Genomic DNA, 57,671 nt, shown 5'->3' on the forward strand with positions numbered 1-57,671 from the left:
AAGGCCGTCGCCACCGTCCTCGCGCAGGTCACGGTGAAGGACTCGAACGGCGAGCCGGTCGACCTGTCCGCGTTCACCGCGGGCGTCGCCGAGCCGGCCTCGGTCGACGCCGAGTAGTCATCCGCTCGACGCGACCAGCGTCAGCGACAGGAGGCGCGGTGCCAGCTGGCACCGTGCCTCCTGTCTGTTTCGGCTCGACCGCATTGCCGACAGCGAACAGGCGAGAAGTGCTGCGTTGCAACCGATAAGTTCGACATCAAGCGACAACTGAACGGGAGCTTTTCCATGGCCGAAGCAACACTGAACCCCAGTGTTTTTGACCGCCTTCTGAGAGACCGGATCGTGTGGCTCGGCTCCGAGGTCCGCGACGACAACTCGAACGAGATCGCAGCCAAGCTGCTGCTGCTCGCCGCCGAGGACCCTGAGAAGGACATCTACCTCTACATCAACTCGCCCGGTGGTTCGATCACCGCCGGCATGGCGATCTACGACACGATGCAGTTCGTGCCGAACGACATCGTCACGGTGGGCATCGGCCTCGCCGCGTCGATGGGGCAGTTCCTGCTCTCGTCCGGCACGCCCGGCAAGCGCTACATCACCCCGAACGCCCGTGTGCTCCTGCACCAGCCGTCCGGTGGCTTCGGCGGGACCGCCGCGGACATCCAGACGCAGGCGAAGGTCATCCTCGACATGAAGCAGCGCATGGCCGAGCTGACCGCCGAGCAGACCGGCAAGTCGATCGAGCAGGTCCTCAAGGACAACGACCGCGACAACTGGTTCTCGGCGCAGGAAGCCCTCGAGTACGGCTTCGTCGACCACCTCCGCGCATCGTCCGCCGAGGTCATCGGTGGGGGTGGCACGGTCGCCGACGGCGAGACGCCGACCCCGGCCGCCGACCCCGACGCCCAGTCCTGATCACCACCGAAGAAAAGGAAACGAGAATGCATCTCCCCATGCTCGGTGGCGCGCAGAACGTCCCGGCTCCCACTGATCGGTACATCCTGCCGACGTTCGAAGAGCGCACGGCCTACGGCTACAAGCGCCAGGACCCGTACGCCAAGCTCTTCGAGGACCGCATCATCTTCCTCGGCGTGCAGGTCGACGACGCGTCCGCCGACGACGTCATGGCCCAGCTGCTCGTGCTCGAGTCGCAGGACCCGGACCGCGACATCGTGATGTACATCAACTCGCCCGGTGGCTCGTTCACCGCGATGACGGCGATCTACGACACGATGCAGTACATCCGGCCGCAGATCCAGACGGTCTGCCTCGGACAGGCTGCCTCGGCCGCGTCGGTGCTCCTCGCCGGCGGTACCGCTGGCAAGCGCCTCGCACTGCCGAACGCCCGTGTGCTCATCCACCAGCCTGCCGTCCAGCAGGGTGGCGGCCAGGCCTCCGACATCGAGATCCAGGCCGCGGAGATCCTCCGCATGCGCACCTGGCTCGAGGAGACGCTGTCGAAGCACTCGAACAAGACGCCGGAAGAGATCAACCACGACATCGAGCGCGACAAGATCATGTCCGCGCAGGAAGCCGTGGAGTACGGCCTGATCGACCAGGTCCTGACCAGCCGGAAGAACCTCCCCGCGCTCGTCAAGTAGTCCTGATGACGACGGCCCCGCACCCATCGGTGCGGGGCCGTCGTCATGTCCGGCGCCGGCCTGGAGGCTCGGGTTGCCTCCGCCCGGCTGGTTCCGCCCGCCGAGTGGTCAGGAAGCGTCGGTCGGCGGGCTCCGCAGCGACGGTCTCCGACCGCTCGGCGGACGTGAGCGGGGTGTTGCGACCGGTCGAGGTGGGAACGCGCGGGCGCGGGCGCTGAGATCGCACTTCGTGTCGGGTCGCGGCAGGGGGAGCCGACATGTACTGCGATCTCAGGGACGTCCGTTGCTGCCCGGCGGCGGCCTGGAGGCTCGGGTTGCCTCCGCCGCGCTGCTTCCGCCCGCCGAGTGGTCGCGACACCCCGTCGGGTTGACGCCGAGCGGTCAGGAAGTGTCGGTCGGCGGGCTCCGCAGCGACGGTCTCCGACCGGTCGGCGGAGGTGACCGGGGTGTTGCGACCGGTCGGAGGCGCGTGCGCGTGCGCGGGCGCGGGCGCGGGCGCTGAGATCGCAGTTCGTGTCGGGTCGCGGCAGGGGGAGCCGACACGAAGTGCGATCTCAGCGGCGTCAGTCGGCGGGCGTCAGGCGCCCGGGGTGTCGGACGGGTCGTCGTCGGGGGACGGGGACGGGCGGCGACGGAGGAGCAGCAGCACGGCGACGATCGCCGCGACGACGACGAGGCCCCCGGCGCCGATCCAGAGGGCGTCGGTCGCGGGGGAGTCGGAGGCGCCGGACGCCGTACCCGTGGTGGTCTCCGACGACGACGATCCCGCCCGTGCGCAGGTCGGCGGCGTGCTCGACCCGGACGCGGGGGTGAAGCCGGCGGGCGCGTCCCACGTGAAGGGGTACTCGTCCGACACCGTGTGACCGTCGGCGGAAACGATCTGCCACTCCACCTGGTACTTGCCCGAGGCGCCGAGTGCTGCGGTCGTGGTCATCGAAGGGCCGTCGATGTCGACGCAGCCGTCCTCGTAGTACTTCTCGTCAGGACCGACGATGCGGTACGCGAACCCCGACCCGGAGCCGCCGATGTCGAGCAGCTTGTCGTTCGTCGTGATCTCGAACGCCTTCGGCAGCGCGGTCAGGGTGCCGTCCACCTTCGGCGTCGAGGCGATGAGGTAGTTGTGCGCGTCGGCCGGTCCCGCGAGGCCGAGGACGGCACCGCCTGCGATCGCGAGGACCGCGGCGGACGTGGCCAGGAGCCTCCTGGCCGTGGGAGGCCGGCGCACTGCCGGACGCGAGCCGGACGTCACTTCGCGCCGCGGCGGCGGGTGGCGGCGACGGCGACGACCAGGCCGGCCGCACCGAGCACCAGGCCGCCGAGGCCGAGGAAGCGACCGACCAGGTCGGGCTCGGACGAGGACGAGGAGGACGAGGACGACGCAGCCGGTGCCGTGGTGGCGTCGTCGTCCGTGGCGTTCGCAGCGGTGGCGTCGTCGTCGTCACCGGAGGCGGTCGCCGCGGTCAGCGTGATCGAGGGGGCGGGGTGCTCCGGCTCGGCCTGACCGGCCTTCTGGGCCTGGTCCCACTCGGTCGAGCCCGTTGCACAGGTCTGCGTGACGGGGAGCGCGACCACGTCGCCCGGCTTGCCGTCTGGGAGCGAGAACGACAGCGAGAAGGTGTCCCGCTCGTCGGCGGGCAGCGGGGTCTTCGCGGCGTAGGTGATGCTCGTTACCCGCTCGCCGGCGTCCTCGGCGGACTCGTCGTCGGCCGCGGCGGACGGGCTCGTGTACTTCTCGGTCGTCTTCGTGATGTCCCAGTTCGGGTTCACGGTGGGGGTGACCTCGATCACCGAGGACGGGATGTGGAACTGCAGCTTCGTGGTGGGCGAGCCGTCGCAGCCGTGCGGGACCGAGAACGTGGCGGTCGTGTACGAGTTCGCTGCGGTCGAGGTGCTCGTCGCCTCGACGTGCGCGCTGGCGGAGGCCGCCGTGCCGAGGACGATGACCGCGGCGACGCCGAGGGTCGCTGCTCCGCCGAGGGCGAGACGCTGCTGCATGGGGTTCCTTCCGGAGGACTACTTCTACAAGTTGTAGAGACGACGCCTTCACCGTAGCAGGACCGCACGCCCTGGGCGAACGCCCCCGCGGAAACGCGCTCGGCGTCGCCGTGAGTGTCGCTGGATGCGGTTAGGCTCGACCCCACGACGACCTCGTGCTCACGAGCAGTGCTGCACGTCAACCAGGGGAAGGCTCGAGCATGGCACGCATCGGAGAGAGCGCCGACCTCCTCAAGTGCTCCTTCTGTGGCAAGAGCCAGAAGCAGGTACAGCAGCTCATCGCTGGTCCCGGCGTGTACATCTGCGACGAGTGCGTCGAGCTGTGCAACGAGATCATCGAGGAACGCCTGGCAGAAGCCAGCGACGAGTCCGGCACGGGGGAGTTCGAACTCCCCAAGCCGCGGGAGATCTTCGACTTCCTGCAGGAGTACGTCATCGGGCAGGACCCCGCCAAGCGGTCGCTGTCGGTGGCCGTCTACAACCACTACAAGCGCATCCGGGCCCAGGGGCAGATCACCGCCGCCGAGGACCGTGACGACGTCGAGATCGCCAAGTCGAACATCCTGCTGATCGGCCCGACCGGCTGCGGCAAGACCTACCTGGCGCAGACCCTGGCCAAGCGCCTCAACGTGCCGTTCGCCGTCGCCGACGCCACCGCGCTGACCGAGGCCGGCTACGTGGGGGAAGACGTCGAGAACATCCTCCTCAAGCTCATCCAGGCCGCCGACTACGACGTCAAGCGTGCCGAGACGGGCATCATCTACATCGACGAGGTCGACAAGATCGCGCGCAAGGCCGAGAACCCCTCGATCACGCGAGACGTCTCCGGTGAAGGTGTCCAGCAGGCACTCCTCAAGATCCTCGAGGGCACGGTCGCCTCGGTCCCGCCGCAGGGTGGCCGGAAGCACCCGCACCAGGAGTTCATCCAGATCGACACGACGAACGTCCTGTTCATCGTGGCCGGGGCCTTCGCGGGGCTCGAGGAGATCGTGTCCTCCCGCGTCGGCAAGAAGGGCATCGGCTTCGGCGCGCAGCTGCACAGCTCGCTCGACCACCAGGACCTGTACTCCGAGGTCCTGCCCGAGGACCTCCACAAGTTCGGGCTCATCCCCGAGTTCATCGGTCGTCTGCCGGTCGTCACGACGGTCTCGCAGCTCGACCAGGTCGCGCTCATGGAGATCCTGACGAAGCCGAAGAACGCCCTGGTCCGCCAGTACCAGCGCATGTTCCAGATCGACGGCGTCGAGCTCGAGTTCGACCAGGGCGCGCTCGAGGCCATCGCCGACCTCGCCGTCCTCCGGCAGACCGGTGCCCGCGGCCTCCGCGCGATCATGGAAGAGGTGCTCGGCCCGATCATGTTCGAGGTCCCCTCGGACGACGACGTCGCCCGCGTGGTCGTCACCCGGGCCTCCGTGCTCGAGAACGCCGCGCCGACGATCGTGCCGCGCGCACGGGCCAAGCGCATCGAGAAGTCCGCGTAGTCGCTCCCCACGAAGGGCCCCGCACCGAGTCGGTGCGGGGCCCTTCGTGTGTGTCCCGAGCGTTCAGACCGAGGCCGTCTGACCGACCGGCTGCCTGGCCTACTCGAGGCCGCGGCGTCGGAGCAGCGGCCCGACCTCGGCGTCACGGCCGCGGAACTCGCGGAAGGCCTCGATCGGGTCCTTCGACCCGCCCACGCCGAGCAGCATCGTGGCGAAGCGGCGACCGGCCGCACGGTCGAGCCCACCGTGGTCGCGGAACCACTCGACCGTGTCGGCGTCGAGCACCTCGCTCCAGATGTACCCGTAGTACCCGGCGTCGTACCCGCCGGAGAACGTGTGCGCGAAGTACGTGGACGAGTAGCGCGGGGGAACGGCGACGACGTCGATGCCGGCGTCCGCGAGGGCCTGGCGCTCGAAGGCCTCGACGTCGGTGACGGCTGCGGCCTCGGCAGCCGAGAGTCGGTGCCACGCCTGGTCGAGCAGCGCGGCGGCGAGGTACTCCGTGGTGGAGAAGCCCTCGTTGAACCCGGCGGAGTCGCTCAGCCCGAGGACGAGCTCCGGCGGCATCGACTCCCCGGTCTCGTGGTGCTTGGCGTAGTTCGCCAGGACCTCGGGCCAGGACACCCACATCTCGTTCACCTGGCTCGGGAACTCGACGAAGTCGCGCTCGACGTTCGTGCCCGAGAACCGAGGGTACGTCGTCCGCGCGATCAACCCGTGCAGGGCGTGCCCGAACTCGTGGAACAGCGTCTCGACCTCGTCCTGGATGAGGAGCGTCGGGGAGCCGGCAGCGGGCTTCGCGACGTTGAGGTTGTTCACGACGACCGGCAGCGTGCCGAACAGCGCGGACTGCTCGACGACGGGGTTCATCCACGCCCCACCCCGCTTGCCGTCCCGCGTGTACAGGTCGAGCAGGTACAGGCCGACGGGGGCGTCGTCCTCGTCGGTGACCTCGAAGACACGGACGTCGGCGTTGTACCCGTGCAGGTCGGGCCGCTCGGCGAACTTCAACCCGTACAGGGCGGTTGCGGCGAAGAAGACGCCGTCGTGCAGCACGCGGTCGGCCTCGAGGTACGGGCGCATCGCGGTGCTGTCGGCGGCGAACTGCTCCCCGCGCAGGATCTCGGTCGCGTAGGCCCAGTCCCAGGCCTCGACGTCGAAGCCGACGGTCCGGGAGCGCACGGCACGCTCGTCATCGGCGTTCGCGGCGGCGGCCCCGACGAGGGACGACAGGAGCCCGTCGACGGCCTCGGGCGTGCCGGCGGTCTCGTCGGCGGTCACGACGGCGGCGTGGTTCGGGAACCCGAGGAGCTCGGCCCGTTCGGCACGGAGCCGGACGATGCGCAGCAGGACCTCGCGGTTGTCGTGCTCGTTGCCCCGGCGCCCGCGCGAGAGCGACGCCCGCATGACCCGCTCGCGCAGGTCGCGATCGGCGAGGGACGCCAGCCACGGGTGCCCGGTGTACAGCGGCAGCGTGATGAGCCAGCCGTCGAGTCCGCGGTCGGCGGCGGCACCGGCGGCGGCGGACTTCGCACCGTCGTCGAGGCCGAGGAGCGACGCCTCGTCCGTGACGTGCACGGCGAGGTCGTTCGTGTCCTCGAGCAGGTTCCGCTCGAACGTGGTGGTGAGCGTCGAGAGCTCCTGGTTGATCGCGGTGAGGCGTTCCTTGCCGGCGTCGTCGAGCCCGGCACCCGCCAGGGTCATCTCCGTCGCGGTGCGCTGGACCAGGCGGAGGTCCTCGCCCGCGAGCCCAGCGGCCTCGGCGCCGTCGAGGACGGCCCGCACGCGGTCGTACAGGCGGGAGTCGAGGGTGATGGCGTCACGGTGCGCGGCGAGGAGCGGTGAGACCTCGGCCTCGAGGTCGTGCAGTTCGGGGGAGGAGTCCGCCGAGCTCAGCGTGAAGAAGACGTACGAGACCCGGGCGAGCAGCTGCCCGCTGCGCTCCAGGGCCACGAGCGTGTTCTCGAGCGTCGGGGCGTCCGGGTTCGTCGCGATCGCGTCCACCTCGGCCCGCTGCTCGGCCATGCCGGCGTCGAACGCCGGTCGGTAGTGCTCCAGCCGGACCTCCTCGAACGGCGGGAGGGCGTAGGGGAGGGTGCTCGGTACGTCGAACGGCGTCGTCATCGCTCCACCCTACGGGTGCGCACCACGCGAACTCGGAGGACCGTGCACGGGCAACGGGCAACGGGCAACGGGCGACGGGCGACGGGCGACGGGCGACGGGCGACGGGCGACGGGCGACGGGCGACGGGCGACGGGCGACGGGCGACGGCGACGCCCACCGCCTCAGCGCGTCGCGACGTCGATCAGCGTCGCAGCTGCGAGCCGCGCGTGCCGAGCGGGCGCGGTGTCCCCGGCGATCGCCGCGGTGGTCTGCGCCCCTTCGGCCAGGAGCGCCAGCTGCGCGGCCAGCTCCTCAGCACGTCCAGGGTCGGGGACGGCCTGCAGCGCCAGCCCCTCGACGTACCGCTGGAAGGAGTCCTTGTGGGCCCGGGCGATCTCGGCCACGGCGGGCGATGTCGCGCCGAGTTCCCCGAAGGCGTTGATGAAGCCGCAGCCGCGGAACGTCTCGTCGCCGAACCAGGTCTCGAGGAAGTCGTACATCGCCAGGAGCTTGTCCCGGGGGGAGGTGGCGGCGTCGACCGCCTGGCCGATCCCGCGCTCCCAGTAGTCGTGCCGTCCGGCGAGGACCGCGGCGATCAGCTGCTCCTTGCCGGGGAACGCGGCGTAGAGCTTCTTCAGGGAGACACCGGCGGCGGTGCGGATCTGGTCCATGCCCACGGACTGGATGCCCCGTGTGTAGAACAGCTCGTCCGCCACGGCGGTGATGTGCGCGCGGACGTCCGGGTCGACGGTGTTCGTCGTCGCTGCCATGGTCCCTACCCCTCCGCAGGCTGTTCACCCGTTGCCCCTTGCGCTGGGAACGGCCGTTCTCTAGTGTAGGGCACATCGACGGAGAACGACCGTTCTCCAGCGGAGTACGAGGAGAGGATCCACCATGGGCACCATCACCGTCGGGACCGAGAACAGCGTCGACATCGCGCTCCACTACGAGGACAAGGGCCAGGGGCAGCCGATCGTGCTCATCCACGGCTTCCCGCTGGACGGCAACTCGTGGGAGGGCCAGACCCCCGCGCTCCTCGACACCGGCTACCGCGTCATCACGTACGACCGTCGCGGGTTCGGCCAGTCCTCCCAGCCGAGCACCGGGTACGACTACGACACCTTCGCCGACGACCTGCACACGGTCCTCGAGACCCTCGACCTGCACGACGTGATCCTGGTCGGCTTCTCGATGGGCACCGGCGAGATCGCCCGCTACATCAGCCGCCACGGCGAGGACCGGATCGCCCGCGTGGCGTTCCTGGCCTCTCTCGAGCCGTTCCTCACGATCACCGAGGACAACCCCGACGGCGGCGTGCCGGCGTCGTTCTTCGAGGGCGTCTCCGCGGACGTCAAGAAGGACCGGTACGCGTACTTCACGGCCTTCTACGAGGGCTTCTTCAACCTCTCCGAGAACCTCGGCACCCGCATCTCCGAGGAGCAGGTCCGGAACGCCTGGAACGTCGCTGCCGGTTCGGGCGCCATCGCGTCCGCCGCCGCACCCCTGACGTGGGGCACCGACTTCCGCCAGGACATCCCGAAGGTCACCGTCCCGGCCCTGATCGTGCACGGCACGGCCGACAACGTCCTGCCGATCGACGCGACCGGTCGCCGGTTCACGAAGGCCCTGCCCGCAGCGGAGTACGTCGAGATCGAGGGTGCCCCGCACGGGCTCCTGACCACGCACACCGCCGAGGTCAACGAGGTCCTGCTCGGCTGGCTCGCGAAGGCCTGACTCCGAGCACGACAGACGGGACCCCGGGGCACGAACGCCCCGGGGTCCCGTCGTCAGTCCTCTTCCGCCGCGTCGTCCGGGTTCGTCACCTGGGCCCGGCCGGCGTCGTCGAGGTGGATCGACGTGCCGTCGTCGAGCGTGACGATCGGCTTGCCCTCGAGGAACGTCAGCGTCCACCCCCACGTCGACACGTCCACGGACTCCGCCGCGAGCTCGTCCTCGACCCCTCGCACGGCGACGACGAGCGCCTCCGCCAGTCGCGCGGGTGGCTGCCCACCCACGCTCCATCGCGTTCCCAACTGCATCCGAGCCTCCTGGCTGTCCTGTCGGTCCTGGTCCGTCGGGCGCGCGCCTACGCGGGCTGCTCGGCCAGCTCGATCTCGATGACCGCCAGCTCCGGGCCGTCCACGAAGGACAGGTCCTGGATGCGGCCGACGGCCGCCAGGTCCACGGCCGCACGCTCGACGAGCGCACGCGTGGACGCGGGAGCCGCGACGACGGCACGCGTCACGGGCGTCTTCTGGGACGCCTTGGCGGCGGTCTTCGCACCACGGATGCCGATGAGCGCCTGTCCGACGGCGGCGAGCAGCCCGGTCTCCGCAGCGTCGACCGGCAGGTCGTCGGCGGTCGGCCAGGAGGCCCGGTGCACGCTGGTGTCGTGGGTCCAGGCCCACACTTCCTCCGTCGCGAACGGGAGGAACGGTGCCAGCAGCCGGAGCAGCACGTCGATCGCGGAGCGCAGCGCCAGGACCGCGCTCGCCTGCGTCTCGTGGGTCGCGTCCGGCGCGGTGCCGTAGGCGCGCTCCTTCACGAGCTCGAGGTAGTCGTCGCAGAAGGTCCAGAAGAACCGCTCCGTGACCTCGAGCGCGCGGGCGTGGTCGAAGCCCTCGAAGGCCGTGGTGGCCTGCTCGAGGGTGCTGCGGAGCGCCGCGAGCATGTCGACGTCGAGCGCCTCGGTGACGCGGGTCGCGCCGGAGGGCAGCTCGAAGCCGTAGACGAACTTGGCAGCGTTGAGCACCTTGATCGCCAGACGACGACCGACCTTGATCTGCTTCGGGTTCTGCGGGTCGAAGGCCGCGTCGGTGCCGAGCTTGGACGAGGCCGCCCAGTAGCGGACCGCGTCGGCGCCGTGCTGTTCGAGCACGGCCATCGGCGTGACGACGTTGCCCTTCGACTTCGACATCTTCTTGCGGTCAGGGTCCACGATGAAGCCCGAGATCGAGGCGTTCCTCCACGGCACGACGTCGGCTTCGAGCTGGCTGCGGAGCACGGTCGTGAAGAGCCACGTCCGGATGATGTCCTGCGCCTGCGGGCGGACGTCGTACGGGTACACCAGGTCGTAGAGCGCCGGGTCGGTCTCCCACTTGCCCGCGAGCTGCGGGGTCAGGGACGACGTCGCCCAGGTGTCCATCACGTCGACCTCGCCGACGAAGCCGTTCGGCACGCCGCGCTGCTCCGACTGGTAGCCGGGGGCCGGCTCGGAGGACGGGTCGACGGGCAGCTGGGCCTCGGTCGGGACGATCGGCTGGTCGTACACCGGGTTGCCGTCGGCGTCGAGCGGGTACCAGACCGGGATCGGCACGCCGAAGAAGCGCTGGCGGGAGATGAGCCAGTCGCCGGACAGGCCACCGACCCAGTTGTCGTACCGGACGCGCATGAAGTCCGGGTGGAACGCGATCTCCTCGCCGCGGGCGCGGAGGGTCGCCTTGAGGTCCTCGTCCCGCGCGCCGTTGACGATGTACCACTGGCGCGTGGAGACGATCTCGAGCGGCTTGTCGCCCTTCTCGAAGAACTTCACCGGGTGGTTGATGGTCGTGATGTCCCCGACGAGGTCGCCGGACGCGGTGAGGGCGTCCACGATGACCTTCTTGGCGGAGAAGACGGTCTTGCCGGCGAGCTCGGCGTAGAGCTCCTGGCCCTGCTCGGACTCGATCCAGGCGGGCTGCTCGGAGCGGACACGGCCGTCGAAGCCGATCACCGCGCGGTTCGGCAGCTGCAGCTCGCGCCACCAGACCACGTCGGTGGTGTCACCGAACGTGCAGACCATGGCGATGCCGGCGCCCTTGTCCTTCTGCGCGAGGTGGTGTGCGAGCACCGGCACCTCGACGTCGAACAGGGGGGAGCGGACCGTCGTGCCGAAGAGGTCCTGGAAGCGCTCGTCGTCCGGGTGCGCGACGAGGGCGACGCACGCGGGGAGCAGCTCGGGGCGGGTGGTCTGGATGACGATGTCCCCGGAGCCGTCCGACTTGTGGAACGCGATGCCGTGGTAGGCGCCCGGCATCTCCTTGTCCTCGAGCTCAGCCTGGGCGACGGCGGTGCGGAAGGTCACGTCCCAGAGCGTCGGGGCGTCGGCCTGGTAGGCCTCGCCGCGCTCGAGGTTGCGGAGGAAGGCACGCTGCGCGCTCGCGCGTGAGGTCTCGTCGATCGTGCGGTACGACTGCGTCCAGTCGACCGACAGCCCGAGGGTGCGGAAGAGCTCCTCGAACTGCTGCTCGTCCTGCACGGTGAGCTGGTCGCACAGCTCGATGAAGTTGCGGCGGGAGATCGGCAGCTGGTCGGCGGCCTTGCTCGACTTACCGTCGCCGCCCTCGAACGGCGGCGTGAAGTCGGGGTCGTAGGGGAGCGACGGGTCGCAGCGGACGCCGTAGTAGTTCTGCACGCGACGCTCGGTGGGGAGACCGTTGTCGTCCCAGCCCATCGGGTAGAAGACGTGCTTGCCGCGCATGCGCTCGAACCGGGCCTTGAGGTCGGTGTGCGTGTACGAGAACACGTGGCCGATGTGCAGCGAGCCGGAGGCGGTCGGCGGCGGGGTGTCGATCGAGTACACGGCGTCGCGGTGACCGGCGGCGTCGCGGTCGAAGCGGTAGGTGCCGTCCTGGTCCCAGACCGGTCCCCAGACCTGCTCGAGTCCGTCCACCGTGGGCTTGTCGGGCATGGGCTTGGTCATGGCTGCGCCTTTCGATCGGTATGTGCGGCACCGAGTCCGTGATGAGGTGCCTGAGTGTCCCGCACGTGGCGTGCGGGTCGGTCAATGCTACCGGCCATCGACGCCCCGGTCACGGGCGCCCAGCACACCGCCGTTTCGGGTAGACGCAGGAGCCTGGTAGTCTTCCGGGGTTTGTCCGGCGAGCGCGGAGCTCGCAAGTGCTGCACCGTTGCCGTCCCGCCGGACGCCCGAAGGACGCACAGCACACCGGAGGAACGAACGTGGCACCGAACACCGCATCCCACCAGCACGGCGATCGGCCCGTGCGGTCGAAGGGCGCTGCGAAGCGCACTCGCCGTGACCTGACGAAGGACGACGTCACCGTCGTCGAGGAGTCCCTGCTCAAGCGTGCCGTGGCCGCCGCCGCGCTCGGCAACGCGATGGAGTGGTTCGACTTCGGCATCTTCGCCTACCTCACCGTCACGATCTCGCAGGTCTTCCTGCCGCAGGGCGACCCGGCCTCGAACATCGTCGCGACCTTCGGGTTCTTCGCGGCCGCGTTCATCGTCCGACCGATCGGTGGCGCCGTCTTCGGCCCCATCGGCGACAAGATCGGGCGTCAGAAGGTCCTCGCGCTGACGATGATCCTGATGGCCGCCGGCACGCTGATGATCGGCCTGATCCCGTCGTACGACACGATCGGCTTCTGGGCGCCGATCCTGCTGCTCGTGGCCCGCTTCGTGCAGGGCTTCTCGACCGGTGGTGAGTACGGCGGCGCCGCGACGTTCATCGCCGAGTACTCGCCCGACAAGCGCCGCGGGTTCATGGGCTCGTGGCTCGAGTTCGGCACGCTCGCCGGCTACGTGCTCGGTGCGTCGATCGTCACCGGCCTGCAGTTCGGTCTGTCCGAGGACGCCCTGCTCAGCTGGGGCTGGCGCATCCCGTTCATCATCGCCGGGCCGCTCGGCCTGATCGGGCTCTACCTGCGCCTGAAGCTCGAGGAGACCCCGGCCTTCCAGAAGCAGCAGGAGCAGGCGGCCGAGCGCGAGTCGCAGAAGACGCCGTTCCTCAAGCTCTTCGCCGAGAACTGGCGCTCGCTGGTCATCTGCATCGGCCTGGTCCTGGTCTTCAACGTGACCGACTACATGCTCCTGTCGTACATGCCGACCTACCTCGAGCAGAACCTCGGCCAGAACGCCACGTTCGGGCTCATCCTGATCGTCGTCGTGATGCTGCTCATGATGGTCGTCATCACGTTCGGTGGCCGGCTGTCGGACCGCTTCGGTCGTCGTCCGGTGCTGGCCGCCGGCTGCATCGGCTTCATCCTGCTGTCCTGGCCGGCGCTGAAGCTCGTCCAGACCGGCACGGGCGTCGGGGTCTTCTCCGGCCTGCTCATCCTCGGCGTGGTCCTGGTGACCTTCACCTCGACGATGCCGTCCACGCTGCCGGCGCTCTTCCCGACGATCATCCGGTACGGCGCCCTGGCGATCGCGTTCAACGTGTCGGTGTCGCTCTTCGGTGGCACCACCCCGCTCGCGACCGCCGCGCTCATCAACGGCGCGAAGGACGCCGGCTACGGCTGGGCCGAGGACATCCCCGCCTTCTACCTGATGCTCGCCGCCGTCATCGGGCTCGTCGCGGTGTACTTCACGAAGGAGACCGCCTCCTCGCCGCTCATGGGCTCCGGCCCGACCGTCGGTTCCGAGGACGAGGTCGCCGGCGTGATCGACGACTACAACGACCCGACCTCCGACCTCGCGCAGTCCGACTGGGCGAAGGAGTTCTCGACGAGCGAGATCCCGGTGATCTCCGCCGACGGCTCCGGCCCCGCCGCGGACAGGGACACCGCGACCGCCGGGTCCTGACCGTCCGTCCACCGGCCTGGAGGCCCGACCTGCGTGAGCGGGTCGGGCCTCCGTCCGTCGGTGGGTGCGTCCGGCGCCGAGTCTCGCTCCGATGGACAGGCTGCGGCCGCCGGACTGCGCAGAGCGTCCGCCTGGCCGAGTCTCGGCGGGGCGTGCCGCGGGCCGCGCGCCGGCTACGTGGCGGGGCCCGCCGCCAGCCGCTCCGCGGAGGCGAGCAGCGCGACGGTCACGGGGTGGGCCGGGTGGGCGAAGACCTCGTGCGCGGGGCCGTGCTCCACCGCGGCCCCGTCGTGCATGACCAGCAGGTCGTCCGCGATGCGTCGAACCGCCCGCAGGTCGTGCGAGACGAACACCATCGCGACGCCGGTGCGCTCCCGCAGCCGTTCCAGGAGCGTCAGCACCGCGTCCTGCACGGTCGCGTCGAGTGCGGTCACGGGCTCGTCGAGCACGAGGACCGCCGGGTCGGTCGCCAGCGCGCGGGCGATCGCCAGCCGCTGCCGCTGCCCGCCGGAGAGCGTCAGGGGCGAACGGCTGCGGAGCGCGGGGTCGAGCTCGACCTGCCGCAGCGCCCGGTCCACCCGGTCGCCGAGGTCGCCCGTCGCACGTCGGGCAGCGCCGTCCGTCAGCGCGTCGACGAGCACCCGCTCCACGCTCCAGCGTTCGTCGAACGTCGCGCCCGGGTCCTGCACCACGGCGGCGACCCGTCGGCGTCGGGGGCGTCGCTCGCGTTCGGGGAGCGGTGCCCACGGCTCGCCGTCGAGGGTCACGGTGCCGGTGTCGGGGTCCTCGAGGCCGAGGAGCATCCGGACGACGGTCGTCTTGCCCGAGCCCGACGCCCCGACGACGCCGAGCGACCGTCCACGGTCCAGGGCGAACGACACCCCGGCCACGGCGTCCACGCGGTCGTAGGCCTTCCGCAGGTCCTGCGCCACGAGCACGGCCGCGCCGGCAGCCGGACCGTGCGAGGGTGCACACTCCGTACATGGGTCGGACCCCCGCACGGAGTGTGCACCCTCGCACCGGCCGACAGACCGCGCACCGTGCGTACCAGCGCCGGCAGCAGGACCAGCGCCGGCGCCCGCCGCAGCGCCGGCAGCAGCACCGGCGCCCGCAGCAGCGACCAGCGCCCTGGTCACCGGGTGCTCCGGCGCGCGGAGGACCCGGTCGACCGACCCCGACTCGACGACCCGCCCGCCGTCCATCACGACGACCCGGTCGGCCCACCCGGCGACGAGTCCCAGGTCGTGCGTCACGACGAGCAGCCCGGCACCCCGCTCCTGTGCCGCACGGAGCTGTTCCATCACCCGGACGGCGACCCCGGCGTCCAGCGCCGTGGTCGGTTCGTCGGCGACGACGAGCGCCGGCGCACCGATCGTCGCCGCGGCGATGAGCGCCCGCTGCCGCATGCCGCCGGAGAGCGTGCCGGCGAGCCGCCCGTCGGAGGCGATCGCGGGGTCGAGCCCGACGCCCTCGAGCGCGGCGCGGACGGCGTCCACGCGCTCCCTGGCGCTCATCTCGGTGTGCAGGCGCAGGGTGTCGGCGACCTCGCGCCCGACCGGACGCAGCGGGTCCAACGCACCGAGGGCCTCCTGGCCGACGTAGCCGACACGTGATCCGCGGACCGTCCGCCAGCGTCGCTCGGTGAACGCGCGGGTGTCGAGCCCGGCGACCTCGAGCCGGTCGGCACGGACGGCGGAGCCGGACGCGGAGAGCCCGAGCAGGGCCCGGACGGTGACGGTCTTGCCGGAGCCGGAGGCCCCCACGAGCGCGACGCACTCGCCGGTCGCGACGTGCAGGTCGACGTCGCGGACCAGCGTGTCGCCGCCGATCGTGACGGACAGTCCGTGGGCATCGAGGACGTTCACCGCAAGGCTCCTGTTCGTCGGAGTGCCCGGCCGAGCACGGTCACGGCGGTCGCGAGCACGACGATCGCCAGCCCGGGGAAGGTGCTCATCCACGGCGCGGTCAGCAGGTACGTGCGGCCGTCGGCCAGCATCGCGCCCCACTCCGGCGCCGGCGGAGGCGTCCCGACGCCGAGGTAGCTCAGCGCCGAGGCCCAGACGACCGCCTGCCCGATGCCGAGCGTGCCCACGGCGACGACCGGCCACAGCGCGGCGGGGAGCACGTGCCGGACGACGATCCGCCCGGGAGAGCGCCCGAGCAGCACCGCGGTCTCGACCACCTGCGAGGACCGTGCCGACCGGACGAGCCCCCGCACGATGCGTGCGTACCCGGGCGCGGTGGCGAACCCGACCGCGAGCATCGCCGGCACCGGACCGGGCCCGGTCACGGCGATCACGACGAGCGCGACGAGGAGCAGTGGGAGCGCGAACGCCACTTCGGTGACCCGCCCGACGACGCCGTCGACGACGCGTCCGCCGAGGCCCGCCACCACGCCGAGCACCACCCCGACGACCCCGCCGACCAGGGTCGCGACCACCCCGACGAGCAGGCTCGCGCGGGTGCCGGCCACGACCCGCGCCAGGACGTCACGCCCGGACTCGTCGGTGCCGAACGGACTCGACCAGCTCGGTGCCTGGAGTGCCTGCGTCGGGTGCACCGCGAGCGGGTGCGCCCCGCCGAGCAGCGCCGGCCAGACGGCGGCGAGCACCGCCAGCGCCACCACTCCGGCCGCCACCGTGCCGGCCGGTCCGAGCGTCCCCCCACGGAACCGCTCGGACCGGCCGCGGACGGTGGCGGCGTCTGCGTCGGTGTCGGCCGGGAGGCTCGGCTCGGCGATCCCGCTCACCGCGCGCCCGCCCCGTGGCCACGCGGGTCGACGGCCCGCTCGACGAGGTCGGCCACCGCGAGCACCACGACGTAGGCCGCCGCGGAGACGAGCGCGATGCCCGCCACGAGGGGCATGTCCCGCTGCGTCACGGCGGTCACGAGGGCACGCCCGATGCCCGGGAGCGCGAACACCGACTCCACGACCACGGCGCCGGACACCAGGGACCCGAAGGCCCAGGCGGACAGGGCGATCCCCGGCAGCGCCGCGTGCCGGAGCAGGTGGCGTCCGAACAGGCCCGCGCGGGTCTCGCCCCGGCCGCGGGCGGCGAGCGCGAAGGCCGAGCGCTGGGCGTCGACCACGCCGTCGCGGACCGTCTCGGCGAGGTACCCGGCGACGGGCACGGCCACGGTCAGCACCGGGAGCACCCACCCGCGGACGCTGCCGTCGCTGACCGCCGGCACCCAGCCGAGGGCGCTCGCGAAGACGACGATCAGGACGCTGCCGAGCCAGAAGTGCGGCGTGACGCTCGCCGTGACCGAGATCGCGCTCGTCAGGGCCGCGGCGACCCGGCCGCGCTGCGTGGAGCACCACGCGGCGACGATCGCGAGTGCCCACGCGACGACGAGCCCGGCGACCGCCAGGGTCAGCGTCACCGGGAGCTGCTGCCCGAGGAGCGTCGCGACCGGCGTGCGGAACGCGTACGAGTCCCCGAGCTGCCCGGTCGCGAGACGACCGAGGAACACCGCGTACTGCACGAGCAGCGGGCGGTCGAAGCCGTAGTCCTGGCGCACCTGGGCGACGGCATCGGCCGAGGCCTGCGAGCCCGGCCCGCCGAGCACCGCGAGCGCCGGGTCACCGGGGATGAGCCGGATGGCGACGAAGACGATCGTCGCCACCGCCCACAGCACCCCGATGCCGCCGGCCGCACGGCGGAGCGCCCACCGCGACCAGTGCCCTGCGACCGCAGCGGAGCCGGAGCGTCGCCCGTCCGTGGGACGCGCGGGGAGCCTCCTGTCCGTCACCGCGTCAGCGGTCGATCCAGGCGGTGCCGAACCACGGGGTGGAGACCGCAGTGGTCTCGATGCCGTGGACGGCCGAGCGGTACAGGAAGTGGTTCTGCTGGTCGTAGAGCGGCAGGACCGTGCCGCTGGCCAGGATCTTCTCCTGCGCGTCCTCGTAGAGCGTGCCGCGCTCGCCGGAGTCGGACGTCCGTGCCGCACGCTGCAACAGGTCGTCCACGGCCGGGTCGTCGAGCTGGGCGAGGTTCGCGAAGTAGCCAGACGGTGCCGGGGTGATGCTCGCGCTGTCGTAGAGGATGCGGAGCACGTCGGCGCCGACCTTCGTGTACGGGGCGCTGACGACGTCGTACTGGTTCTTCGCCAGGGCTGCGTACCAGCTGGACAGGTCGAGCTCCTCGAGCTGCACCTTGATGCCGACCTCGGCCTCGGACGCCTGGATCTGCTGGAACAGGCTGCGCTCAGCGGGGACCGACTGGTTCGTCGAGACCGGGAACGTCACCGTGAGCTGCTTGCCGTCCTTCTCGCGGATGCCGTCGCTGCCGACCTTCCACCCGGCGTCGTCGAGGAGCTGCTTCGCCGTCGACGGGTCGTACCGGAACAGCTTCCGGTCGGAGTACCCGTACGGCTCGACGCTCGAGAGCACCGAGTACGAGCGCTCGGCGGTGCCGAGGAACAGCGAGGTGATGCCGGGGTCGACCTCGGCGCCGGCGATGAAGGCCTTGCGCACGGCCTCGTCCTGGAACACGCCGTGCCCGGAGTTCAGCTCGAGGCGGTTCGACGCACCGGGGCGCGGGGCGTCGAGGTCGCGGATGGCGGCCTTCGCGGACGCGGCCTTGAGCTGGTCGGGCTGCGCGTTGTCGATGACGTCGACCTGGCCGGCCTGCAGGGCGGCGTAGCGCGAGGTGGCGTCGGGCAGGAAGCGCCACGTGATGCCGGACAGCCGCGGCTTCGTCGACCCCCAGTAGTCCGCGTTCTTCGCGAGCGTGACCCGGTCGCCGTGCTTCCAGTTCGTGACCGTGAACGGGCCGGTGCCGACGGGCGACTCGCAGTTGGCCGCTTGTGACCGCTCGAGTGCCTTCGGGCTCTCCATGCCGACCCACGGCTGCGAGAGGGACTCGAGCAGGGCGCTGTCCGGGCGGCTCAGCGCGAGCGTGACGGTGTGGTCGTCGGTCGCGGTCGCCTGCTTGACGGACTGCAACGCGAGGTAGCCCGTGCTGGACGCCGTCTTCGGGTCCTGCACGTGCTCGATGTTGCGCACCACGGCGGCGGCGTCGAACGGGGTGCCGTCGGTGAACGTGACGTCGTCGCGGAGGGTGAACGTCAGCGTCGTGCCGTCGTCGCTCGTGGTCCACTTCGTGGCGAGGGCCGGCACGGGCTTGCCGTCCCGCAGCCCGACGAGCTCCTCGATGTACTGGGTCGAGAGCAGCGCCTGCGGGTAGTTGCCGCCGACGTGCGGGTCGAGGCAGGTCGGCTCGGCGTCCCCGGAGGCGTACGTGAGCGTGCCGCCGGCGACCGGGGTGCTGCTCGTGGTTCTCGCACCCGAACCGGTGCAGGCCGTCAGGGCGATCAGGATCGTCGCGGCGCCCGCGACGGCGCTGACAGCGCGCATCCGAGCTTTCTGTACTGAGTCCAACATCATGGCGATCCGAGTCTAGCGGTTGAATGGCGGCATGGATGAACGCAGTCGCCGCGGTGGACGGCCACGCCGCTCGAGCGCCGAGGTGCTCGCCGACGCGGCGGCGGAGCTGTTCCTCGAACAGGGCTACGGCCGCACGACCGTGGACCAGATCGCCGCCAGGGCCGGGGTGAGCCGCGCGACGTTCTTCAACTACTTCCCGGCCAAGTCCGACGTGATGTGGCTCGAGCTCGACGCCGCCGTCGCCGCGCTGCCGGAGCTCCTCGCCGCGTCCACCGAGCCCACGGCCGTCCGGGCGGTCGAGGACGCGCTGCTCGCCGCCGCCCGGGCCCACAACCCGGAGCGCGTGCCGTGGGCGGTGGCCCAGGCCGAGGTGATGGGCATCGGCGCCGAGCTCGTCGCCAGCGTGGCCGCCCGGGTGATGGCCCAGCACACCGCGGTCGCCGCGTTCGTGGGGCGTCGGACGGGGGAGCAGGCCGGTGCGCTGTGGCCGCAGACGGTGTCGGGCGCGATGCTCGGGGCGGCCGCTGCGGCGTTCGGGGTGTGGGTCGCGGACGGGGTCGGCCGGCGCGCGCTCGTCGAGTACGTGGCGGCGGCGCTGACCCCGGTGGTCGCGGGGCTCGACGCGCGCTGAAGGGGCCTGCGCGCGCTGGCCCCCGGACACCCGTCCGGCCCCGGCGCACAAGCGCGGGGCGCGGGGCGCGTCAGGCCCGCAGCGTCCCCGCGCCACCCGAGGCCACGTCCTCCACGGTGCCGTCCCGGACCGTCTGGGGGATCGCGTCGCCGGTGGGCACGAGCGCCACGTCGTCCGGGTAGCTCAGGGTGAGGACCGCCTCCTCGATGTACTGGCTTTCCTCGAGTGACTTCTCGACGTCCCGCAGCCGGACGGCCACGTGGGACTCGTCCTCGTTCCCGGTGAGGTCGACCGCCGCCACCAGGTACACGCGGGACGGCCCGACGAACTCCAGGTGCAGGTAGGTCACGCGCTCCACCTGCTTCCGTGCGAGCAGCTCGACGAGCACCGCGTTCTCGAGCTCGGGGGAGGTGCTCTCGCCGAGCAGGAACCGGCGGTTGCGGTCGATGAGCACGATCGCCACGACGCCGAGCAGCAGGCCGACCGCGATCGAGCCGATGGCGTCGAACACCGCCAGGCCGGTGACCTGGTGCAGGAACACCCCGAGGAACGCGATGACCAGGCCCACGAGGGCCGCGGCGTCCTCGGCGAAGACGGCACGCAGCGTCGGGTTCGAGGACTGCAGCACGTGGCGCAGCACCGGCACCTTCCGCTTCGTCGCCGCTCCGTGCGCCTGGCGGTACGCCTGCAGGAAGCTCGTGCCCTCGAGGCAGAACGACAGCCCGAGCACGACGTAGTTGAGCACGACGTCCTCGGCCGGCCCGGTCTCCCCGAGCTCCGAGATGCCGTGGTAGATCGACACGATCGCGCCGGCGGTGAACAGGCCGAACGCGGCGAACATCGACCAGATGTAGGTCTCGCGCCCGTACCCGAGCGGGTGGGCCGCGTCCCGCTTCTTCGCTCCCCGCCGCTCGGCGATGAGCAGGAAGACCTCGTTGCCGGTGTCCGCCCACGAGTGTGCCGCCTCGGCCACCATCGACGCCGACCCGGAGACGAGCGCGGCGATCGACTTCGCGATGGCCACGAGCAGGTTCGCCCCGAAGGCGATGATGACGGTCAGCATGGACTCGGGACGGTCCTGCTGCTGTTCAGACGACGGCATCACTCAAGCATGCTCCCGTCCGGTAAAGTCGTGTTCCACAGGCATCGATCCGGCCATCACCGGGGAGCCTTCCGGAAGAACGCGGACCGTCTCGACGGGTCGTCAGTAGAACCGGGCGGGTTCGGGACCGTCACCATCCCCGACGACGAGCGGCCGTCCCGGTTCCACCGGAGCGGCAAGCGAGGTGGTACCGCGGAGCCCTCGGGCCCCGTCCTCGTGGAGACGAACCGAACCCACAGGAGCCCCCGTGCGTTACCCGCTCACCTCGAACACCGACGGCGTCACCCCGTCGCCCTCCTTCCCCGCCGTCGAGCAGGGGATCCTCGCCTTCTGGAAGGGCGACGACACCTTCCGCGCGTCGATCGAGGCCCGCACCGGCTGCGACGAGTGGGTCTTCTACGACGGCCCGCCCTTCGCGAACGGCCTGCCGCACTACGGGCACCTGCTGACCGGCTACGCCAAGGACGTCTTCCCGCGCTACCAGACCATGCGTGGCAAGCAGGTACACCGTCGCTTCGGCTGGGACACGCACGGGCTCCCCGCCGAGCTCGAGGCCATGCGCCAGCTCGGCATCACCGAGAAGCACGAGATCGACACCATGGGCGTCGACGTCTTCAACGCCGCGGCGCGGAAGTCGGTGCTGCAGTACACCGACGAGTGGCAGCAGTACGTCACCCGCCAGGCGCGCTGGGTCGACTTCGAGGACGACTACAAGACCCTCGACGTCACCTACATGGAGAGCGTCCTGTGGGCGTGGAAGCAGCTCTGGGACAAGGGCCTGGCGTACGAGGGCTTCCGGGTCCTGCCGTACTGCTGGAACGACCAGACCCCGCTGTCGAACCACGAACTGCGCATGGACGACGACGTCTACCAGATGCGCCAGGACCAGTCCGTGACGGTGTCCTTCCCACTGCAGGGGACGCGCGCTTCCGAGCTCGGTCTGGACGGCGTGCGGGCACTCGCCTGGACGACGACCCCGTGGACGCTCCCGACGAACGCCGCGCTGGCCGTCGGGCCGGCGGTCGCGTACGTGGTGCTGCCGGCCGGGCCGGGAGGCTCCGCTGACGGTGGTGACGCCGGTGCGGTCTCGTACCTGCTGGCGTCCGACACCGTGGCCGCCTACGCGAAGGACCTCGGCTACGAGACGGCCGAGGCCGCGGTCGCGGCCGTCACCCGCGAGCTGCAGGGCAGTGAGCTCGACGGCGTCGAGTACGAGCGCCTGTTCGACTTCCTCGCCGACACCGAGGGCATGGAGAACGGCTGGAAGATCCTGGTCGCGGACTACGTCGAGACGGGTGAGGGCACGGGCATCGTGCACCAGGCCCCGGCGTACGGCGCCGACGACCAGGAGGTCTGTGCCGCCGCCGGCATCCCCGTGGTGCTCTCCCTCGACGAGGGCGGCGTCTTCACGTCGCAGTTCGGCGAGGTCGCAGGCATGCTGTGGTCGGACGCGAACAAGCCGCTGACCAAGGCCGTGCGCGACGCCGGACGGCTCCTCCGCCAGGCGTCCTACGAGCACAGCTACCCGCACTGCTGGCGCTGCCGCAAGCCCCTCATCTACAAGGCCGTCTCGTCGTGGTTCGTCCGCGTCACCGAGATCCGTGACCGGATGGGCGAGCTGAACCAGGACATCACCTGGGTGCCGGACAACGTCAAGGACGGCCAGTTCGGCAAGTGGGTCGGCAACGCCATCGACTGGTCGGTCTCCCGCAACCGCTACTTCGGCACGCCGATCCCGGTGTGGGTGTCCGACGACCCGGCGTATCCGCGGCAGGACGTCTACGGCTCGCTGGCGGACATCGAGCGTGACTTCGGCCGCCTGCCGGTGGACGCCGAGGGCAACGTCGACCTGCACCGCCCGTTCATCGACGACCTGACCCGCCCGAACCCGGACGACCCCACGGGGAACTCGACCATGCGCCGGATCACCGACGTGTTCGACGTCTGGTTCGACTCCGGGTCGATGCCGTACGCCCAGGTGCACTACCCGTTCGAGAACCGCGAGTGGTTCGACAGCCACAGCCCCGCCGACTTCATCGTCGAGTACATCGGGCAGACCCGCGGCTGGTTCTACGTCATGCACGCGCTCTCCACCGCGCTGTTCGACCGGCCCGCGTTCACGAACGTCATCAGCCACGGCATCGTCCTCGGGTCCGACGGCCAGAAGATGTCGAAGTCGCTCCGCAACTACCCCGACGTCTCCGAGGTCTTCGACCGCGACGGCGCCGACGCGATGCGCTGGTTCCTGATGTCCTCGTCGGTGATCCGCGGCGGCAACCTCGTCGTCACCGAAGAGGGCATCCGCCAGGGCGTCCGCGAGTTCCTGCTGCCGTTCTGGTCGACGTACTACTTCTTCACGCTGTACTCGAACGCCTCCGGCGAGTCCGGGTACCAGGCCTCGCGCCGCACGGACTCGACCGACGTCCTCGACCGGTACCTGCTCGCGAAGACCCGCGTGCTCGTCACCGACGTCACGACGCACCTCGACGCGCTCGACACCCCGCTCGCGGCGCAGGCCATCCGTGACTTCGCCGACGTGCTGACGAACTGGTACGTCCGTCGTTCGCGCGACAAGTTCTGGCTCGGGGCTGAGTCGTCGTCCTCGGCGAAGGACGCCTTCGACACGCTCTTCACCGTGCTCGAGACCCTCGCCCGGGTCGCGGCCCCGCTGGCGCCCCTGGTGTCGGAGGAGATCTGGAAGGGCCTGACCGGCGGTCGCAGCGTGCACCTCACCGACTGGCCGGATGCCGCCGAGTTCCCCGCCGACGACGCCCTCGTCACGGCGATGGACCGCGTGCGCGACGTCGCGTCGAAGGGCCTCGCGCTCCGCAAGGCGACGGGCAAGCGCGTGCGCCTGCCGCTCGCCACGCTGACGCTCGTGCTGCCGGACAGCGACGCCGTCGAGCCGTTCACGGACATCCTCCGTGACGAGCTCAACGTCAAGCGGGTCGTGCTCGAGGCCCAGGCCGAGGAGTCCCTGGCGCAGTACGGCATCGAGCGCAAGCTCACCGTCAACGCCCGCGCCGCCGGCCCCCGCATCGGCAAGGCCGTGCAGCAGGTCATCCCCGCCGCCAAGAAGGGGGACTGGGTGGCGACGGACGCCGGCGTCACCGTCGGTGGCATCGACCTCGTCGAGGGCGAGTACACGCTCGACCTCACCGTCGCCGACGCCGCCACCGCGGTCGCGTTCCTCGACGGCGGCGGGTTCGTGGTGCTCGACACCGTGACCACGTCCGAGCTCGAGTCCGAGGGGCTCGCCCGCGACGTCGTCCGCGCCGTGCAGCAGGCCCGTCGTGACGCCGACCTCGACGTCAGCGACCGCATCGTCCTGACGCTCGGCGCCGACACGGTGGCCGCGGACGCCGTCCGGACCCACCAGGACCTCATCGCGGGGGAGACCCTCGCAACGACCATCGACGTGGTGGAGACCACGTTCGCCGACGGCGAGGGCACCGTCGTCGGTGACGGTGCCAAGGTGTCCGTGGAGGTGGCACGCGCATGAGCGACAGCAACCACGACCAGCACGACGACGGTCACGACGACGAGATCCGCTACGACGCCGACGGGATCGAGATCCCCGTCGGTCCGTCCGGCGACACCAGCCCGGCCGAGTCCGTGCCGTTCGGCGGGGACGACGAGGACGTCAAGCGCGTCGAGGCCGCCCTCTACGCCAGGATCGGCGAGCAGTCGCCCGAGCACCGGCTGACCGCGACCCGGCGTGCCGTCGAGCTCCTCGGCGACCCGCACCTGGCCTACCCGGTCGTCCACGTCACCGGCACGAACGGCAAGACCTCGACCGCCCGGATGGCCGAGAGCATCATCCGCGCGCACGGGCTGCGCACCGGACTCATGACGAGCCCGCACCTGGTCTCCATCCGGGAGCGCATCGTCATCGACGGCGAACCCATCGCGGCCGACCGTCTCGTCGAGAACTGGGACGACATCACCCCGATCCTCGAGATGACCGACGCCGAGCTCACCGCCAAGGGCGAGCTCCCGCTGACGTTCTTCGAGGCCCTGACGGTGCTCGCCCTGGCGTGCTTCGCCGAGGCGCCCGTCGACGTCGCCGTGATCGAGGTCGGCATGGGCGGCGAGTGGGACTCCACCAACGTCGTCCAGAGCCAGGTGCAGGTCTTCACCCCGATCGCCATCGACCACGCCAAGCAGCTCGGCACCACGGTCGCCGAGATCGCCCGCACGAAGTCCGGGATCATCAAGCCGTCCTCGGCGGTCGTGTCGAGTGCGCAGGTGCCCGAGGCGCTCGCCGAACTCGAGCGGGCCGCCGAGCTCACCGAGTCGTCCCTGGCGGTCGAGGGCACGGTGGGCCCCTTCGAGCCGGTACCTGACCGTCGCGAAGCGGCGGACAGGCCGAGCTCGCAGGGATTCAGCGTGCTGGACGTCACGCCGGCCGTCGGTGGCCAGCTCATCACCGTGCAGGGCATCGCCGGCCGCTACGACGACCTGTTCCTGCCGCTGTTCGGCGCACACCAGGCCCACAACGCCGCGGTCGCCATCGCCGCGGTCGAGTCGTTCATCGGGCGGGGGTCGCAGCCGCTCGACCAGGACGTCCTCAGCGAGGGCCTCGCCGGCGCCACCAGCCCCGGCCGTCTGCAGCCGATCGCCCAGGGACCGACCGTCGTGGTCGACGCCGCACACAACCCGCACGGCGCGAAGGCCCTGGCCGAAGCGCTGCCGATCGCGTTCCCCTCCGGGCACGTCGTCGGCGTGGTCGGCATCCTCGCCGACAAGGACGCCCGCGGGTTCGTCCGGGCGCTCCGCGACACCGTGCAGACGTTCGTCGTGACGCAGCCGCCGGGGGAGCGTGCGCTCGACGCCGACGCCTTCGCGCGGATCGTGGTGGACGAGGTCGGCGGTGACCGCGTCGTCGTCGAGCCCGTGCTCGCGCAGGCCCTGCAGGAGGCCCGCGACTTGGCGGACGAGGACGACGCCGACGACGCCATGGTGCTCGTCGCCGGATCCATCGTCATGGTTGGTGCCGTGATGGACCTGGTCCACCGGGAAGGGGGGTCGAAGTGACGGACGCAGGGGGAGCCTCCCGACCGGGTCGGCAGCCGCGCACACGGCGACCGCGACGCGACCGCGGAGCCCAGGAGAGCCTGCTCTCCATCACGCTCGTGCTCGAGGCGATCATGTTCTTCTTCCCGATGCTCGTCGTGTTCGGCAAGCACACGCTGCCGCCCGGACTGGCCTTCGGTGGCGGTCTCGCCGCCATCGTCGTGCTCGCGCTGGCGTCGCGTCTGACCGGCAGTCGTGCCGGTGTATGGTTCGGGTGGCTGCTCCAGGCAGCCATCCTCGCGACCGGTTTCATCGAGCCGTTCATGTTCGCGGTGGGCGTGGTGTTCCTGGCACTGTGGGTGTTCTGCTTCGCCAAGGGCGCGCAGCTCGACCGCCAGAACGCCGCTGCACGACGTGCCGCCGCCGAGGACTGATCCCATCCACCCCCGAACTCCAGGGAGCACCGCTGTGTCCGACTTCGAAGAGACCCTCGTCCTCGTCAAGCCCGACGGCGTCGCCCGCCAGCTCACCGGTGAGGTCCTGCGCCGCATCGAGGCCAAGGGCTACGAGATCGTCGACCTCAAGATGCTGACCGCCCCGCGTGACCTCCTCGACGCGCACTACGAGGAGCACCAGGGCAAGCCGTTCTTCGAGCCGCTCGTCGAGTTCATGCAGTCCGGCCCGGTCGTCGCCGTGCGCGTCGCCGGCAACGGCGTCATCGCGGGCTTCCGCTCGCTGGCCGGCACCACCGACCCGACCTCGGCGGCGCCCGGCACCATCCGTGGCGACCTCGGTCGTGACTGGGGCCTGAAGGTGCAGCAGAACCTGGTGCACGGTTCCGACAGCGCCGAGTCCGCCGCGCGCGAGCTGGGTCTCTGGTTCTCCTGACACGTCGCACACCCACGAACGACGACGGCCCCCGTACTCAGTGAGTGCGGGGGCCGTCGTCGTGTGGGTTACTTGGTCGAGCCACCGTTCTGCTCGACGAACGCGGCGAAGGAGTCGGTGTCGCTCCAGGCGCTGGTGTTGTCGGCGTTGTACTGCTTGCCGTTGACGATGACCGTCGGCGTGCCGGTGAGCTTCGGGATGTCCGAGTTCGCCAGCGGCTGGGTGAGCACGCGGTCCGTGGCGTCGGCGACCCAGTTCGCGAAGCGCTGGTCCGTGATGCAGGACTCGACGTCCTTGTTCGTGGCGCCGGCGTCCTTCGCGATGTCCGCGAGCTTCTGGTTCGTCAGGCCGCGGGTGCTCTCCGAGGGCTGGTTGGCGTAGAAGGCCGAGTTGACGTCGAGGAACGCGTCGGGGTCGTAGTTCGCGACGCAGGCGGCAGCGGCGGCGGCACGGGTCGAGTACTTCGAGCCGAGCGAGATGCGGTCGAGCAGGTTGAACGGGTGGATCTCGAGCGTGGCCGAGCCGTCCTGCACCCACTTCTTGATCTGCGGCATGTTGCCGGTCTCGAACTGGTTGCAGACGGGGCACATGTAGTCCTCGTACACCGTGATGTTGGCGACCGACTCGTCCTGCTTGGTGGCGGTCGGCTTGCCCTTCTCGGGGATCGCCTTCGTCTCCACGGGGACGATCTTGCCGTTCTGCCCCTGCAGCACGATGCCGTCGCTCGCCATGTTCTTCGGACCGGGGCCCGCCGGCTGCACCGAGTTCGCGATGACCAGCACCACGACCGCGACGACGGCGAGGCCGGCGAGGATGATGCCGCTGATCGTCAGCGTGCGGTTGCGGCGCTTGCGGGCCTTGTCCTTCGCGCGCTGGGCGGCGGCGCGCTCGCGGGCCGCGTTCCTGCGAGCCTTCTTGCTCTCGTTGTCGCTCATCGGGAACGAGCGTAACGGCTGCCGACGCGCCGACGGGGCGTCCTGGCTGAGAAGAGTCCAGGAATCAGGTGACACGTCACCGAGTTTGCCCCGGGCTGTCGACATCTGACGGCGCCGTCCACGTGGGCGTCCGCGACCGCGACCGCGTCCGCGACCGCGACCGCGTCCGCGTCCGCGCCGGCGTCCGCGTCGGCGTCCGCGTCACAGGAACGACAGGACCGTGGGGAACTTGATCAGGATCGTGACCACGATGAAGAGGTAGTTCGCCAGGGGGAACGCCCAGCAGAACGGCAGCAGGGCCTTCCCGACGCGACGGCCGCCAGCGCCGAACGTGCCCCGGGACAGGTTCCAGATGGTGAACACCCAGAACATCGGGATCGTCATCGCCCACACGAGCATGCACCAGGGGCAGAGCGCGCCGATGAACCAGACGGTCTGCGTGAAGAGCCACGTGACGAACACCCACGCCAGGAACACCCCGGCGTTGAACGCGGTCCAGAACCACCTGGTGCCGCGGAACCCGGCGAGCAGCACCACGCCGACGGCGATCGGTGCCACGAAGCCCATCACGCCGATCAGCGGGTTGGGGAAGCCGAGCAGGTGCCCCTGCGCACTCGTCATGACGTCCGAGCAGTTCACGAACGGGCTCACGTCGCACGAGAGCACTGCCTTGGGGTTCTCGTACTTCGCGAACTCGTCGAGGACCAGGCGGAACGCCGCGTAGAGCGCGACGACACCGGTGACGAGCAGGAGGATCGCGATCGCGACGGGACGACGGGTGGTGGGTGCTGTCGTGGTCACGGCGTCATCATGACACGGCCCTCCGACCGTTCTCCGTCGTCGCGTGCGACAATGACAGTCGTCGCACGGCCGATCCGTGTGACGACGAGAGCTTTCCGGGCGACAGCCCGGACGAACAAGGCACGGTGACAGCGTGCCGTGACCGGACGACGCGTCACTTCCGACGCCGGACCGGGTGGGGCCGGGTGCTCCGCTCGGGCGGACACGAGATGTCGACGCCGGACGGTCACTGACCAGCGAGTGCGGGTGGCGTGGCCGCCGCCCGCCACAACCACAGAGTTCCCGCCACCCGACAGGGTCAGCGCGGGGTCGAGGAGTGCACCAGTCCATGGTGGAGCAGAGCGAACACAACGCGAACGACAACAACGACGACGCACCGAAGCGACGGGGCCGCCTGTTCGGCGGACGCCGCGCCCGGTCGGGGCAGCAGACCGCCGGGGGTGTCCCGACGTCCACCGACGCCGTCGAGACCACCGGGTCCCCCGAGCCGAGCGCGCCGGAGCCGACCGCTGCGGAGACGACCGAGCCGGTCGTGACCGACTCCGTCTCGGTGCAGGTCGACGTCCAGACCGGCGCGACCGCGGTCGCCCACGACGTCAGCACCCTCACCGGTGACCTGCCCGTCGTGGACGCCGAGGCGGTCGCCGCCCAGGCGGCCGACGCCGAGGTCGCCGCGGTGGCCGAGGCCGCCGGTGCGGACGACGCGCCCGAGACCGCCGTGGCCGACGCCGCGGCGCTGGCGGACGAGCTGGCGACGCCACCCCAGCAGACCGACCCGACGCAGACCGACACCGCGCAGACCGACACGGCGCAGACCGACACCGCGCAGGTCGCCCCCGTGACGACCACCGACGCTGCGTTGACGGCGTCCACCACGGCCGCCGCCCGCAACGCGCTCCGCTGGTCCGACGAGGACGGCGACACCGATACGGACGACGACACCCCGACGGACTCCCACGCGGACGCTCCGGCGACCGACGAGACCGCCGAGCCCGCGACCGCCGCGGTCGAGGCCCCGAAGGCCACGTCCACCCTCAGCCTGATCTTCCACGCCCCGGTCCTGCCGGAGATCCCCGTCCGTGGCGCCCGGTCCGACCGTGACGACCGCTGGGACGAGGACGACGACCAGGAGTCCGGCAGCCGTCGTCGCACCCGTCGTCGTGGCAGCAGCGCCGACCGCGAGCCCCGCGAGCCGCGCGACCACCAGGAGCCCCGCCGCCGCGAGGTCGAGTACATCACCGAGCCCCAGAAGGTGAAGGGCTCCACCCGTCTCGAGGCCAAGAAGCAGCGTCGTCGCGACGGCCGTGACGCCGGCCGTCGTCGCCAGGTCGTGACCGAGGACGAGTTCCTCGCCCGGCGCGAGAGCGTCGACCGCCAGATGATCGTCCGCTCCAGCGCGGAGAAGATCGAGATCGGCGTGATCGAGGACAACGTCCTCGCCGAGCACTACGTCACCAAGTCGCACAACGTGTCGCTCATCGGCAACGTCTACCTCGGCAAGGTGCAGAACGTCCTCCCCTCGATGGAGGCCGCCTTCGTCGACATCGGGCGCGGCCGCAACGCCGTGCTCTACGCCGGTGAGGTCGACTGGAACTCCGTCGAGACCGGCAACCACGGCCGTCGCATCGAGGCAGCGCTCAAGCCGGGCGACAAGGTCCTCGTGCAGGTCACGAAGGACCCGGTCGGCCACAAGGGCGCCCGCCTGACCAGCCAAGTCTCGCTGCCCGGTCGCTACCTCGTCTACGTGCCGAACGGCTCGATGAACGGCATCTCGCGGAAGCTCCCGGACACCGAGCGCGCCCGCCTGAAGAAGATCCTCAAGGCGGTCCTGCCCGAGCACGCCGGCGTCATCGTCCGCACCGCGGCCGAGGGTGCCACCGAGGAGCAGCTGACGCGCGACGTCCAGCGCCTCACCGCGCAGTGGGAGGCCATCCAGAAGAAGGTCGCGGTCGGCCAGGCGCCGGTCATGCTCCACTCGGAGCCCGACCTGCTCGTGAAGATCGTCCGCGACGTCTTCAACGAGGACTTCACGAAGCTCATCATCGACGGCGACGCGGCCCGCGAGACCATCGAGGAGTACCTCGACGCCGTCGCGCCCGACCTCAAGGACCGCGTCGAGCTGTACGACGGCCCCGACTCGTTCGAGGAGCACCGCCTCAACGAGCAGGTCGAGAAGGCCCTCGACCGCAAGGTCTGGCTGCCCTCGGGTGGTTCGCTCGTCATCGACCGCACCGAGGCCATGACCGTGGTCGACGTCAACACGGGCAAGTTCGTCGGCTCCGGGGGCAACCTCGAGGAGACCGTCACGAAGAACAACCTCGAGGCCGCCGAGGAGATCGTCCGCCAGCTCCGGCTGCGCGACATCGGCGGGATCATCGTCGTCGACTTCATCGACATGGTGCTCGAGTCGAACCGCGACCTCGTGCTGCGTCGTCTCGTCGAGTGCCTCAGCCGCGACCGCACGAAGCACCAGGTGGCCGAGGTCACCTCGCTCGGCCTCGTGCAGATGACCCGCAAGAAGATCGGTGTGGGCCTGCGCGAGTCCCTCGACGAGGTCAACGCGAAGGTCAACGACAACAACGCCGACCCCGGCCCCTCCAAGGGACGTCGCAAGGGTCGTGGCAACGGCTCCGAGGGCACGTCCTCGGCCGGCGGCAACACGCGCGGCAACGGCAACTTCAACGGGCACGGCAACGGGTCCGGGTCCGGGTCGAACGGTCCCGGCGGCGAGCAGAAGCCGTCGCAGGCGCACCAGATCACGGAGGACGTGAAGCACGCGCTCTCCCGGATCGCCGCGTCGACGATCGGTCACGAGGAGCCGGCCGCGTCGCCGACCACGCCCGAGTCGTCGTCGTCTCCGGCCTCGGCACCCGCCGCGCCCGCAGCATCGGCCGCGTCGGCAGCCCCCGCGGCCACCGACGCCCCCGAGGCGTCGACCGAGGGCGGCCCCAAGCGCCGCCGTCGTCGCGGTGGTCGTGCCAGCTCCGAGCAGAGCGCCCCGGCCTCGACCGACGGTGTCCTGACGCTGCCGGCACCCGCCGCTGCCACTGCCGCCCCGGCGATCGCTCCGACCGAGCGCACCGCCGAGACGACCGCGGCCCCGGCCACGCCGGTCGCGTCCGCTCCGGACACGACCGCACCAGCTGCGTCCGCACCGGAGCAGCCGGCCCAGCCGACCACGCCGCCGGCTCGTCGTCGGGCGTCCTCGTCCGCCACGGTCACCCCGGCGGACACGACGGTCGCCATCCTCGACATCCCCGTCGCGGTGACGAAGCGCGAGCCCCGCAAGGCGCCCGACGCGGACTCGCTCCTCGACTCCGTCCTGCAGGCGCTCCCGGAGCCGAAGCAGCCCGGGCAGGGTCGGTCCCGGTCGCGCCGTGTCTCGTCGGGCAGCATCAGCGCCCCGGCGACGACCGACGGTGACGCCTCCGACGACGGCACCGTGATCCTGGGGAGCTGAGCGTGAGCACCCCCGAGCGCCGCCCGCAACCGGACGACCGCGGGTACTACGGCGCCGGGTGGCAGCAGCAGCCGCAGCAGTACCAGCAGCCGCAGCAGCAGCACGGCGGCGGGCCGGCCGGCGGCGGGTACCTCCCGCCCCGGCCGCCCCGGCGTGCGGGGGACCCGACCAGGGCCTTCGCGCCCGGTGCCTCCGGTGCCGCGGTCGCGGGCGCGGCCATCGCGGTCGTCGGGGTGCTCGCGGTCCAGGCGCTGTCCGGTCTGCTCGGGATGATCGGCACGAGCCTGTACCTCGGCCCGTTCAGCTCGTACGGCGGTCACAACGTCGTGCTGAGCTTCGCCACCGCCGTCTTCCTGACGCCGTTCCCGTTCTACGCGGGCGCCTTCCTGGCGCTGGCGTTCCTCACGCCGATCACGCGGCGCAGCCCGCTCCCCGTCGTCCTGCTCCGCGCGGTCCTCGGCGGTGCGGCCGGCACGCTGGCCCTGGCACTCGTCGGGGTCGTCACGGGGGCGTACGGCGCGGTCGACGCGGGCCCCAGGCGCCTGCTGACGGACGTCCTGACGTCGCCGCTGCAGCGCGGTGTGCCGCTGACCGCGATGCTCCTGGCCGCAGCCACGGTGGCGTGGCTCTGGCTCGGCCGTCCCCGAGGCCGTACCGGCCGCCCGACCTCCGGCACGCCCGGCACGGTGCGGCCAGCGGACGCGGTCCCGCCGGCGACCGTGCAGCCACAGCAGCAGCAGCCCACCCAGCAGTGGGCACCCCCGCAGCAGCAGTGGGGACCACCGCCCCCGGGTCGCTGACCCGACCGGCCCTGGTCAGGGCACCCACCGGACAGGAGGCTCGTGGCGACCCCGCCACGGGCCTCCTGTCCGGTCCTGGGGCGGCTCAGAAGCCGCGCTTGTCCCGCTGGGCGACCCGGAGACCGCTCCGGATGAGGCGCAGCACCAGCTCGCGCCCGGTCACCGGGGTCGCGCCGAGGGCGACGAGTTCGTCGTAGCGCGCCTGGGGCACGTCGTAGTGGTCGTGGTCGAACGCCCGGCGTGGCACACCGGCACGTGCTGCGAAGTCGTGGAGCTCCGCGTACGATAGGTCACTGACGAGGTGCGACCACACGGTTTCGTGGGCGGGCCACGTCGGTGGGTCGATCAACACAGTCACGTGTCCATGCTAGGCGCGTGTCGGCGTTTGACCGGACCCATGCCCATCGAGTACGCTCGATCCCTGGTGTCAACGGGCCGTTCTGCCTGTGTCGCCGGCCACCGGTTCCGCCGGTGGTCGCGCAGGAACAGACACCCGAGACTTCCCTCAAGCAGAGTTACGTAAGGATTTCCACGTGGTTTACGCAGTAGTGCGCGCCGGCGGCCGTCAGGAGAAGGTCGAGGTCGGCACGATCCTCACCATCGATCGCAAGAAGGCCGATGACCAGGGCAACATCGAGCTCGCGCCCGTGCTCCTCGTGGACGGTGACACCATCACCTCCGCCGCGACCGACCTGGCGAAGGTGACCGTCACCGCCGAGGTGCTCGAGGACCTCCGCGGCAAGAAGGTCATCATCCAGAAGTTCAAGAACAAGACCGGTTACAAGAAGCGCCAGGGCTTCCGCGCGGACCTCACGCGCGTCAAGGTCACGAAGATCGCGTAAGGCGGGAGCAGACAATGGCACACAAGAAGGGTGCGAGTTCCACTCGCAACGGTCGCGACTCGAACGCACAGCGCCTCGGCGTGAAGCGCTTCGGTGGCGAGGTCGTCAACGCCGGTGAGATCATCGTCCGCCAGCGTGGGACGCACTTCCACCCGGGCGCGAACGTCGGCCGCGGTGGCGACGACACGCTGTTCGCCCTGGCCGCTGGCTCGGTCGAGTTCGGCACCAAGGGTGGCCGCAAGGTCATCAACATCGTCGACGCCGTGAGCGTCTGACGACACAGTTCTCTGGATGAGGGGCGGGCCGCGTGCCTGCCCCTCATTCGTGTTTCGACGGCCCCGGCCGTCACTGGCGGCTCCGGCCGCCTCTGGTCTACGGAGAGTGAACAACCGATGGCGACGTTCGTCGACGACGTGATCCTGCACCTCAGCGCGGGGAACGGCGGCAACGGATGCGTGTCCGTTCGTCGCGAGAAGTTCAAGCCACTGGCTGGTCCCGACGGCGGCAACGGCGGTGACGGCGGCGACATCGTGCTCGTCGCCGATCCGCAGGTCACCACGCTGCTCGGCTACCACCGCTCGCCGCACCGTTCCAGCCGCAACGGCCAGCCGGGCATGGGCGACATGCGCAGCGGGATCAGCGGTGACGAGCTCGAACTCCCCGTGCCCGTCGGCACCGTGGTCTACGACGAGTCCGGCGAGGTGCTCGCGGACATGACCGAACCGGGCATGCGCATCGTCGTCGCCCAGGGCGGTCAGGGCGGTCTCGGCAACGCCGCGCTCGCCACGACGAAGCGCAAGGCCCCCGGGTTCGCGCTCCTCGGCACCGACGGCGAGGCCAGCGACGTGCGCCTCGAGCTCAAGACGATCGCCGACGTCGCCCTGGTCGGGTACCCGAGCGCCGGCAAGTCCTCGCTCATCGCGGCCGTCTCCGCTGCGAAGCCGAAGATCGCGGACTACCCCTTCACCACGCTGACCCCGAACCTCGGCGTCGTCGAGTCCGGCGAGGTCCGCTTCACGGTCGCCGACGTCCCCGGGCTCATCGAGGGTGCGTCCGAGGGCAAGGGCCTCGGCCTCGAGTTCCTCCGCCACGTCGAGCGGTGCGAGGTCCTGCTGCACGTCATCGACTGCGCCACCCTCGACCCCGGCCGCGACCCGATCAGCGACCTCGACGTCCTGCTCGGCGAACTCGAGCGCTACCCGGTGCCCGAGGGCCAGCTGCCGCTGCTCGAGCGCCCGCAGCTCATCGCGCTCAACAAGATCGACGTCCCCGACGCCGCCGAGCTGGCCGCGTTCGTGACCCCCGAGCTCGAGGCCCGCGGCTACCGCGTCTTCCCGATCTCCACCGCGTCGCACCAGGGCCTCCGCGAGCTGAGCTTCGCCCTCGGCGGCATCGTCGAGCAGGCCCGTCTCGCCAAGGCGGCCGAGCCGGTCCCGGAGCGCATCGTCATCCGCCCGAAGGCCGTCGACGCAAAGGGCGGCTTCACCGTCCGTGCCGAGGGCGGCGAGGAGCACCGCTTCTACCGCGTCCGCGGGTCGAAGCCGGAGCGCTGGGTGCAGCAGACCGACTTCACCAACGAGGAGGCGATCGGCTACCTGGCCGACCGGCTCGCCAAGCTCGGTGTCGAGGACGGCCTGTTCAAGGCCGGGGCCGTCGCCGGCTCCACCGTCGTCATCGGTGGCGACGGCGGCATGATCTTCGACTGGGAGCCGACCCTGACGTCGACCGCGGAGCTCATCACGAGCGCCCGTGGCACCGACGCCCGTCTCGACCAGTCCGGTCGGCAGACGAGCAACGAACGTCGACAGAACTACTACGAGCGGATGGACGCCAAGGCCGCCGCGCGTGCCGAGCTCGAGCAGGAGCGCAAGTCCGGCATGTGGGCCGACGACGAGGACGATCAGGACTGACCACCGCATGACCGACACGACCTCCCTCGGCCCCGTCCGCCGGCGCGCTGACCTCCCGCGCGCCCGGCGGATCGTGGTCAAGGTCGGGTCGTCATCGGTCTCGGGCGACGCCGCCGGCCAGATCGGGTCGCTCGTCGACGCCCTCGCCACCGCGTACGGCCACGGGACCGAGGTCGTCCTGGTGTCGTCCGGTGCCATCGCGACGGGCTTCCCGTTCCTCGGGCTCGAGGGCCGACCGGACGACCTCGCCACGCAGCAGGCAGCGGCGGCCACCGGGCAGAACGTCCTGATGTTCCGGTACCAGCAGCAGCTGGACCGGCACGGTGTCGTCGCGGCGCAGATCCTGCTGACCGCCGGGGACCTGCAGAACCCCACGCACCGTGTCAACGCGCAGCGGGCGATCGACCGGCTGCTCGCGCTGCGGGTGCTGCCGATCGTCAACGAGAACGACACCGTCGCCACCCACGAGATCCGCTTCGGCGACAACGACCGGCTCGCGGCGCTCGTGGCGCGGCTGCTCGGTGCCGACGCCCTCGTGCTGCTCTCCGACGTCGAGGCCCTGTACACGAAGCCGCCCGAGCAGCCCGGGGCCGAGCGCATCGACGAGGTGCCGTTCGGGGACGAGCTCGCCGGGGTCACGTTCGGGACCATCGGCGCAGCCGGGGTCGGTACCGGGGGAGCGGGCACGAAGGTCGCGGCGGCACGACTGGCGGCCGAGGCGGGCACCGCTGTGCTCGTGACCGCGACGTCCCTGGTCGACCGGGCCCTGGCGGGGGAGCACGTCGGCACCTGGTTCCACTCGGGGCCGCGGGGCTGACGCTGTCGGTCCGCGGCTGCCGCCGTCACGCGGGTGGTGCCGGTCGCTGACCGCCGCCGTCACGCGGGTGGTGCCGGTCCTACAATCGACCCATGTCGCTGACCGCCCCCGCTCCGACCCTCACCGACAAGCTGGTGGCGGCCCGCGCCGCGGCCGGGACCCTCGCTACGGCCACCACCGCCGTCAAGGACGCCGCGCTCCTGGCCATCGCCCGGGCGGTCCGCACGGCCACCGACGACATCGTGGCGGCGAACCACCTCGACCTCGTCGCGGGTGAGGACGGCGGACTCGCCGGGGGACTCCTCGACCGGCTCCGACTCGACCCGGTCCGGATCGACGCGCTCGCAGCGGCCGTCGAACACGTCGTCGGGCTCACCGACCCCGTCGGCCAGTCCGTCCGGGGATCGGTGCTGGCGAACGGTCTGCAGCTCAGCCAGGTCCGCGTGCCGTTCGGCGTCGTCGGCGCGATCTACGAGGCCCGTCCGAACGTGACCGTCGACATCGCGAGCCTGGCGCTGAAGAGCGGCAACGCCGTCGTCCTGCGCGGGGGATCGGCAGCGGAACGCACGAACGCGGTGCTCGTGGGGGTGCTGCAGGACGCGGTCGAGTCCGTCGGGCTCCCGCGCGCGCTGGTCCAGACGATCGACGAGTTCGGCCGGGCCGGGGCGACCGAGCTGATGCGGGCCAGGGGGCTCGTCGACGTGCTCATCCCGCGGGGCGGCGCCTCGCTCATCCAGACGGTGGTCACCGAGTCGCAGGTCCCCGTGATCGAGACCGGTGCCGGGGTCGTGCACGTCTTCCTCGACGAGTCCGCGCCCCTGGCACGGTCCGTCGACATCGTCCTCAACAGCAAGGTCCAGCGGCCCAGCGTCTGCAACGCGCTCGAGACCCTGCTCGTGCACCAGGGTGCCGCCGAACGGCTCCTGCCGACGCTGGCGGACCGGCTCCGTGCGGCCGGCGTCACCCTCCGCGGTGACGACGCGACCCGGGCGATCGTGCCCGGCGTCCTCCGCGCGACAGACGTCGACTGGGCGACCGAGTCGATGGACCTCGACCTGTCGATCCGGGTGGTGCCGGACGTCGACGCCGCCATGGCGCACATCGCGAAGTGGTCGACGCACCACACCGAGTCGATCGTGACGAACGACGTCGACACCGCCGAGCGCTTCCTGCAGGCCGTCGACTCGGCCGTGGTGATGGTCAACGCGTCGACGCGGTTCACCGACGGCGGCGAGTTCGGGTTCGGCGCCGAGGTCGGCATCTCGACGCAGAAGCTGCACGCGCGGGGGCCGATGGGGCTGCCGGAACTCACCAGCACGAAGTGGGTCGTGCGCGGACAGGGTCAGATCCGCGGCTAGACTGGCCCACAGTCTTCCTCGACCGATCGGAGCACCGCACCATGACCCTCCTCGCTGAAGCCGCCGAGAACGCCTCGTCGGTCCCCGCGTTCATCTTCCCGGTCGTGGCTGCTGCGTTCTTCGCCTTCCTCGGTTTCGTCACGTGGTCCTTCCGCGACATCGCGTACCGCCACTCGAACAAGTTCGAGGCCACCCGCACCCACGAGACCGGTGTGGACGAGTACGGCCACACCAAGATCTGACGCGCCGCTCCATGCTCGAGAGCTCGGGGCGGCCCCGCATCGGTGTGATGGGCGGCACGTTCGACCCCATCCACCACGGCCACCTCGTCGCGGCGTCCGAAGTCGCCAGGTCGTTCGACCTCGACGAAGTCGTCTTCGTCCCCACCGGACAGCCCTACATGAAGTCCCGGGTCACCGATGCGGAGCACCGCTACCTGATGACGGTCATCGCGACCGCGTCGAACCCGATGTTCACCGTCAGCCGCGTGGACATCGACCGTCCCGGCCCGACCTACACGGTCGACACCCTCCAGGACCTGCACGAACAACGCCCTGACGCGCAGCTCGTCTTCATCTCGGGCGCAGACGCCGTCCAGCAGATCGTCGACTGGAAAGACCACGATGGTCTTTGGGACCTGGCACACTTCGTCGCCGTCACCCGTCCCGGCCACAACCTGAGCATCACCGGGCTCCCCGAGCGTGACGTCAGTCTGCTCGAAGTCCCGGCGCTGGCGATATCCTCGACCGACTGTCGTGACCGGGTCCGACAGGGCAACCCTGTCTGGTACCTGGTTCCCGACGGTGTCGTCCAGTACATCACCAAGCACCACCTGTATCGGAGCGTTGCATGAGTCCGTCCGACGCGCAGCCGCCCCTGTCGCGGCGCCAGGCGCGCGAGCGAGAGCGCGCAGCCTCGGCCGGGGGCCAGCCCGTGACCCCGCCGCCGACCGTGGCCGCCCCCCAGCCCACCTCCGTCGACGGCGCACGCCGTCGGCCGGGTTCCCATGTCGCACCGGCGGCGCCCGGTCCCGCGCAGTCCGCCGGACCGGTCGTGCCGTCAGCGCCGACCTCGTCCGCCGGCGTGCCGGACCAGCCGCCAGCCTCCGCGACGGAGATCGTGCCGGGGTCGGGCGGTCTCACCCGCCGCCAGATCCGCCAGATGCGCGCTGCCGAGGGGCAGGCCACCGGCCCGGTCCCGCTGCGCAACCCGGCACCCCAGTCGTCCGACCGCACCGTGCAGGACGTGCTCGGCACGGTCGCCGAGCTGCAGGGCGACCAGGGCGGCACCACACCGCCGACCGCTCCTGCCGGGTTCGCCGGTGCGACCGCTCCCGCGTCCCCGACGCACGAGGACGATGTCGCCGCCCCGTCGACGCCCGCTCCGGCCCCGGCATCGCTCCCGGACCCCGCGGCCGAACCGTCGGACTGGCAGGAACCCTCCACCGAGACCACGCACCTCGAGGCAGCTGCGGTCGAGCAGGCCACCGCGGCCGACGGGTCGCCGGATGCGCTCGAACCCCTCGAGGAAGCCGCCGCACACGCCGAGGAACCCCGACGCCACCGGTCGACCTGGGCGCCCCAGGCCGGCGACGCCCCGTCGGACGATGCCCCGTCCTTCGACGACCAGCGCGACGCGAGCACCGACCACGGCTCCGACACCGACGGTCCAGTCGAGTTGCCGGCCGGCCTCATGACGGACACCTCGGCAGCGCCGGAGCCCGCCGCGGCGACGCCCGGGGTGTTCCCGCTGTCCCTCGACGAGGACGACACCAACGAGGTACCGGTCCAGCACGACGAGCGTCCCGCCTCGGCTGACGCGTCGGCGCAGCAGTCGGCTCCCGGGGTGGCCTTCATCCGCCCGCCCGAGCCGAAGCCGATGACGACCACGTTAGCCACGCCCGTCGGACACTGGTCCACGCAGGCGCACGACTCGAACGACACCGAGGTCCACGACGAGGCGACCGGCATCCGTCGGGTCGCCGAGACGGGCTCGAACGCGATCATCCTGCCGAACTCGGCGCTGGCGGACCCCACGGGTGCGCTGAACGCGACGGGCGAGGTCATCCTGACCGGCTCGATCGACCTGCCGGCGTCCCTGTCCTCGACCGGGTCGCACCGGCCGATCGACGGCGCCGAGGTGGACCGACTGCTCGAGCAGCACGACGAGCAGCCCGAGACGGACGCCAGCCCCGTGCGGGCGAGCCGTGCGGTGTCGAGCCACACGTCGACGCGGCAGGTGGTCCTCGCGGCCGCCAAGCCGAAGGAGTCGCGGGTGCCGATGATCCTCGGCTTCACCGTCGGCGGCGTGTGTGTCGCTGCCGCCACCGTCATCGTCGTGGCGCTGGTCTCGACCAACTTCTTCGGGTCCTGACGTCCGCGTCCTCCCACTCGTGTCGACCCCCGCGGTCGACCACCCCGCGCCGCCGTCGGTGGCGTGGCTTATGATCGTGTCCCGTCCGGTGTCCTGCCGGATGACAACCGGAAGGACTCCGTGACCGCTTCCACCCGTGCTCTGGAACTCGTGCAGGTCGCCGCCGGCGCCGCCGACGCCAAGCAGGCCGAGGACCTCGTGGCCCTCGACGTGACCGGCCCGCTGCAGCTGACCGACGTGTTCCTCCTCGCCACCGGGCGCAACGAGCGCAACGTGATGGCCATCGCCGACGAGGTCGAGGACCGCATGCTGCAGGCCGGCGCCAAGACGCTCCGCCGCGAAGGCCGGAGCGAGGGCCGCTGGGTCCTCATCGACTTCGGCGACATCGTCGTGCACGTCTTCCACGAGGAAGACCGCCAGTACTACTCGCTCGAGCGCCTCTGGTCGGACTGCCCGACCATCCCGCTCGACGTCGTCACCGCGACCACCCCGGCGGAGACCCCGGCCGACGCCTGACGCCGACGCGCCCGGGGTGCCATCGCGATTTCGCTCCCCGGGTCGGCCATGGTGTACGCTTCACTGGTGCCTCGGGGGAACCCGGGGAACGCAGCAACACCGGATCATGGGTCTGTGGCGCAGCTGGTAGCGCACCTGCATGGCATGCAGGGGGTCAGGGGTTCGAGTCCCCTCAGATCCACCCACGAAGCCCCGCTCTCCTCACGGAGGGCGGGGCTTCACTCGTTCCGGGCCGACGTCCCCACTGGCGGATGCCGCCCGTTCGCTACGCTGAGCGCATGAGCAACGACGCCCCCCTCTCCGGCACGCAGCTGTCCATCGCCGCCGCCGGGTACACCGCCGAGATCGCCACCGTGGGAGCCACGCTCCGCGCACTCCGGCAGGGGGACCGCGACCTCGTCGTCCCGTTCGAGGCAGACCAGGTCCGCCCGGTGTTCCGCGGTGCCGTCCTCGCTCCGTGGCCGAACCGCGTGGTCGACGGGCGCTACACCTTCGACGGGCAGGACCACGAGCTCGCCCTCTCCGAACCGAAGCGCTCGCACGCCCTGCACGGTCTGGTCGCATGGGTGGACTTCGCGGTCGGAGAGCACGAAGCGGACCGGGTCACCCTGACGACCACCGTCCCCGCGCAGGAGGGCTACCCCTTCCGCGTCGTCGTGCACGTGGAGTACCGCCTCGACGCCGAGGGCCTCCACACGACGGTGACCGGCACGAACACCGGCGACCGCCCGACTCCGTGGGGGACGGGCCCGCACCCGTACCTCTCCGCGGGCGCCGGGAGCGTCGACGACTGGACGCTGACCCTGCCCGCCGCCGAGGTGCTCGAGGTCACCGAGGACCGGCTGGTGCCGACGGAGCTCGTCCCCGTGCACGACGAGTTCGACCTCCGCACGGCGACGCTCATCGGGCCGCGGTTCATCGACCACGCCTTCACCGGCTTCGACCGCGACGCCGACGGCACCGCCGCGATCACCGTCACCGCCGCCGACGGGCACGGCGTCCGCGTGGCCTTCGGCCCGGAGTGCGGGTGGGCCCAGGTGCACACCGCCGACCACGTCGTGCCGGAGTACCACCGCTCGGGCCTCGCGGTCGAGCCGATGACCTGCGCGCCCGACGCGTTCAACGCGGGCGAGGACCGTGGCCTGGTCGTGCTCGCCCCCGGCGCCGCACACGCGGCCGCATGGACGATCGCGGCCGTCTGAGGATCGAGTCCCGTCAGGTCGACGGGGTCGACCTGACGTCCCTCGTCCGATCGGAGGAGGGCGACCTCGTCTGGTTCGACTCCGCCCTGCCCGACGGTGCGCCCGAATCGGCAGCCGGCAGGGCACGGTGGTCCGTCGTCGCCCCGTGCGACGGCCCCTTTGCCGTCCGGTTCCGCCACCAGGCCCGGTCTGCCGTCATCGACGTCTCGGCACCGGCACGATCGTGGTTCGGCATCGACCGATCGGAGGACCGTCCCGCGTTCGCCGTCCTCGACGACCTGCTCGCCGCCACCCCGCACCTCGACGAACCCCTCGCCGGTCTCGGGTTCGCGCTCGGGTGGGTCGGTTTCCTCGGCTACGAGCTCGGCCGCGAGTCCGGCGGCCCCGACCGGACCGCCGACGGCCACGCGGACGCCGACCTGCGGTTCGTCGACCGTGCCGTCGTCGTCCGGAACGACGGTGCGGCGTGGGCACTCGCCCTGGTGAGCGACGCCGAACCGGCAGCCAGCGCCGCCAACCGGGCATGGCTCGACACGGTGGCCGCCCCGGCACCGGTGGCCGACGTCGCGGACTTTCCCCTGAGCATCCCGGGCGGGTCGGCGGCGACCGGACGCGTGTCGCGCGCCGCGTACGAGACCGCGGTCGACGCGTGCCGCGCCGAGATCCGCGAGGGGAACGCGTTCCAGGTCTGTCTCACCACCGCCTTCGCCCTGCCCACCGACGGGCAGGAGGCTCGGGTCGGTTCCGCCACGGACCCGCAGCTCGACGAGTACCTGCGGATGCGCGCGGCCGACCCGGTGCCGTTCGGGGCGTACCTGCGGCTCGGACCGCTGCGGGTGGCGAGCCGGTCGCCGGAGCGGTTCCTGCGGATCGACGCGGACGGCGGGGTGCTCGCCGAGCCGATCAAGGGGACGCGGCGACGGCTCGAGGACCCCGAGGCGGACGCGGCTGTCCGTGACGAACTGGCGGCGAGCGTCAAGGACCGCGCGGAGAACGTGATGATCGTCGACCTGTTGCGGAACGACCTGCTGCGGACGGCGACGCCCGGGTCGGTGCACGTCGATCGGTTGTGCGACGTCGAGACGTACGCGAGCGTGCACCAGATGGTGTCGACGATCGGTGCCGTGGTGCCGGAGGGGACCTCGCGGGCGGCGGTGGTGCGGGCGGCGTTCCCGCCCGGGTCCATGACCGGTGCGCCCAAGATCAGTGCGATGGCCATCTCCGACCGGTTGGAGGATGTGCCACGCGGGGTTTACTCGGGCGCGATCGGGTACTTCTCGGCGAGCGGTGCAGCGGATCTGTCGGTGGCCATCCGGACACTGGTGACGGTGGTCCGTGCGGACGGCGTGCGGTCACGGACGCTCGGAGCCGGTGGCGCGGTGACCTGGTCCTCGGTCGCGCAGGACGAGGCAGACGAGGTCGAGACGAAGACCCGCTCGGTCCTGGGGAGCGTGGGGGCGTCGGCGTCCTGGTGAACTGATCGAACGGGTGTTCGACCCGGTGTCCACGAATGTCGGACGCGATTGACATCATCGAACACATGTTCGAATATGAGGGCATGCAGACGGCGACGGCACTCCGTTCGCCCGGGGACCGCGCTGAGCGCCCCGGGCGTCGTGACGCTGCCGTCAGCGGTGCCGGCGGTGCCGCCGACCACCTCCGGGACGCCCGCGCGGCGCTCGACCGGATCACGTCGCTGCGGTCGCGGGTCAACGACATGGAGTCCACCCGCGTCGACACGGCGGGGCTCCCCACGGCGGCGGCGTTGGAGCCCCTGCTGCCCGGGGGAGCCATCCGGGTCGGCGGCACCTACGCGGTGCCCGAGTCCGTGCTGCTCGCGATGACCATGCTGCAGGCGGCCTCCGCCGCGGGGGCGTGGTGCGCGGTCGTCGGGGTGCCGTCCTTCGGGATCGAAGCCGCGGCGGCGGCCGGGATCGACCTGGAACGCCTCGTGCTCGTGCCCGACCCGGGCGACCAGTGGCTCGCCGTGACCGCGGCGATGGCCGACGTCGCGCAGATCGTCCTGACCCGTCCGCTCGGTCGGGTCGTGCCCGGTGACGTGGCGCGGCTGTCCGCCCGGCTGCGACAGCGCGGGGGTGCGCTCGTCGCCCTCGGGTCGTGGCCAGGCGCCGACGTCACGCTGCGGGTCACGTCGTCCACGTGGTCGGGGATCGGACAGGGGCACGGCCACCTGACGGAGCGTCGGGCCACGGTGACGGCGACCGGGCGTGCCGGTGCGGTGCGGCCGCTCAGTGCCGAACTGCTGCTGCCGGCGGCCGACGGCGTGGTCAGGACCGCGACGCCGATGCCGGTGGCGCTGCCCGGGGGCGGCGAGCACGGTGTGCGCGGCGACCTGCGGCCGGTGGCGGTGGCGTCGTGATCGGGCAGCAGCGCGTCCGTGTCGACGCGATCGTCCGTGGCGGCGGGGCCCTGCCCGAGCCCCCACCCACCAGGACCATCGTGCTCTGGTGCCCGGACTGGCCCGTCATCGCCGCTGCCCGGGCAGCCGGAGCGCCGCCGGAGCAGCCCTTCGCGGTGGTGTCGAAGGGCCTGGTGTACGCGAGTTCGGCGTCCGCGCGGCAGCACGGGGTCGTCCGGGGGCTCCGACTGCGGGAAGCCCAGGCACGCTGCACGGACCTCGTCGTGCAGTCCTACGACGACGCCCTCGACCACCGTGCGTTCGAGCCGGTCATCCGGGCCGTGGAGGCAGCGGTGCCCGGGGTCGAGGTCCTGCGCCCCGGCACGCTCGCGCTGCGGTCCCGTGGTCCGGCGCGCTACTACGGCGGTGAACGCGCCGCGGCGGCCACGCTCGCCGGGATCGCCGCCGACCACGGTGCGCCCGGGGTCCGTGCCGGCGTCGCGGACACCCCGTTCGCGGCGGAGCAGGCTGCCAGGGCCCGTCCGGTCCGGCCGGGGGAACGGGTGCGCATCGTGCCGGTCGACGGCTCGTCCGACTTCCTGGCGCCGCTGCCGCTCGGGGTGCTGGGCGACGCCGACCTGGCGTCGGTGCTCGACCGCCTCGGGATCACCACGCTCGGGGCGTTCGCCGCACTGCGTGACGAACAGGTGCGCGACCGGTTCGGGCTCGCCGGGGCGTTCCTGCACCGGCTGGCGGGCGGTCGCGACCCGCGCGAGATCTCCGCGCGCGAGATCCCGCCGGAGCTCCGCACCGAGGCCTCCTTCGAACCGGCACTCGACCGCGCCGACCAGATCGCGTTCGCGTTCCGCCGGTCGGCCGACGACTTCGCCGCCCGGCTGCGCGCCGCTGGGCTCGTCGCGACGACCATCCGCGTGGGGATCCTCGACGAGCGGGACATCCTGCTCGAGCGCACGTGGACCCATCCCCGGTGGTTCGACGCCGCCGACGTGGTCGACCGGGTGCGCTGGCAGCTCGCCGGCGGAGTCGACCCCACCGGGCTCGAAGCGCCGGTCACGTCGGTGGTCCTCGAACCGGTCGCCGTCGACGACATGGCGAACCACGAGCGCGGGCTGTGGGGGTCGGGGCCGGACGAGCGGGTCCACCACGGGCTCGCCCGTGTGCAGGGCATGGTCGGACACGACGGCGTGGTGACCCCGCGCATCGGCGGTGGGCGCACCCTGTCCGAGCGGATGGTGCTCGTGCCGTGGGGTGACGCGCCACCCGCCGACCTCGGCGCCGTGCGGGACCGTCCCTGGCCCGGCAAGCTCCCGGGCCCGCCACCGGCCACGGTCCTCGAGCGTCCCCGACCCGTGGACGTCGTCACGGTCGACGGCGGCAGCGTGGACGTCGACGACCGCGGTGTGCTCTCGGGGACGCCCGGCCGGTTCCGGGCCGAGGGCGACCGCGGCGGGGGCTTCGGCGCGGTGACCGCGTGGGCCGGTCCCTGGCCGCTCGTCGTGCGCTGGTGGGACGCCGGCGGTCGGCGCCTGCACCGGCTGCAGCTCGTCGACGCCGAGGGGCGGGCCTGGTACCTGGTCCTCGCGGACCACCGCTGGTGGGCAGAGGCGGTCGCCACGTGAACAGGAGCAGCTGATGGGGTACAACAACCCACCGATCCCGTGGTCCCAGTTCGAGCGGGCGCTGTCGGACAAGCGCAGCCCGGGGACGGCGCACGAAGGTGACGGCGGGGACAGCCCGGCGTGGTCGCGCAAGCGTGCGCCGTACGAACCGTCCGAGGTCGCCCGGGGCGGCGACGCACCCACCGTGCCGTACGCGGAACTGCACGCGCACTCCACGTTCAGCTTCCTCGACGGCGCCAGCCAGCCCGAGCACCTGTTCGAGGAAGCCGCCCGGCTGCGCCTGCACGCCCTCGCACTCACCGACCACGACGGTTTCTACGGCGCTGCCCGGATGGCGGAGGTCGCCGAGGCGTACCCGACCGTCGGCACCGTGTACGGCACCGAGCTCTCCCTCGGCCTGACCGAACCGCAGAACGGGGTCCCCGACCCCGAGGGCTCCCACCTGCTGCTGCTGGCCGACGGACAGGACGGCTACCACCGGTTGGCCGGCGCCGTCACGAGCGCCCACCTGCGTGCCGGGTCCGAGAAGGGCCGCCCGCAGTACGACCTCGACGACCTCGCCCAGCGGTCCGGCGGCCACTGGCGGGTGCTGACGGGTTGCCGGAAGGGTGCCGTGCGACAGGCACTCGAACACGGCGGCGAGTCCGCGGCTGACACCGCCCTGCGCGCGCTGCTGGACCGCTTCGGGACCGGCAACGTGGTCGTCGAGCTCCTCGACCACGGCGACCCGCTCGACAGCGCCAGGAACGACGCCCTCGCCGCGTTGGCGACCGCGCACGCGCTGCCCGTCGTCGCGACCGGCAACGTGCACTACGCCACACCCGACCGCTTCCCCGTGGCGACGGCACTCGCCGCGGTGCGGGCACGGCGCAGTCTCGACGAGATCGACGGCTGGCTGCCGGCCGCCGACACCGCCCACCTACGGTCCGGAGCCGAGATGGCCCGTCGGTTCGCGCGGTACCCGGGCGCGATCGAGCACAGCGTGACGCTCGCCGACGAACTCGGCTTCCGCCTGAAGACCGTGCAGCCCGGGCTGCCCGACATCGACGTCCCCGACGGCCACACCGCGATGTCGTGGCTGCGGGAGCTCACGTGGGACGGCGCCCGTCGCCGGTACCCGGGCAGCGCGGACGGCGTCGACCCGCACAAGCGGGAGCGCATCGAACGCGAGCTCGCGGTGATCGAGGACAAGAAGTTCCCCGGGTACTTCCTCATCGTCCGTGACATGGTCCAGTACGCCAGGGGGCGGGGGATCCTCTGCCAGGGACGCGGCTCCGCGGCGAACTCGGCGGTCTGCTACCTGCTGGAGATCACCGCGGTGGACTCGATCCGCTACGGCCTGCCGTTCGAGCGGTTCCTGTCGGCGATGCGCGACGAGGAGCCCGACATCGACGTCGACTTCGACTCCGACCGCCGGGAAGAAGTGATCCAGTACGTCTACGACAAGTACGGCCGGTACAACGCCGCGCAGGTCGCGAACGTCATCACCTACCGGCCGAAGGGCGCCGTGCGGGACATGGCCAAGGCGCTCGGCCACAGCCCCGGGCAGCAGGACGCCTGGTCCAAGCAGGTCGAACGCTGGGGGTCCGTCACCGAGAGCCAGGACCACGACATCCCGGCCGAGGTCGTCGGGCTGGCCAGCGACGTCCTCGGGTTCCCCCGACACCTCGGCATCCACTCCGGCGGCATGGTGCTCACCGACCGGCCGGTGGGGGAGGTCGTGCCGATCGAGCACGCCCGCATGGACGGCCGCACCGTGCTGCAGTGGGACAAGGACGACTGCGCGTACATGGGGCTGGTGAAGTTCGACATGCTCGGGCTCGGCATGCTCGCGGCGCTGCAGTACTCGTTCGACCTGGCGGCGGAGCACTGCGGGGAGCGCTGGGAGATGCACTCCATCCCGAAGGAGGAGCAGGGCGTCTACGACCAGCTGTGCCGGGCGGACACGATCGGGGTGTTCCAGGTCGAGTCCCGCGCGCAGATGGGCACGCTGCCTCGACTGCTCCCACGCCGGTTCTACGACCTGGTGATCGAGGTCGCGCTGGTGCGTCCCGGGCCGATCCAGGGCGGCGCGGTGCACCCGTACATCCGGCGCCGCACGGGCGAGGAACCCATCACCTACATGCACCCGTCGCTCGAGCCCGTGCTCGAACGCACCCTCGGTGTGCCGCTGTTCCAGGAGCAGCTGATGCAGATGGCGATCGCCGTCGGCAACTGCTCGGGTGACGACGCCGACCTGCTGCGGCGTGCCATGGGGTCCAAGCGCGGACACGAGAAGATCGACCGGCTGCGGGACAAGCTCTACGCGGGCATGGCGGACAACGGCATCCACGGCGCGGACGCGGACACCATCTACGCCAAGATCCAGGCGTTCGCGAACTTCGGCTTCGCGGAGAGCCACTCGATCAGCTTCGCGCTCATCGTCTACGCCAGCGCCTGGATGCGGCTGCACTACCCGGGCGCCTTCCTCGCGGCGCTGCTCCGGGCCCAGCCGATGGGGTTCTACTCACCGCAGACCCTGGTGGCCGACGCACGCCGACACGGTGTCGAGGTGCTGCGTCCGGACATCCTGCGCTCGGCGGTCGACGCCACCCTGGAGCCCCTCGACGGACACACCGCCGGTCCGCACGGTGACGACGCCTGTCTGGCCGGCGAGCAGCCACCCGTGCTGCCGTTCGACAAGGCACGGCCCGACGACACCGCACAGCACCGGCGGGACGGTGCCTCCGCGGTCCGGCTCGGGCTGGCCGAGGTGGCCTCGCTCGGGCGGAAGAGCGCCGAGCGGATCGTCGCCGAGCGGGACGCCAACGGGCCGTTCACGGACATGTCCGACCTCGCCCGTCGGGTCGGACTGACGACGCCGCAGCTCGAGGCCCTGGCCGCCGCCGATGCGTTCGCGCCGTTCGGGGTCGACCGCCGTGGCGGCATGTGGTCAGCTGCCCAGGCCGCTGCCGAGCGTCCCGACCAGCTGCCCGACACGCAGGTCGTCGTGCAGCCGCCGCTGTTCGGACAGATGACGAGCGGGGACGTCCTCATCGCGGACATGTGGTCGACGGGCATGACGACGGACGACCACCCCGTCGGGCACCTCCGCGACCGGCTGCGGGCCAAGCGGGTGCTCAGCGTCGGGGACCTCGCCACGGCCGAGAACGGGCGGCGTATCGAGGTCGGCGGCATCGTGACGCACCGGCAGCGTCCGGCGACGGCGTCGGGGATCACCTTCCTGAACGTCGAGGACGAGACCGGCCTGGTCAACGTCATCTGCAGCGTCGGGGTGTGGGGGCGGTACCGGCGAGTTGCCCGGGAGTCGCCGGCGGTCGTCGTGCGCGGGATCCTCGAGCGCTCGCAGGACGGCGTCGTGAACGTCGTGGCCGACCGCATCGAGCGCCTCCCGCTGGCGGTCAGGACGAGGTCCCGCGACTTCCAGTGAGGCGGGTGCCTCGCCGCGGTGCCGCGTGGAGCGCTGCCGCGCGGGGCGCGACGCGGGGAGCGGCGTCGTGCGGAGCGGCGCACTCGCGTACACGGGCCCATCCGCCCATCTGCGCGACGCGACGCCGCACCCGCCGCGCCGGCAGACGTCGGCACGTGTGCCTGCCGGCCGCGCCGAGGGACGTCGGCACAAGCCGGGCGGGAGGCTCCGCGCGGGCTGGCACCGAGCCTCCCGTCCGGCAGCGCGGTGCCGCACCACCAGCGGTCGCGACACCCCGCTCAGGTCCGCCGACCGGCCGCAACCAGTCGGTCGGAGCGTCGCGCAGCGACGACGACCGCCCTCTCGGCGGAACGCACGCGGGGCGTCGTGACCACTCGACGCTGGCGAGAGGGGGCGGCGCAGCAGCTCGACGGGGACCGCGGGCGAGGGCGCCGCGCCGCGCTACCGCGCCGCGCTACCGCGCCACGGGGACGCGCACGGTGACCTCGAGACCACCGGAGCGGACGTTGCGGAGGGACGCCGTGCCTCCTGCCCGTTCGGCGACGGCACGGACGATCGCGAGCCCCAGGCCGGAACCGCCCGGCAGGGGGATCGCGCCGGTCGCCGGGTCGGGAGCGGGGCGGGACTTCCGCGCCTCGTCGGGTCGGGTGAAGCGGTCGAACGCCACGGGCACGAAGGACTCGGGTACGCCGGGCCCGTCGTCGGTCACCTGGAGCTCGCCGAACTCGGGTGTGCTGCGCCAGGTGACGAGGACGCCGCCGCCTCGGGGGAGTGCGGAGACGGCGTTGCCGGCGATGTTCGTCACGAGCTGCGCCATGCCACCGGCGTCGAGCCGGTACCGGGCCTCGTCGGGTGTCGGGGACACTGCCGGCGGCTCCAGGTCGAAGTCGACCGTGATGTCCTTCGTGCTCGCGATCAACCGGACCCGGTCGACGGCGGCCATCACCTCGTCACCGAGGTCCGACCACGTCGAGAGCGCCTGCTGGTCCGTGTCACCAGCGCGCTCGGACTCCTCGATCCGGGACAGCGTCAGCAGGTCGTTCGCCAGCCGGGACAACCGCGCGACGTTGTTCTTGGCGCGCTCGATGTGTTCGGCCAGCGCGGCGGCGTCACCGGCGTCGAGCGAGGCGAGGTCGAGCTGCGTGGTGAGGATCGCGAGCGGGGTGCGCAGCTCGTGGCTGGCGTCGGAGACCATCTGCCGCTCGCGCTCGGTCGCCTGCCGGGTCCGTGCCAGGAACGCGTTGAGGGTGACGGCGAGCGACGCCAGCTCGTCCTGCGCCGGCCCGACCGGCAGCTCGGCGCGCTCCGGGGCGACGGAGAGCCGTTCGGCCTCGCGGCGCATCCGGTTCACCGGCCGGAGGGCGGCGGTGGCGAGGATCCACGAGGCGACCCCGAACGCGACCAGGATCGCCAGCCCGGTGACCGAGAGCGTCGTGGTGAGGTCGTCGACGACGATCGCCTCGGCCTGCGCGTTGCGGGCGGCGACGACGGTCCACCGGCCGGCCTGGTTCACGGGGTGTTCGACGACGACGCGGTACTGCGACCCGGACACGTCGATGACGCTCGTGCCGGCGGCGGTCGTGGTCAGGCTGCCGAGGGCGCTCTCGACCCGGGACGGCATCGTGGAGAGCACGATGTCGCCCTTCGGGGAGACGACGGCGACGAGTTGCAGGTTGCCCGGCGGCGAGAAGTCCGGGTTGCTGTCGACCTCGAGCGTGGCGACGTACGGGTCGGCGTCGGCATCGAGCAGGGTCCTGGTGGCCGATGCGACGACGCTCACCACCTGGAACCGCATCACCAGGACGAGCAGCACGATGACGACCGCGGCGATCGCCGTCGAGCCGATCGTGATCCGCGACCGGAGCGAGAGCAGCCGGAGCGGCCGGATGAAGCGCAGCACGTCGGGGCGCGTCAGGACCCGAGCAGGTCGAGCCGGTAGCCGCGTCCGCGCACGGTGGAGATGGCGACCGTCGCCTCGTGCGACGTCAGCTTCTTGCGGAGGTACGAGATGTACTGCTCCACGACGTTCGGGTCGACGTGCTGCGAGCCGTCCCAGACCTCTTCGAGGATCTTGGGCCGGTCGACCACCGTGCCGACGGAGCGCGCGAGCAGCCGCAGCAGCGCGAACTCGGTGGGGCTGACGGCGACGCGCTGGCCCTGGATGGAAACGCGGCGGGCCTCGGAGTCGATGGCGACGTCGCCGACCTCGATGATGCGCGGTGCCCCGGCGGCCTCACGGCGGCCGAGCGCACGGAGCCGGGCGGTGAGCTCGGCGAAGGCGAACGGCTTCGTCAGGTAGTCGTCGGCACCGGCGTCCAGGCCGAAGACCCGGTCGTCGACGCCGTCGCGGGCGGTGACGAGCAGGATCCGCACGGGGTCCTCTCGTTCACGGATGCGCCGCGCCAGCTCGAACCCGGACATGCCGGGCATCATCACGTCGACGACCGCCAGGTCGAACGCGTTGTCCCCGAGCGCGATGAGCGCCTCGACACCGTTCTCGACCGCGGTGACGCGGTACCCCTCGGCGGCGAGACCGCGTTCCATGAGGGCGCGCATCTCGTCGTCGTCCTCGACCACCAACAGCCGCATAGTGACCTCCTGGGACCCATCGTGGCATCGAACCGGCGTCCGGTGGTGTTCCGACCGTGATCCTGACTGAATCTCGTCACAGCGTGCCCCGTGATCGAGGGACGTGAGGACTGCTTGCTTCGTTGCTAGGCTCCCCGGCAGGACGGGATGTACCCGACAGACCGTCCTGTCTCTGGGGGACACATGGACGACCACTCTGACCACCCGGCAGTCATCCGACTGCGAGCCGAACTCGATGCGGCGTGGAAGGGCGTCGGAGCGCTCGCGCAGCTCGAGCACGTCAGCCGCGACCGTGTCGTCGCCGAACTCCGCGCCGCCGTCCCGGACGTCGCCAGTCGCGCTGCTCGCGAAGCCGGACAGGAGGCCGTGGTCGCCGAGATCCGTCGGTTCGCAGCTGCTGAGGTGGTCGCCTCCGACCCCACCGTGCCGAGCCGCGTGATCTGGGGCGACATCGTCGGCACCGCCACCGTCGCGGCCACCGCCACCACGACCCTGTCGTAGGAGGGGCCGGCGCGCGGCACCGCGGTCAGTCGTCCTCGCCGAGCAGCTCCTCGCGCACGCGGCGGATGTCCTCGAGCAGGGCGCCGATGAGGATCCAGTGCCGTGAGTTCGGCCGCACGACCTCGAGCGGTGCGGTGAGGGCGGGTTCGGTCTCCTCCGCGAAGGCCTCCGGCTCCGCCTGCGCCAGTTCCGTGGACTCGACCTGTCGCCCGAGCGCCCGCACGTCGGCACCGATCCTCGCCACCTCGGTCGCGATCCGACCCACCATCGGGTCGGCACGGAGGTCGGGCGTGGCATTGTCGCGGATGGCCCGCGTCATGCCGGTGACCCGGGTGACCAGGACGCGCAGGTGCTCGGTGACGGCGACGTCCCCGTCGAGGATCGTCCGGTGTCGACCGCCGCGCGGGTTCATCGTGAGCGACTCCCGCGCCGCGGTCAGCGCCGCATCGGCCTTGGCGTGCTGCTGGCGGAGCGAGCGGGCCCGGAGCAGGGCGTCGTTCCACCGGTCGTGGTCCCAGCCCTCGGTGAGACCGATCGCGACCCGCTCGAACGCCACCGCCGTGTCGCGCGCCAACCGGCCGACGGCGAGGTGTGCCGGCCGGAGCAGCACCGGCGGCACGATGACGGCGTTCACCACGAGGGCGACGGCCGCGCCGAGCACGGTCTCCAGCACCCGGTCGGCCGAGTAGTTCGGCGTGACCACCCCGGCGGTGAGCACGAGCATCCCGCTGATGCCGACCTGGGTCGCCGAGGTCGGGGTCAACCGGAGCGCCCAGGCGATCAGGATCGACAGGACGATCACGACGAGCACGACCCAGACCGCGTCACCGAGCAGGAAGTGCAGCCCGGTCGCCAACACGACGCCGAGCACGACACCGGCGCTCCGCTCGAGGCCCTTCACGAAGGACTGGTTGATGCTCGGCTGCACGACCAGCAGCGCCGCGATGGCCGCGAAGGTCGGGAAGGGTCCGCGGATGACGAGTTCCGAGAGCAGCACCGCCGCGACCACCGCGACCGCGGTCTTCACGACCTGCAGGAAGGGGGAGCGGCTCGAGCTGCGGAGGCGCGAGACCGGGTTCACGAGGACCACGCTAGCCACGCATCCGCACGCCGAGCCGCGCACGAACGCGACGAAACCGCACGGACACGGTTGACTGGTGTCGTGTGGCCGAATCATGAGCGCGTCATCCCGGAGGCCTTCGTCGGCTCCGGGACCACTGTGGTGGCCGCGCGCGCGCACTCGGTCGAACCGTCGGGCAACGGATACCTCTACGGGTACGAGGTCGACACCCTCGACCGCAACAACCTGCGTGCCACCGTCCTGACGTACGTCGACACCGGCGGCACCCACGACCAGAACAGCGCCCTGGTGACCGACCCGGCGACCAACGAGCCGGTCTCGGTCTGGGCGTACCCGAACGACCCCGGTCTGCCGGTCCTGCCGCAGGTGACCTACCGCGACGCCGTGGCCGAGCTCCTCACCACCCTCGGCATGCCGGTGACGAACCCGGTGCTGACCGTCGCGGCCTACCGCCCGGGCAAGCGCGCCGTGGTCCGGGTCGACGCCCCCGAGGGCACGCTCTTCCTCAAGGTCGTCCGGCCCCACCGCGTCGCACCGATCGTCCGCACGCACGAGCAGTTCGTCGCCGCCGGGCTGCCGGTGCCGCGCGTGCTCTCCAGTCGTGGCGACGGGCTGCTCGTGCTCGAGCGCATCCGCGGGGTGCCGGCGGGCAGCCGCATCCTCGACATCGCCGACGACCCGCGCTTCGTGGCGTCGCTCGCAGCACTGACCGGCCGGATCGCCACCGTGCCGATGACCCAGCAGGCCCGCGCCGACGCGATGGACCACGCCGACTGGCACCGGAAGACGCTCGTCACAGCGCTGCCGCAGGACGCGCTCGAGATCGACGAGCTCTACGACGCGATCGGCCGACGGTCGATCGGCTGGACCACGACGGACAAGCAGGTCGTGCACGGCGACCTGCACCTGGAGCAGGTCTTCGTCGACGAGGACGAGCCCTGGCGCATCTCCGGCCTGCTCGACATCGACACCGCCGGCTGGGGCTACCCGGTCCGCGACATCGGTGCCGTGGTGGCGCACCTCGTCGTCACCGGGCTGTGGCACCGCTCCCGCGGCGACGCCGACCGCGGCGCAGCGGCGGAACGCCTCGCCGACGCGATCGCCCGCGACTGGGCCGCCAGGAACCCGGCCGCCGCCGAGCGACTCGGACCAGCCATCGGTGCCCAGCTGCTGGCGCACGCCGGCGGCCAGGCGACCACGGGCTCCGCGAACGGCATCGCCACCGCGGAACAGCTGCTCCGGGCGACGCGGGCCGCGCTCGCGGAACCGGCCCCGAGCCTCCCGGCCGACGGCTCCGGCCGCCCGCGGTCCGCACCCCGCGTCTGAGACGAGCGTTCCCGCCTGCCGCTGTTCGGGCGGCAGGTCGGAACGCGCGTAGTGGGTCGGGAGATCGGACCCGGTACGCGCGTTCCCACTCGCGACGCGCGTTCCTGCCTGCCGCGCGTGAGGCGGCGCGTCGGAACGCGCGTTGTGGGTCGGAAGATCCGACCCGGTACGCGCGATCCCACCCACCACGCGCGGTCTGACCCACGGCACCGCCTGGAGGCTCGACGCGCGCGGGGTGCGCCGAGTCGCCTCCGTCGGTGGTCCGGGAGTACACTGACCGCGCACGCACCGCGTGCTCGCACGTCGCGTCGATTCCGGACACGACACTCGACCGGTTGGCCGAGCGGGCACCGGGTCCGCGACCGCTCCCGGCGAGTCGCGTGCGTGCGACAGCGCCGGATCCTCCGCGCTGATCGTGCCCATCGGACACCACCCGGGTGACCACGACGGGCACGGTCGACAGCCAGATCGTCGTGGGGATCGGCGCACCGGTGGGCCGCATCGGCCCGCCACGGCAGTGGTGCGACGGACGCACCGACGACTTCCGCCAGGACGGCGGCTCGCCCCGGTCTCGGGACGGAACAAGGAGGAGCCTTGGCTCGATCAGGCACGCGGCGTGCAGCCGGTGGGACGCGGACCGCGTCGCGCCGGACCCGGCCGCTCGACAACGACGGCGTCATCCCCGTGCTCGCCCGCGCGGTGCGCGAGGTCGAGGCGGCCGCCCAGCGCGGACCGCTGAAGGCGTCGAACCGCACGAAGTTCCAGGCGGTCGCGCTGCTCATGCGCGAGGAACGTGCCCGCGTCAAGGCGGACACGACGCTCACCGACGCCCAGCGCGCCGAGCAGATGAAGCGGCTCGACGGCGTCGCGACCATCCTCGCCAAGACGGCGGCACGCGACACCAGCGTCATCCAGCTCCTGGCCGAGGAGTCGCCCGTCACCGAGGCGACCCGCACCGTCAAGCGCGACATGATGATCGCCGGCGGCGTGGAGATGCAGCCGGAGGACCTCGTCATCGCGGCCGAGCCCGCGCCGGTCGTCACCGCGCAGGAGCGTGCCGTCGTGCCGCAGGCCGTCGTGCAGCGCCAGCTCGCCAACCCGTTCCTGCCGCCGGACTTCGCCCTCGCCGACCAGCCCGTCGCGCACCCGCGGCGCCTGGCGAACTGGGAGCTCTTCGGACCGCTCTTCAAGTCGTTCGAGTACGGCGCCGGTGGGGGATCGGCCTCGATGCCGCTGCCCGACCCGACCTCGGTGCAGACGATCTCCGGCACCACGCTGATGCAGCACCAGGCGGAGCTCGTCGCGGCCGCCGCGCAGGGCCACCGCACGTTCCTGCTCGCCGACGAACCCGGACTCGGCAAGACCGCGCAGTCGCTGCTCGCCGCCGAGGCCGCCGGGGCGTACCCGCTGCTCGTCGTCGTGCCGAACGTCGTCAAGACGAACTGGGCCCGCGAGGCCGCCCGCTGGGTGCCGAACCGCCGCGCGACCGTCATCCACGGCGACGGGGACGACCTCGACGGGTTCGCCGACGTCGTGATCGTGAACTACGAGATCCTCGACCGGCACTTCGGCTGGCTCGGGGCCTTCGGGTTCAAGGGCATGGTCGTCGACGAGGCCCACTTCATCAAGAACAAGGACTCGCAGCGCTCGAAGTTCGTGCTGCAGCTCGCCGAGAAGATCCGCGCGCGCACCTCGTCCCCGCTGCTCATGGCGCTCACCGGCACCCCGCTGATCAACTCGGTGGAGGACTTCCGCACGATCTGGGAGTACCTCGGCTGGATCGACGACAAGAAGCCCCGTGCGCAGCTCATGAACGAGCTCGAGGACATCGGGCTCACCCCGGCCGACCAGGGCTTCTTCGCCGAGGCCCGACGCGCCGTGATCGACATGGGCATCGTCCGCCGTCGCAAGGTCGACGTGGCCGCTGACATCCCCGCCCGTCGCATCGCCGACATCCCGGTGGAGCTCGACGGCGACGAGGGCCGCTCCATCCGCGACGCCGAGCGCGAGCTCACCGCGAAGCTCGTCAAGCGCTACCACCAGGCGCTCGACGCCCGCACCGGCCAGGCGCCGGTCGACGGCATCGACCACAAGCTCGTCCGCCAGGTCGCACGGTGGGAGCTCGAGGACCAGGACGCGTCCTCCACCGGGGAGAACGTGTTCTCGATGGTCCGGCGCATCGGCCGCGCGAAGGCCCAGCTCGCGGCGGACTACGCGGCGCAGCTGGCGGCGAACGTCGGCAAGGTCGTCTTCTTCGCCAAGCACCTCGACGTGATGGACCAGGCGGAAGAGGTCTTCGCCCGACGGCACCTGCGCACCGCGACGATCCGCGGCGACCAGACCGCGGCGCAGCGCACGGCCGAGATCGACTCGTTCGTGAACGACCCCGACGTCGCCGTGATCGTGTGCTCGCTCACCGCAGCCGGCGTCGGGCTCAACCTGCAGGTGGCGTCCAACGTCGTCCTCGCCGAGCTCTCCTGGACCAGTGCCGAGCAGACCCAGGCGATCGACCGTGTGCACCGCATCGGGCAGGAAGAGCCGGTCACCGCGTGGCGCATCATCGCCGCACAGACGATCGACACGAAGATCGCCGAGCTCATCGACTCCAAGGCCGGTCTGGCAGCGCGTGCGCTCGACGGCTCGGACGAGGAGGTCGTCGACTCGGGCGACATCCAGCTCGACGCCATGGCCGCGCTGCTGACGGAGGCGCTCGGCGGCTGAGGTCGGTTGAGCCGGAGCGTCTGTACGCAAAACACCGGTGTTCGTGCGTCGCGCCGCGGATTCCCGCGGCCTGGAGCACGAACACCGGTGTTTTGCATCACGGCCCGACGCAGGGAGGCGCCACCTGGTCGCGCGTCAGATGCGCGACTGGACCTCGGCCAGGGACGGGTTCGTCGCGGTGCTGCCGTCGGGGAACACCAGCGTCGGCACGGTCTGGTTGCCGCCGTTGACCTCGGCGACGAGCTCGGCCGTGCCCGGCGTCTGCTCGATGTCGACCT

The 57,671-nt window shown here is 71.6% G+C and carries 48 protein-coding genes and 1 tRNA gene (2 of these 49 cut by a window edge); 31 read left to right on the forward strand and 18 right to left on the reverse strand.

Annotated elements, in window-relative coordinates:
• The 3 genes from tig to ITJ68_RS08085 form a co-directional block, all read left to right on the forward strand.
• Positions 1–117, forward strand: partial view of a trigger factor gene (tig, locus tag ITJ68_RS08075; RefSeq protein WP_194660714.1) — the final stretch only. Its footprint begins 1,191 nt before the window's first position; only the last 117 of its 1,308 coding nucleotides appear in the window; its start codon lies beyond the left edge, outside the window; it ends in the stop codon at positions 115–117.
• A 168-nt stretch (positions 118–285) separates the two neighbouring features.
• Positions 286–915, forward strand: a complete 630-nt coding sequence (locus ITJ68_RS08080; protein ID WP_071274271.1) for an ATP-dependent Clp protease proteolytic subunit — start codon at positions 286–288, stop codon at positions 913–915.
• 26 nt (positions 916–941) lie between these two features.
• Entirely contained in the window at positions 942–1,601 is a 660-nt protein-coding gene (locus ITJ68_RS08085; protein WP_071274268.1) for an ATP-dependent Clp protease proteolytic subunit, read from the forward strand.
• Positions 1,602–2,178: 577 nt separating this feature from the next.
• Here ITJ68_RS08085 and ITJ68_RS08090 read toward each other — a convergent pair.
• On the reverse strand, positions 2,179–2,826 hold the full coding sequence (locus tag ITJ68_RS08090) for a copper resistance CopC family protein (protein WP_194660715.1): 648 nt from the start codon (positions 2,824–2,826) through the stop codon (positions 2,179–2,181).
• 20 nt (positions 2,827–2,846) lie between these two features.
• The gene (locus ITJ68_RS08095) at positions 2,847–3,596 is read right to left on the reverse strand and encodes a YcnI family protein (protein ID WP_194660716.1); all 750 of its coding nucleotides are present in this window, start codon (positions 3,594–3,596) and stop codon (positions 2,847–2,849) included.
• A gap of 200 nt (positions 3,597–3,796) precedes the next feature.
• Here ITJ68_RS08095 and clpX point away from each other — a divergent pair, with 200 nt between their 5' ends.
• The gene (gene clpX, locus ITJ68_RS08100) at positions 3,797–5,077 is read left to right on the forward strand and encodes an ATP-dependent Clp protease ATP-binding subunit ClpX (RefSeq protein WP_194660717.1); all 1,281 of its coding nucleotides are present in this window, start codon (positions 3,797–3,799) and stop codon (positions 5,075–5,077) included.
• Between the two features lie 99 nt (positions 5,078–5,176).
• Here the strand turns inward: clpX and ITJ68_RS08105 are convergent, their stop codons facing one another.
• On the reverse strand, positions 5,177–7,201 hold the full coding sequence (locus ITJ68_RS08105) for a M3 family metallopeptidase (protein WP_194660718.1): 2,025 nt from the start codon (positions 7,199–7,201) through the stop codon (positions 5,177–5,179).
• Positions 7,202–7,363: 162 nt separating this feature from the next.
• Entirely contained in the window at positions 7,364–7,951 is a 588-nt protein-coding gene (locus ITJ68_RS08110; protein ID WP_194660719.1) for a TetR/AcrR family transcriptional regulator, read from the reverse strand.
• Positions 7,952–8,075: 124 nt separating this feature from the next.
• Here ITJ68_RS08110 and ITJ68_RS08115 point away from each other — a divergent pair, with 124 nt between their 5' ends.
• Entirely contained in the window at positions 8,076–8,915 is an 840-nt protein-coding gene (locus tag ITJ68_RS08115) for an alpha/beta fold hydrolase (RefSeq protein WP_194660720.1), read from the forward strand.
• A gap of 53 nt (positions 8,916–8,968) precedes the next feature.
• Here ITJ68_RS08115 and ITJ68_RS08120 read toward each other — a convergent pair whose 3' ends face one another.
• Together ITJ68_RS08120 and valS are read right to left on the reverse strand one after the other, a co-directional pair.
• The gene (locus ITJ68_RS08120) at positions 8,969–9,220 is read right to left on the reverse strand and encodes a hypothetical protein (RefSeq protein ID WP_194660721.1); all 252 of its coding nucleotides are present in this window, start codon (positions 9,218–9,220) and stop codon (positions 8,969–8,971) included.
• A gap of 47 nt (positions 9,221–9,267) precedes the next feature.
• Positions 9,268–11,862: a valine--tRNA ligase gene (gene valS / locus ITJ68_RS08125; protein ID WP_228504861.1), complete on the reverse strand. Its 2,595-nt coding sequence runs from the start codon at positions 11,860–11,862 to the stop codon at positions 9,268–9,270.
• Positions 11,863–12,122: 260 nt separating this feature from the next.
• Here valS and proP point away from each other — a divergent pair, with 260 nt between their 5' ends.
• Complete coding sequence (gene proP / locus ITJ68_RS08130; protein ID WP_323743250.1) at positions 12,123–13,706, forward strand: glycine betaine/L-proline transporter ProP; 1,584 nt, start codon at positions 12,123–12,125, stop codon at positions 13,704–13,706.
• 173 nt (positions 13,707–13,879) lie between these two features.
• Here the strand turns inward: proP and ITJ68_RS08135 are convergent, their stop codons facing one another.
• Genes ITJ68_RS08135 through ITJ68_RS08150 form a run of 4 tightly spaced genes read right to left on the reverse strand, consistent with a single transcriptional unit; the run spans position 13,880 to position 19,065 of the window.
• Complete coding sequence (locus ITJ68_RS08135) at positions 13,880–15,571, reverse strand: ATP-binding cassette domain-containing protein (RefSeq protein WP_194660722.1); 1,692 nt, start codon at positions 15,569–15,571, stop codon at positions 13,880–13,882.
• On the reverse strand, positions 15,568–16,455 hold the full coding sequence (locus ITJ68_RS19530) for an ABC transporter permease (protein WP_323743251.1): 888 nt from the start codon (positions 16,453–16,455) through the stop codon (positions 15,568–15,570). Before ITJ68_RS19530 ends, ITJ68_RS08135 begins: the two co-directional genes overlap by 4 nt.
• Positions 16,452–17,459 carry an ABC transporter permease gene (locus ITJ68_RS08145; protein ID WP_323743252.1) on the reverse strand — a complete coding sequence of 336 codons (1,008 nt, stop codon included), beginning with the start codon at positions 17,457–17,459 and terminating at the stop codon, positions 16,452–16,454. Before ITJ68_RS08145 ends, ITJ68_RS19530 begins: the two co-directional genes overlap by 4 nt.
• A gap of 4 nt (positions 17,460–17,463) precedes the next feature.
• Positions 17,464–19,065 carry an ABC transporter substrate-binding protein gene (locus ITJ68_RS08150; protein ID WP_228504863.1) on the reverse strand — a complete coding sequence of 534 codons (1,602 nt, stop codon included), beginning with the start codon at positions 19,063–19,065 and terminating at the stop codon, positions 17,464–17,466.
• Between the two features lie 61 nt (positions 19,066–19,126).
• Between ITJ68_RS08150 and ITJ68_RS08155 the strand changes: the two genes are divergently transcribed.
• Positions 19,127–19,726 (forward strand): TetR family transcriptional regulator, encoded by a 600-nt coding sequence (locus ITJ68_RS08155; protein WP_194660724.1) that lies wholly within the window; start codon positions 19,127–19,129, stop codon positions 19,724–19,726.
• A 70-nt stretch (positions 19,727–19,796) separates the two neighbouring features.
• On the opposite strand, the gene ITJ68_RS08160 is transcribed toward ITJ68_RS08155, so the two are convergent.
• Positions 19,797–20,828 (reverse strand): cation diffusion facilitator family transporter, encoded by a 1,032-nt coding sequence (locus tag ITJ68_RS08160; RefSeq protein ID WP_194660725.1) that lies wholly within the window; start codon positions 20,826–20,828, stop codon positions 19,797–19,799.
• A 247-nt stretch (positions 20,829–21,075) separates the two neighbouring features.
• Between ITJ68_RS08160 and ileS the strand changes: the two genes are divergently transcribed.
• From ileS to ndk, 4 genes are read left to right on the forward strand one after another with little or no spacing between them, the layout of a single operon-like run.
• The gene (ileS, locus tag ITJ68_RS08165; protein ID WP_194660726.1) at positions 21,076–24,330 is read left to right on the forward strand and encodes an isoleucine--tRNA ligase; all 3,255 of its coding nucleotides are present in this window, start codon (positions 21,076–21,078) and stop codon (positions 24,328–24,330) included.
• A complete protein-coding gene (locus ITJ68_RS08170) occupies positions 24,327–25,865 on the forward strand; it encodes a bifunctional folylpolyglutamate synthase/dihydrofolate synthase (RefSeq protein WP_194660727.1) in 1,539 nt (512 codons plus the stop codon). Before ileS ends, ITJ68_RS08170 begins: the two co-directional genes overlap by 4 nt.
• Entirely contained in the window at positions 25,862–26,278 is a 417-nt protein-coding gene (locus tag ITJ68_RS08175; RefSeq protein WP_194660728.1) for a DUF4233 domain-containing protein, read from the forward strand. Before ITJ68_RS08170 ends, ITJ68_RS08175 begins: the two co-directional genes overlap by 4 nt.
• A gap of 34 nt (positions 26,279–26,312) precedes the next feature.
• Positions 26,313–26,732 carry a nucleoside-diphosphate kinase gene (ndk, locus tag ITJ68_RS08180; RefSeq protein ID WP_194627893.1) on the forward strand — a complete coding sequence of 140 codons (420 nt, stop codon included), beginning with the start codon at positions 26,313–26,315 and terminating at the stop codon, positions 26,730–26,732.
• 68 nt (positions 26,733–26,800) lie between these two features.
• Here ndk and ITJ68_RS08185 read toward each other — a convergent pair whose 3' ends face one another.
• Both ITJ68_RS08185 and ITJ68_RS08190 read right to left on the reverse strand, forming a co-directional pair.
• Positions 26,801–27,667, reverse strand: coding sequence for a DsbA family protein (locus tag ITJ68_RS08185; RefSeq protein WP_194660729.1), 867 nt, complete (start codon positions 27,665–27,667; stop codon positions 26,801–26,803).
• Positions 27,668–27,868: 201 nt separating this feature from the next.
• A complete protein-coding gene (locus tag ITJ68_RS08190) occupies positions 27,869–28,468 on the reverse strand; it encodes a vitamin K epoxide reductase family protein (protein WP_323743253.1) in 600 nt (199 codons plus the stop codon).
• 328 nt (positions 28,469–28,796) lie between these two features.
• Here ITJ68_RS08190 and ITJ68_RS08195 point away from each other — a divergent pair, with 328 nt between their 5' ends.
• Both ITJ68_RS08195 and ITJ68_RS08200 read left to right on the forward strand, forming a co-directional pair.
• Positions 28,797–31,928 carry an Rne/Rng family ribonuclease gene (locus tag ITJ68_RS08195; protein ID WP_194660730.1) on the forward strand — a complete coding sequence of 1,044 codons (3,132 nt, stop codon included), beginning with the start codon at positions 28,797–28,799 and terminating at the stop codon, positions 31,926–31,928.
• 2 nt (positions 31,929–31,930) lie between these two features.
• Entirely contained in the window at positions 31,931–32,728 is a 798-nt protein-coding gene (locus ITJ68_RS08200; RefSeq protein ID WP_194660731.1) for a hypothetical protein, read from the forward strand.
• Between the two features lie 85 nt (positions 32,729–32,813).
• Here the strand turns inward: ITJ68_RS08200 and ITJ68_RS08205 are convergent, their stop codons facing one another.
• Positions 32,814–33,086: a DUF4031 domain-containing protein gene (locus tag ITJ68_RS08205; protein WP_194660732.1), complete on the reverse strand. Its 273-nt coding sequence runs from the start codon at positions 33,084–33,086 to the stop codon at positions 32,814–32,816.
• A gap of 175 nt (positions 33,087–33,261) precedes the next feature.
• Here ITJ68_RS08205 and rplU point away from each other — a divergent pair, with 175 nt between their 5' ends.
• The 15 genes from rplU to ITJ68_RS08280 all read left to right on the forward strand — a co-directional run bounded on the left by rplU (position 33,262) and on the right by ITJ68_RS08280 (position 49,175).
• The gene (gene rplU / locus ITJ68_RS08210) at positions 33,262–33,570 is read left to right on the forward strand and encodes a 50S ribosomal protein L21 (RefSeq protein ID WP_071274205.1); all 309 of its coding nucleotides are present in this window, start codon (positions 33,262–33,264) and stop codon (positions 33,568–33,570) included.
• 14 nt (positions 33,571–33,584) lie between these two features.
• Positions 33,585–33,845: a 50S ribosomal protein L27 gene (gene rpmA, locus ITJ68_RS08215; RefSeq protein ID WP_071274202.1), complete on the forward strand. Its 261-nt coding sequence runs from the start codon at positions 33,585–33,587 to the stop codon at positions 33,843–33,845.
• Positions 33,846–33,962: 117 nt separating this feature from the next.
• The gene (gene obgE / locus ITJ68_RS08220; protein WP_194660733.1) at positions 33,963–35,480 is read left to right on the forward strand and encodes a GTPase ObgE; all 1,518 of its coding nucleotides are present in this window, start codon (positions 33,963–33,965) and stop codon (positions 35,478–35,480) included.
• A 7-nt stretch (positions 35,481–35,487) separates the two neighbouring features.
• Positions 35,488–36,297 carry a glutamate 5-kinase gene (proB, locus tag ITJ68_RS08225; RefSeq protein WP_194660734.1) on the forward strand — a complete coding sequence of 270 codons (810 nt, stop codon included), beginning with the start codon at positions 35,488–35,490 and terminating at the stop codon, positions 36,295–36,297.
• Between the two features lie 92 nt (positions 36,298–36,389).
• Positions 36,390–37,655 (forward strand): glutamate-5-semialdehyde dehydrogenase, encoded by a 1,266-nt coding sequence (locus tag ITJ68_RS08230; protein ID WP_194660735.1) that lies wholly within the window; start codon positions 36,390–36,392, stop codon positions 37,653–37,655.
• Between the two features lie 41 nt (positions 37,656–37,696).
• Positions 37,697–37,897 carry a hypothetical protein gene (locus ITJ68_RS08235; protein ID WP_071274190.1) on the forward strand — a complete coding sequence of 67 codons (201 nt, stop codon included), beginning with the start codon at positions 37,697–37,699 and terminating at the stop codon, positions 37,895–37,897.
• An 11-nt stretch (positions 37,898–37,908) separates the two neighbouring features.
• Positions 37,909–38,508 (forward strand): nicotinate-nucleotide adenylyltransferase, encoded by a 600-nt coding sequence (gene nadD, locus ITJ68_RS08240; protein ID WP_194660736.1) that lies wholly within the window; start codon positions 37,909–37,911, stop codon positions 38,506–38,508.
• On the forward strand, positions 38,505–40,028 hold the full coding sequence (locus ITJ68_RS08245) for a hypothetical protein (RefSeq protein ID WP_194660737.1): 1,524 nt from the start codon (positions 38,505–38,507) through the stop codon (positions 40,026–40,028). Before nadD ends, ITJ68_RS08245 begins: the two co-directional genes overlap by 4 nt.
• 120 nt (positions 40,029–40,148) lie before the next feature.
• The gene (gene rsfS, locus ITJ68_RS08250; RefSeq protein ID WP_194660738.1) at positions 40,149–40,544 is read left to right on the forward strand and encodes a ribosome silencing factor; all 396 of its coding nucleotides are present in this window, start codon (positions 40,149–40,151) and stop codon (positions 40,542–40,544) included.
• A 108-nt stretch (positions 40,545–40,652) separates the two neighbouring features.
• Positions 40,653–40,725 (forward strand) — tRNA-Ala (locus tag ITJ68_RS08255).
• 97 nt (positions 40,726–40,822) lie between these two features.
• The gene (locus ITJ68_RS08260; RefSeq protein ID WP_194660739.1) at positions 40,823–41,746 is read left to right on the forward strand and encodes an aldose 1-epimerase family protein; all 924 of its coding nucleotides are present in this window, start codon (positions 40,823–40,825) and stop codon (positions 41,744–41,746) included.
• Positions 41,725–43,221 carry an anthranilate synthase component I family protein gene (locus tag ITJ68_RS08265; RefSeq protein WP_194660740.1) on the forward strand — a complete coding sequence of 499 codons (1,497 nt, stop codon included), beginning with the start codon at positions 41,725–41,727 and terminating at the stop codon, positions 43,219–43,221. Before ITJ68_RS08260 ends, ITJ68_RS08265 begins: the two co-directional genes overlap by 22 nt.
• A 65-nt stretch (positions 43,222–43,286) precedes the next feature.
• Positions 43,287–44,126 carry a hypothetical protein gene (locus tag ITJ68_RS08270; RefSeq protein ID WP_194660741.1) on the forward strand — a complete coding sequence of 280 codons (840 nt, stop codon included), beginning with the start codon at positions 43,287–43,289 and terminating at the stop codon, positions 44,124–44,126.
• Complete coding sequence (locus ITJ68_RS08275; RefSeq protein ID WP_194660742.1) at positions 44,123–45,745, forward strand: DNA polymerase Y family protein; 1,623 nt, start codon at positions 44,123–44,125, stop codon at positions 45,743–45,745. The genes ITJ68_RS08270 and ITJ68_RS08275 overlap by 4 nt, the downstream gene beginning before the upstream one ends.
• Positions 45,746–45,758: 13 nt before the next feature.
• A complete protein-coding gene (locus tag ITJ68_RS08280; protein ID WP_194660743.1) occupies positions 45,759–49,175 on the forward strand; it encodes an error-prone DNA polymerase in 3,417 nt (1,138 codons plus the stop codon).
• A 454-nt stretch (positions 49,176–49,629) separates the two neighbouring features.
• Here ITJ68_RS08280 and ITJ68_RS08285 read toward each other — a convergent pair whose 3' ends face one another.
• Together ITJ68_RS08285 and ITJ68_RS08290 are read right to left on the reverse strand one after the other, a co-directional pair.
• Complete coding sequence (locus tag ITJ68_RS08285; protein ID WP_323743254.1) at positions 49,630–51,075, reverse strand: HAMP domain-containing sensor histidine kinase; 1,446 nt, start codon at positions 51,073–51,075, stop codon at positions 49,630–49,632.
• A gap of 11 nt (positions 51,076–51,086) precedes the next feature.
• A complete protein-coding gene (locus ITJ68_RS08290) occupies positions 51,087–51,764 on the reverse strand; it encodes a response regulator transcription factor (protein WP_194660744.1) in 678 nt (225 codons plus the stop codon).
• Positions 51,765–51,947: 183 nt separating this feature from the next.
• On the opposite strand from ITJ68_RS08290, the gene ITJ68_RS08295 reads away from it, so the two are divergent.
• Positions 51,948–52,265 carry a hypothetical protein gene (locus ITJ68_RS08295; RefSeq protein WP_194660745.1) on the forward strand — a complete coding sequence of 106 codons (318 nt, stop codon included), beginning with the start codon at positions 51,948–51,950 and terminating at the stop codon, positions 52,263–52,265.
• A gap of 25 nt (positions 52,266–52,290) precedes the next feature.
• Here ITJ68_RS08295 and ITJ68_RS08300 read toward each other — a convergent pair whose 3' ends face one another.
• The gene (locus ITJ68_RS08300; RefSeq protein ID WP_194660746.1) at positions 52,291–53,346 is read right to left on the reverse strand and encodes an FUSC family protein; all 1,056 of its coding nucleotides are present in this window, start codon (positions 53,344–53,346) and stop codon (positions 52,291–52,293) included.
• An 81-nt stretch (positions 53,347–53,427) separates the two neighbouring features.
• On the opposite strand from ITJ68_RS08300, the gene ITJ68_RS08305 reads away from it, so the two are divergent.
• Together ITJ68_RS08305 and ITJ68_RS08310 are read left to right on the forward strand one after the other, a co-directional pair.
• Complete coding sequence (locus ITJ68_RS08305) at positions 53,428–54,672, forward strand: aminoglycoside phosphotransferase family protein (protein WP_194660747.1); 1,245 nt, start codon at positions 53,428–53,430, stop codon at positions 54,670–54,672.
• Between the two features lie 594 nt (positions 54,673–55,266).
• Positions 55,267–57,393 (forward strand): DEAD/DEAH box helicase, encoded by a 2,127-nt coding sequence (locus tag ITJ68_RS08310; RefSeq protein WP_194660748.1) that lies wholly within the window; start codon positions 55,267–55,269, stop codon positions 57,391–57,393.
• A 135-nt stretch (positions 57,394–57,528) separates the two neighbouring features.
• On the opposite strand, the gene ITJ68_RS08315 is transcribed toward ITJ68_RS08310, so the two are convergent.
• Positions 57,529–57,671 carry the 3' portion of a mycoredoxin gene (locus ITJ68_RS08315; RefSeq protein WP_071274277.1) on the reverse strand. It continues 130 nt past the right edge of the window, so 143 of the gene's 273 nt are visible here — the last part of the coding sequence; the start codon falls outside the window, past its right edge — the gene reads right to left on this strand; it ends in the stop codon at positions 57,529–57,531.

It is taken from the genome of Curtobacterium sp. VKM Ac-1395, assembly GCF_015350975.1.
Taxonomy (GTDB): Bacteria; Actinomycetota; Actinomycetes; order Actinomycetales; family Microbacteriaceae; genus Curtobacterium.

Excerpts from the sequence above, each read along its gene's own strand:
- ITJ68_RS08080 (WP_071274271.1), top strand. The coding sequence starts at position 286 with ATGGCCGAAGCAACACTGAACCCCAGTGTTTTTGACCGCCTTCTGAGA.
- ITJ68_RS08085 (WP_071274268.1), top strand. The coding sequence starts at position 942 with ATGCATCTCCCCATGCTCGGTGGCGCGCAGAACGTCCCGGCTCCCACT.
- ITJ68_RS08095 (WP_194660716.1), bottom strand. The coding sequence starts at position 3,596 with ATGCAGCAGCGTCTCGCCCTCGGCGGAGCAGCGACCCTCGGCGTCGCC.
- clpX (WP_194660717.1), top strand. The coding sequence starts at position 3,797 with ATGGCACGCATCGGAGAGAGCGCCGACCTCCTCAAGTGCTCCTTCTGT.
- ITJ68_RS08105 (WP_194660718.1), bottom strand. The coding sequence starts at position 7,201 with ATGACGACGCCGTTCGACGTACCGAGCACCCTCCCCTACGCCCTCCCG.
- ITJ68_RS08110 (WP_194660719.1), bottom strand. The coding sequence starts at position 7,951 with ATGGCAGCGACGACGAACACCGTCGACCCGGACGTCCGCGCGCACATC.
- ITJ68_RS08115 (WP_194660720.1), top strand. The coding sequence starts at position 8,076 with ATGGGCACCATCACCGTCGGGACCGAGAACAGCGTCGACATCGCGCTC.
- ITJ68_RS08120 (WP_194660721.1), bottom strand. The coding sequence starts at position 9,220 with ATGCAGTTGGGAACGCGATGGAGCGTGGGTGGGCAGCCACCCGCGCGA.
- valS (WP_228504861.1), bottom strand. The coding sequence starts at position 11,862 with ATGACCAAGCCCATGCCCGACAAGCCCACGGTGGACGGACTCGAGCAG.
- ITJ68_RS08150 (WP_228504863.1), bottom strand. The coding sequence starts at position 19,065 with ATGCGCGCTGTCAGCGCCGTCGCGGGCGCCGCGACGATCCTGATCGCC.
- ITJ68_RS08155 (WP_194660724.1), top strand. The coding sequence starts at position 19,127 with ATGGATGAACGCAGTCGCCGCGGTGGACGGCCACGCCGCTCGAGCGCC.
- ITJ68_RS08160 (WP_194660725.1), bottom strand. The coding sequence starts at position 20,828 with ATGCCGTCGTCTGAACAGCAGCAGGACCGTCCCGAGTCCATGCTGACC.
- ITJ68_RS08170 (WP_194660727.1), top strand. The coding sequence starts at position 24,327 with ATGAGCGACAGCAACCACGACCAGCACGACGACGGTCACGACGACGAG.
- ITJ68_RS08185 (WP_194660729.1), bottom strand. The coding sequence starts at position 27,667 with ATGAGCGACAACGAGAGCAAGAAGGCTCGCAGGAACGCGGCCCGCGAG.
- ITJ68_RS08195 (WP_194660730.1), top strand. The coding sequence starts at position 28,797 with ATGGTGGAGCAGAGCGAACACAACGCGAACGACAACAACGACGACGCA.
- rpmA (WP_071274202.1), top strand. The coding sequence starts at position 33,585 with ATGGCACACAAGAAGGGTGCGAGTTCCACTCGCAACGGTCGCGACTCG.
- obgE (WP_194660733.1), top strand. The coding sequence starts at position 33,963 with ATGGCGACGTTCGTCGACGACGTGATCCTGCACCTCAGCGCGGGGAAC.
- proB (WP_194660734.1), top strand. The coding sequence starts at position 35,488 with ATGACCGACACGACCTCCCTCGGCCCCGTCCGCCGGCGCGCTGACCTC.
- ITJ68_RS08230 (WP_194660735.1), top strand. The coding sequence starts at position 36,390 with ATGTCGCTGACCGCCCCCGCTCCGACCCTCACCGACAAGCTGGTGGCG.
- ITJ68_RS08235 (WP_071274190.1), top strand. The coding sequence starts at position 37,697 with ATGACCCTCCTCGCTGAAGCCGCCGAGAACGCCTCGTCGGTCCCCGCG.
- nadD (WP_194660736.1), top strand. The coding sequence starts at position 37,909 with ATGCTCGAGAGCTCGGGGCGGCCCCGCATCGGTGTGATGGGCGGCACG.
- ITJ68_RS08245 (WP_194660737.1), top strand. The coding sequence starts at position 38,505 with ATGAGTCCGTCCGACGCGCAGCCGCCCCTGTCGCGGCGCCAGGCGCGC.
- ITJ68_RS08260 (WP_194660739.1), top strand. The coding sequence starts at position 40,823 with ATGAGCAACGACGCCCCCCTCTCCGGCACGCAGCTGTCCATCGCCGCC.
- ITJ68_RS08265 (WP_194660740.1), top strand. The coding sequence starts at position 41,725 with ATGGACGATCGCGGCCGTCTGAGGATCGAGTCCCGTCAGGTCGACGGG.
- ITJ68_RS08270 (WP_194660741.1), top strand. The coding sequence starts at position 43,287 with ATGTTCGAATATGAGGGCATGCAGACGGCGACGGCACTCCGTTCGCCC.
- ITJ68_RS08280 (WP_194660743.1), top strand. The coding sequence starts at position 45,759 with ATGGGGTACAACAACCCACCGATCCCGTGGTCCCAGTTCGAGCGGGCG.
- ITJ68_RS08290 (WP_194660744.1), bottom strand. The coding sequence starts at position 51,764 with ATGCGGCTGTTGGTGGTCGAGGACGACGACGAGATGCGCGCCCTCATG.
- ITJ68_RS08295 (WP_194660745.1), top strand. The coding sequence starts at position 51,948 with ATGGACGACCACTCTGACCACCCGGCAGTCATCCGACTGCGAGCCGAA.